The organism is Chitinophaga silvatica (assembly GCF_003419895.1).
GTDB classification, from domain to species: domain Bacteria; phylum Bacteroidota; class Bacteroidia; order Chitinophagales; family Chitinophagaceae; genus Chitinophaga; species Chitinophaga silvatica.
In genome coordinates this window covers 57,672-115,342 of record NZ_QPMM01000019.1, presented here as the reverse complement: position 1 = coordinate 115,342, position 57,671 = coordinate 57,672, and the positions used below count along the sequence as shown (strand labels likewise).

The 57,671-nt window shown below is 39.3% G+C and carries 43 protein-coding genes and 1 tRNA gene (1 of these 44 only partly in view); 24 read left to right on the top strand and 20 right to left on the bottom strand.

The genetic code is table 11. The features are described from left to right. The 5 genes from DVR12_RS26875 to DVR12_RS26855 form a co-directional block, all read right to left on the bottom strand. Positions 1–423 carry part of the coding region annotated (locus DVR12_RS26875) for a hypothetical protein (protein WP_147323549.1) on the bottom strand (this coding region is incomplete at its 3' end). Its footprint begins 384 nt before the window's first position, so 423 of the 807 annotated nt are shown. Between the two features lie 15 nt (positions 424–438). Next, on the bottom strand, positions 439–1,776 hold the full coding sequence (locus tag DVR12_RS26870) for a hypothetical protein (protein ID WP_116978910.1): 1,338 nt from the start codon (positions 1,774–1,776) through the stop codon (positions 439–441). 540 nt (positions 1,777–2,316) lie between these two features. Then, a tRNA-Leu gene (locus DVR12_RS26865) sits at positions 2,317–2,400 on the bottom strand. Positions 2,401–2,680: 280 nt separating this feature from the next. Then, the gene (locus tag DVR12_RS26860) at positions 2,681–3,319 is read right to left on the bottom strand and encodes a LysE family translocator (protein WP_116978909.1); all 639 of its coding nucleotides are present in this window, start codon (positions 3,317–3,319) and stop codon (positions 2,681–2,683) included. Between the two features lie 11 nt (positions 3,320–3,330). Beyond that, positions 3,331–5,229 carry an AAA domain-containing protein gene (locus DVR12_RS26855; protein ID WP_116978908.1) on the bottom strand — a complete coding sequence of 633 codons (1,899 nt, stop codon included), beginning with the start codon at positions 5,227–5,229 and terminating at the stop codon, positions 3,331–3,333. Between the two features lie 113 nt (positions 5,230–5,342). Here DVR12_RS26855 and DVR12_RS26850 point away from each other — a divergent pair, with 113 nt between their 5' ends. The 7 genes from DVR12_RS26850 (at position 5,343) to DVR12_RS27850 (ending at position 11,826) form a co-directional block, all read left to right on the top strand. Beyond that, positions 5,343–5,750 carry a DoxX family protein gene (locus DVR12_RS26850; protein WP_116978907.1) on the top strand — a complete coding sequence of 136 codons (408 nt, stop codon included), beginning with the start codon at positions 5,343–5,345 and terminating at the stop codon, positions 5,748–5,750. Between the two features lie 945 nt (positions 5,751–6,695). Continuing rightward, positions 6,696–7,019: a hypothetical protein gene (locus DVR12_RS26840; protein WP_147323548.1), complete on the top strand. Its 324-nt coding sequence runs from the start codon at positions 6,696–6,698 to the stop codon at positions 7,017–7,019. A 388-nt stretch (positions 7,020–7,407) separates the two neighbouring features. Further along, on the top strand, positions 7,408–7,638 hold the full coding sequence (locus DVR12_RS26835; protein ID WP_116978904.1) for a hypothetical protein: 231 nt from the start codon (positions 7,408–7,410) through the stop codon (positions 7,636–7,638). A gap of 124 nt (positions 7,639–7,762) precedes the next feature. Continuing rightward, positions 7,763–9,409: a vitamin K epoxide reductase family protein gene (locus tag DVR12_RS26830; protein WP_116978903.1), complete on the top strand. Its 1,647-nt coding sequence runs from the start codon at positions 7,763–7,765 to the stop codon at positions 9,407–9,409. A 51-nt stretch (positions 9,410–9,460) separates the two neighbouring features. Then, positions 9,461–10,048 carry a hypothetical protein gene (locus DVR12_RS27855; RefSeq protein WP_199417215.1) on the top strand — a complete coding sequence of 196 codons (588 nt, stop codon included), beginning with the start codon at positions 9,461–9,463 and terminating at the stop codon, positions 10,046–10,048. Between the two features lie 65 nt (positions 10,049–10,113). Then, positions 10,114–10,374 carry a hypothetical protein gene (locus DVR12_RS27515; protein ID WP_147323547.1) on the top strand — a complete coding sequence of 87 codons (261 nt, stop codon included), beginning with the start codon at positions 10,114–10,116 and terminating at the stop codon, positions 10,372–10,374. Positions 10,375–10,461: 87 nt separating this feature from the next. Next, positions 10,462–11,826, top strand: a complete 1,365-nt coding sequence (locus DVR12_RS27850) for a glycosyltransferase family 25 protein (RefSeq protein ID WP_199417214.1) — start codon at positions 10,462–10,464, stop codon at positions 11,824–11,826. Here the strand turns inward: DVR12_RS27850 and DVR12_RS26815 are convergent. Genes DVR12_RS26815 through DVR12_RS26790 form a run of 6 tightly spaced genes read right to left on the bottom strand, consistent with a single transcriptional unit; the run spans position 11,784 to position 22,702 of the window. Further along, a complete protein-coding gene (locus DVR12_RS26815) occupies positions 11,784–12,491 on the bottom strand; it encodes a phytanoyl-CoA dioxygenase family protein (RefSeq protein ID WP_116978901.1) in 708 nt (235 codons plus the stop codon). The genes DVR12_RS27850 and DVR12_RS26815 overlap by 43 nt on opposite strands. A 56-nt stretch (positions 12,492–12,547) precedes the next feature. Next, complete coding sequence (gene uxuA, locus DVR12_RS26810; protein WP_116978900.1) at positions 12,548–13,717, bottom strand: mannonate dehydratase; 1,170 nt, start codon at positions 13,715–13,717, stop codon at positions 12,548–12,550. 5 nt (positions 13,718–13,722) lie between these two features. Continuing rightward, positions 13,723–16,065: a glycoside hydrolase family 3 N-terminal domain-containing protein gene (locus DVR12_RS26805; RefSeq protein WP_116978899.1), complete on the bottom strand. Its 2,343-nt coding sequence runs from the start codon at positions 16,063–16,065 to the stop codon at positions 13,723–13,725. 5 nt (positions 16,066–16,070) lie between these two features. Then, positions 16,071–17,672, bottom strand: coding sequence for an endo-1,4-beta-xylanase (locus DVR12_RS26800; protein ID WP_116978898.1), 1,602 nt, complete (start codon positions 17,670–17,672; stop codon positions 16,071–16,073). 18 nt (positions 17,673–17,690) lie between these two features. Further along, positions 17,691–19,514, bottom strand: coding sequence for a RagB/SusD family nutrient uptake outer membrane protein (locus DVR12_RS26795; RefSeq protein WP_116978897.1), 1,824 nt, complete (start codon positions 19,512–19,514; stop codon positions 17,691–17,693). Between the two features lie 20 nt (positions 19,515–19,534). Then, on the bottom strand, positions 19,535–22,702 hold the full coding sequence (locus DVR12_RS26790; RefSeq protein ID WP_158563386.1) for a SusC/RagA family TonB-linked outer membrane protein: 3,168 nt from the start codon (positions 22,700–22,702) through the stop codon (positions 19,535–19,537). 373 nt (positions 22,703–23,075) lie between these two features. On the opposite strand from DVR12_RS26790, the gene DVR12_RS26785 reads away from it, so the two are divergent. The 10 genes from DVR12_RS26785 to DVR12_RS26740 all read left to right on the top strand — a co-directional run bounded on the left by DVR12_RS26785 (position 23,076) and on the right by DVR12_RS26740 (position 37,551). Then, complete coding sequence (locus DVR12_RS26785; protein ID WP_116978895.1) at positions 23,076–24,110, top strand: LacI family DNA-binding transcriptional regulator; 1,035 nt, start codon at positions 23,076–23,078, stop codon at positions 24,108–24,110. Positions 24,111–24,185: 75 nt separating this feature from the next. After that, positions 24,186–26,318, top strand: coding sequence for an alpha-glucuronidase family glycosyl hydrolase (locus DVR12_RS26780; protein WP_116978894.1), 2,133 nt, complete (start codon positions 24,186–24,188; stop codon positions 26,316–26,318). Positions 26,319–26,346: 28 nt separating this feature from the next. Next, positions 26,347–27,090, top strand: coding sequence for an SDR family NAD(P)-dependent oxidoreductase (locus DVR12_RS26775; RefSeq protein WP_199417213.1), 744 nt, complete (start codon positions 26,347–26,349; stop codon positions 27,088–27,090). A gap of 11 nt (positions 27,091–27,101) precedes the next feature. Next, the gene (locus tag DVR12_RS26770) at positions 27,102–29,030 is read left to right on the top strand and encodes a sialate O-acetylesterase (RefSeq protein ID WP_116978892.1); all 1,929 of its coding nucleotides are present in this window, start codon (positions 27,102–27,104) and stop codon (positions 29,028–29,030) included. Positions 29,031–29,093: 63 nt separating this feature from the next. Continuing rightward, the gene (locus DVR12_RS26765; protein ID WP_116978891.1) at positions 29,094–29,495 is read left to right on the top strand and encodes a DUF5856 family protein; all 402 of its coding nucleotides are present in this window, start codon (positions 29,094–29,096) and stop codon (positions 29,493–29,495) included. 322 nt (positions 29,496–29,817) lie between these two features. After that, positions 29,818–30,360, top strand: a complete 543-nt coding sequence (locus tag DVR12_RS26760) for an RNA polymerase sigma-70 factor (protein ID WP_116978890.1) — start codon at positions 29,818–29,820, stop codon at positions 30,358–30,360. Positions 30,361–30,416: 56 nt separating this feature from the next. Continuing rightward, entirely contained in the window at positions 30,417–31,541 is a 1,125-nt protein-coding gene (locus DVR12_RS26755; protein WP_116978889.1) for a FecR family protein, read from the top strand. A 58-nt stretch (positions 31,542–31,599) separates the two neighbouring features. Beyond that, positions 31,600–35,193: a SusC/RagA family TonB-linked outer membrane protein gene (locus DVR12_RS26750; RefSeq protein WP_116978888.1), complete on the top strand. Its 3,594-nt coding sequence runs from the start codon at positions 31,600–31,602 to the stop codon at positions 35,191–35,193. Between the two features lie 19 nt (positions 35,194–35,212). After that, on the top strand, positions 35,213–36,676 hold the full coding sequence (locus tag DVR12_RS26745; RefSeq protein ID WP_116978887.1) for a RagB/SusD family nutrient uptake outer membrane protein: 1,464 nt from the start codon (positions 35,213–35,215) through the stop codon (positions 36,674–36,676). Between the two features lie 20 nt (positions 36,677–36,696). Continuing rightward, on the top strand, positions 36,697–37,551 hold the full coding sequence (locus tag DVR12_RS26740; protein ID WP_116978886.1) for a hypothetical protein: 855 nt from the start codon (positions 36,697–36,699) through the stop codon (positions 37,549–37,551). A 158-nt stretch (positions 37,552–37,709) separates the two neighbouring features. Here the strand turns inward: DVR12_RS26740 and DVR12_RS26735 are convergent, their stop codons facing one another. The 8 genes from DVR12_RS26735 to DVR12_RS26705 all read right to left on the bottom strand — a co-directional run bounded on the left by DVR12_RS26735 (position 37,710) and on the right by DVR12_RS26705 (position 44,990). After that, entirely contained in the window at positions 37,710–38,225 is a 516-nt protein-coding gene (locus DVR12_RS26735) for a hypothetical protein (protein WP_116978885.1), read from the bottom strand. Positions 38,226–38,377: 152 nt separating this feature from the next. After that, positions 38,378–38,908, bottom strand: coding sequence for a hypothetical protein (locus tag DVR12_RS26730; protein WP_116978884.1), 531 nt, complete (start codon positions 38,906–38,908; stop codon positions 38,378–38,380). Between the two features lie 244 nt (positions 38,909–39,152). After that, the gene (locus tag DVR12_RS27690) at positions 39,153–39,326 is read right to left on the bottom strand and encodes a hypothetical protein (RefSeq protein WP_158563385.1); all 174 of its coding nucleotides are present in this window, start codon (positions 39,324–39,326) and stop codon (positions 39,153–39,155) included. Between the two features lie 241 nt (positions 39,327–39,567). Further along, positions 39,568–40,035: a hypothetical protein gene (locus DVR12_RS26725; RefSeq protein WP_116978883.1), complete on the bottom strand. Its 468-nt coding sequence runs from the start codon at positions 40,033–40,035 to the stop codon at positions 39,568–39,570. 775 nt (positions 40,036–40,810) lie between these two features. Then, positions 40,811–41,281: a hypothetical protein gene (locus DVR12_RS26720; RefSeq protein WP_116978882.1), complete on the bottom strand. Its 471-nt coding sequence runs from the start codon at positions 41,279–41,281 to the stop codon at positions 40,811–40,813. A gap of 1,030 nt (positions 41,282–42,311) precedes the next feature. Then, positions 42,312–42,719: a hypothetical protein gene (locus DVR12_RS26715; protein ID WP_116978881.1), complete on the bottom strand. Its 408-nt coding sequence runs from the start codon at positions 42,717–42,719 to the stop codon at positions 42,312–42,314. A gap of 405 nt (positions 42,720–43,124) precedes the next feature. After that, positions 43,125–44,108 carry a hypothetical protein gene (locus tag DVR12_RS26710; RefSeq protein ID WP_116978880.1) on the bottom strand — a complete coding sequence of 328 codons (984 nt, stop codon included), beginning with the start codon at positions 44,106–44,108 and terminating at the stop codon, positions 43,125–43,127. 105 nt (positions 44,109–44,213) lie between these two features. Continuing rightward, entirely contained in the window at positions 44,214–44,990 is a 777-nt protein-coding gene (locus tag DVR12_RS26705) for a DeoR/GlpR family DNA-binding transcription regulator (protein WP_317126782.1), read from the bottom strand. Between the two features lie 394 nt (positions 44,991–45,384). Here DVR12_RS26705 and DVR12_RS26700 point away from each other — a divergent pair, with 394 nt between their 5' ends. The 7 genes from DVR12_RS26700 to DVR12_RS26670 all read left to right on the top strand — a co-directional run bounded on the left by DVR12_RS26700 (position 45,385) and on the right by DVR12_RS26670 (position 55,048). Beyond that, positions 45,385–46,983 (top strand): glycerol-3-phosphate dehydrogenase/oxidase, encoded by a 1,599-nt coding sequence (locus tag DVR12_RS26700; RefSeq protein WP_116978878.1) that lies wholly within the window; start codon positions 45,385–45,387, stop codon positions 46,981–46,983. A 72-nt stretch (positions 46,984–47,055) separates the two neighbouring features. Then, complete coding sequence (gene glpK / locus DVR12_RS26695) at positions 47,056–48,549, top strand: glycerol kinase GlpK (protein ID WP_233522471.1); 1,494 nt, start codon at positions 47,056–47,058, stop codon at positions 48,547–48,549. Between the two features lie 21 nt (positions 48,550–48,570). Beyond that, positions 48,571–49,308, top strand: coding sequence for an MIP/aquaporin family protein (locus tag DVR12_RS26690; RefSeq protein ID WP_116978876.1), 738 nt, complete (start codon positions 48,571–48,573; stop codon positions 49,306–49,308). A gap of 106 nt (positions 49,309–49,414) precedes the next feature. Next, a complete protein-coding gene (locus DVR12_RS26685) occupies positions 49,415–50,341 on the top strand; it encodes a glycerophosphodiester phosphodiesterase family protein (protein WP_116978875.1) in 927 nt (308 codons plus the stop codon). Positions 50,342–50,379: 38 nt separating this feature from the next. Then, entirely contained in the window at positions 50,380–51,309 is a 930-nt protein-coding gene (locus tag DVR12_RS26680; protein ID WP_116978874.1) for a TonB-dependent receptor plug domain-containing protein, read from the top strand. Between the two features lie 11 nt (positions 51,310–51,320). After that, positions 51,321–53,447 carry a SusC/RagA family TonB-linked outer membrane protein gene (locus tag DVR12_RS26675; RefSeq protein WP_147323546.1) on the top strand — a complete coding sequence of 709 codons (2,127 nt, stop codon included), beginning with the start codon at positions 51,321–51,323 and terminating at the stop codon, positions 53,445–53,447. 11 nt (positions 53,448–53,458) lie between these two features. After that, positions 53,459–55,048 (top strand): RagB/SusD family nutrient uptake outer membrane protein, encoded by a 1,590-nt coding sequence (locus DVR12_RS26670; protein WP_116978872.1) that lies wholly within the window; start codon positions 53,459–53,461, stop codon positions 55,046–55,048. A gap of 96 nt (positions 55,049–55,144) precedes the next feature. Here the strand turns inward: DVR12_RS26670 and DVR12_RS26665 are convergent, their stop codons facing one another. Further along, the gene (locus DVR12_RS26665) at positions 55,145–57,643 is read right to left on the bottom strand and encodes a phosphocholine-specific phospholipase C (RefSeq protein ID WP_116978871.1); all 2,499 of its coding nucleotides are present in this window, start codon (positions 57,641–57,643) and stop codon (positions 55,145–55,147) included. Between the last annotated feature and the right edge of the window lie 28 nt (positions 57,644–57,671).

Genomic DNA, 57,671 nt, shown 5'->3' with positions numbered 1-57,671 from the left:
AACATTTGCCATGGCCAGATCTCCACATAGCCAGGTGCTGGGAGTAACGGTATAAGGACTATTAATCATCCCATAACCCTGATCGTCCGGCAAATCTCTTACCTGTTGGGTAATTACACCTGCACCATTGGATAAACTAAAGCCCAGGCCTACTGCACTGGCCACTTCCTCTACTCTAACCCCACCAGTGCAATTGTAATTCAATGACAGATCAATACTCATAGGTCCGGCATGTAGGCTTGTTAATGGAAAAGAAACAGGAACGGTTCCTGTATAATTGCCAAGGGGGCGATCTACCACTTTGAACAAGGCTGTTTCATTAGGTGGCAGGGGGCGGGCAACAGGTACCTGGGGTAGTTTGGTTGATTGTGCGATGCTTTTAGTGCTCAGGCATAGCAGCAGGAACAGGGTACAATAACGCATGAAATTAAAATTTAGTTATTTGAGATTATATCCAAAACGAATCAGAATAGGCTGGGAACGGGGAATATTACCATAGCTAAGAAAATCCCATAATATTTGGATTTTGGCCTCTTTCTTTCCAGCTTTATACTTTTTACTTAAGCCGAGTAGTCCGCTTTTCTGCCAGATATCAAGATTGTATACAGCTCTCAGACTGGCAAAAGTTTGCAGATAGTTGTATTCAAATCCTCCACTAATCCAATAGCCTTTCCAGAATTTTATATCAACATAACTACGAAACGATACACCTTCATTGGAAAGTTTTATATTCTTAAAAGGTTTGCCAACCCCTAATCGATAAGCAGTGCCAAGGCCGACAACATTATTATCATTTATGCGGTAACCTACCTGTATCGCCAGGTTGGTACTACCTGGCAGGATACCTGTACTTCCCTCAGGACCTATATTATAACCTACCTCTAATCTTTTAAGAAAACTTTTATTATGCTGGGAATTAGGCTTAAAATCAGGCATCTTCTCATCGTTTTGCTTTTGTAATAAATCAGATGACCTTTGTTGTAATTGTGATAGTTCCGATGTTGCAGCATCTAACCTGTTTTGTATAATTGCGCTATTACTTAATCGTTGTGCAATGAGTTGTTGTACCATTGCCCGTGTTTGCATCTCAGGATTAGGAGAAGCGGGAGAATTAAAGTAAGAGGCGAGCGTAGAATTTTGTTTAAAAAACTGAGTAAACCGTTTATTCTTATATAATGCAGATAATACTTCAGCCGTTAATTTCTTTCTATCTTTTAATAAAGATTTGTATTCTTTTATTTTGGAAGAAAAATAATAAGCCTCTTTATTAATGTGTTTGAGATACTTATTGATCTCACCATATCCGGGAAATTGATTTTGCAATGCTTGCTTTAGCAGGTCCAATCTACCGGCTATTTGATTACTTTTCAATAAGGTATTTTCTACATTCTTTATTTGTTCAATTGCTTTTACAGAATGATGGTTGAGGGGATTTTCAGCAGTAAGAAATCTGATTGACCAGGTTAAAGTGTCCAGATAACTATTATAGGCGCTTTCAAAATGCTGAGTTTCATTTTCAGCCAATCCTAATAAGCTGTCTAACCGATAGGCTAAAGCCGAATCCTTCTGCATTAGCTTATTTCTAAGTTTACAAGTCTTTCTATTCATTCTTGCAAGCACTTTAGCATTCGTCTTATCTATACTGCTGGTTATTTTGTAGGATTCTTTAAAGATATTATTAACAAAATCGCCTACAGGTAATTGGGGCAGGGATTGTGCATATAGATTTTGCAGACTGAATAAAATCCAGTAGCTAAATATAACATGACGATACATAAATAAACAGCTTTAACTGTTAGCCAAGTAAAGAAGAATAATGAAAAATAGAATGCGATTAATAGGGAACATATCCAAGCTAGAGTACCATAACAAGCAGTTTAAATTTGTCTTAAACTGCTAATTGAAAATAAAGAGAATACGATTAATGGGGTAATAATCCAGACTACAGTGATAATATTTTGAAAATCAAAATGAGAAGAATATTCACAGGCTACCGAGGGATACCTTATCAATTTGTACTTCTAAGATAAAATTATTTTCGAAATTTCAAAATCAATTTTTCGAAATGGTTAAAACATATCTTTTAAAATGTGTACGATGTAAATTTTTAAAATAACTCTCTGCTATATAACAATGCATAAATAACTACCAAAATTAGTTGGCATGACCATGATTGTTTGTTGTGAAAATTTCTTTCAAGGATGTTTAGAAAGAGCAACCAAAGTGAGTGTCATAAATAGTGGGAAGAAGCGCAGATTTTTGACACTACGCGGAAATAAAAAAGGTTGCAAGTCAATAGCTTACAACCTTCTTTAGTGCCCAGAACTGGATTCGAACCAGCACACCCTTGCAGGCGCTGCGACCTGAACACAGTGCGTCTACCAATTTCGCCATCTGGGCATTCAGGAGCGCAAAGATAAGCAGACAATTTATTCTACCAAATTTTATTTACCAGAAAACTATCATTATGTTGGTGAAAATTTTTATAGCAATGATTTTATCTTCAATTTTAAAGGTATCGATAAGATCGCCAAAATTTTTGGATTATCAGAAATGCTCTTGGTAGTAATAAAGTTATTAAATAGCCAAAACTGGGAATATAGCTAATTCATTTAAGCGTAATAATCAAACCGTCCAACTGGTAGTCAGAAAGTTTGATTATTATCAACATAAAAAATTCTTATACTTTCCCTTTATCAAAAGCCATCTTTACAGCAAGAACTCCAAAAACGCTGGCCATAAACCATTTCTGAATGCGTACCCATTTTGGATTAGCCGTAAACCAACCGGTTACCGATGCTGCAAAAAGAATAATCAGCGTATTTACAGTAAGGCTTACTATAATTTGTGTACATCCAAGGAAAAAGCTCTGAAGTAATACAGAACCATATTCGGGATGAATAAACTGTGGAAAAAGTGAAAGATAAAACACTGCTACTTTAGGATTAAGCAGATTAGTGAATAATCCTACAGTATATAATTTAAAAGTACTATCTGGTTGCAGATTAGAATTAGTTTGAAAAACGCCTTTACTTCCGGGTTTAATAGTTTGCCATGCAAGATAAAGCAAATACAGGCTACCTATCGTTTTAAGAATAGTGTAGGCATATGGTACTGCCATTAGTATTGCCGTTAGTCCAAACGATACCAGCGTAATATGAAACAAAAATCCTGTGATCACTCCAGCTAAAGAAATAAGACCAGCTTTTTTTCCTTGAGTAACTGATCGGGAGATCAGGTAAATCATGTTGGGTCCGGGAATAAGCACCATTAGTAGTGCCGAAAAAGCAAATAATAATACTTGTTGAAGTGGTAGCATAGTCATAAATATTATAAGTCCATAAATTCCCAGGCGCTAATGTAGGCTTGTTGTTCCTCAGCATAACTTATGAAGCCTGCATAAAAATCGAACCCTGATAGGGTACTACTGTCGCCTATTACGATGAGTTTTTTTCTTGCCCTTGTCATTGCAACATTCATACGGCGGATATCAGATAAGAAACCAATTTTGTTTTCGCTATTACTTCTGGTCAGGCTAATATACACAATATCTCTTTCCTGCCCCTGGAAGCTGTCTATTGTATTGATGCTGATTTTTGATGTATATGGTTGCAGTATTGGCGCATGTTCCAGTAATTCTTTTAGGATTACTACCTGCTGTTTGTATGGCGAAACTACTGCAATTGTAGGAAATTTTTCAGGAGTGTACTGAGTTCCCAGTGAAACTACCAGTTGAGTAAGATGCTTCAGTAGAAATGCAGCTTCTTCAGGATTGCTGGTGCTGGTACCTTCCAATTTTTCTTCAAAACCACATCCGGCAGTATCAATAAACGATAAAGGAATATCAGTTTCAAAAAGCAGATGTCTGGCAACAGATTGATGGGCTTTGAGCTTATTCTGATAGAAAATTTTTGCTGAGTAACCCATAATTGTTTCGTGCATTCGATACTGCTCTTCAAGTAAAGTCACAGTTTCGGGATGGTGAACTACATTTTTCTCGAGTAAGGTAGTTGACAATCCGTTTCTGGCTGCTTCTTCCGATTTAATAGTAGGAGGGAGCTGCTGGTGATCGCCGGCCAGGATAACTTTTTTAGCTTTAAGAATGGGTATCCAACAGGCAGGCTCCAAAGCCTGGCCTGCTTCATCAATAAACACTGTATTATATTCAAGTTCCCTTACTGTGTAATGGTTGGAACCAACCAGGGTAGCTGTAATCACCTGAGCTTTGGAAATGACGTCGTTCATGATATACTGTTCGGCGTTACTTACCTCTCTCATGATTTTACGGGCTTCTTCAAACAAGGCTTTACGTTGTTCTCTTTCAGCTTTCCCGAAATTGCGCTTGTATTTATGCGCCATATCCCTGAATTCGTTAGCTTGTTTCCTAAGCCGCTTAATTTCTTTCAGATTGGTATGACCTGCTACTTTGCTGTCTAAGGTCAGCGACATTAATCGTTCTGAAACCTTAGCCGGATTGCCAACTCTTAATACATTCATGCCTTGCTCCGATAATTTCTCGCTAAGCAAATCTACAGCGGTATTGCTGGGAGCAACAACAAGAATTTGTTGTTGATTTAGTTGCCATACCGATTTAATTGCCTGAACCAGGGTGGTAGTTTTACCTGTACCGGGTGGGCCATGAACGATAGCTATATCATTAGCAGCAAGGATATTATTGATGGCTGCCTGTTGGGATATATTAAGTTGATTATTAACATAAGGAGAAACAGGTATTTCAAATGTAGGCTTTCTGTCGCCGGTCAGTATTTGGATTAAAGGAACTTTTTCGTACAACGTAGAAGCCTGTTTAAGGGCTTGTTCCATTTCCTCGTAGCTATTTTCATCAAATAACAGATCTATCCCCAATTTGCCGTTGTGAGCCCATTCTGGTAATTCATCCGTTAAAAGCGTAATTTTTAATTTATTGCCGCTCTGGTAGGAAATGGTGCCTTCCAGGCGGTCGTGTTGTGGATCATGATTAGAGAAGAGTACAGCACTGGAGCCAAAGCGTAATTGATGAGGTACTTCAGTATGGGTAGTTCTTTCCGCTTCAACGATCAGGTAATCACCTCTTCCCATTTCGGTTCCTTTAATGGCAATGGGGTACCAGGTAAGTCCATTTGCCCTTCGCTCAGTTACCGAAGAATTGCTGGTCATTTCCTTGTATGCTTGTCTGTCTGCTGCTCTTTCAGTTTTTAGTAAATCCAGCTGCTTTTTAAAATAATCCATTGTGCAAAGGTAAGATGTTCTGAATTTGTCGCAACCAGCCACATAGTTTGTCGTTTTTCCCCTCTAATAATGCAATTTTATCATTTTAAGTTTGCATTATTAAAATATTGATTATGGAAACTCCTAATGTATATCTTAACAAGAAACCTTCGTCTAAAGGCGCATTTATTACTGGTTGGGTAATATCTGGCCTCTGTATTCTGTTTTTATTATTTGATGCAATAATGAAAATAATATTAAATCATTATTCTGTAGAAGGCTCAGTTCAGTTGGGCTGGCCGGCAGAGCATATCCAGGGCTTAGGTATCACATTATTGATAGCTACTATTCTCTACGCTATTCCACGTACCGCTGTATTAGGTGGGGTATTGATCTGCTGCTATCTTGGTGGTGCTGTAGCAATAATGGTCAGAGTAAATGCACCGTTTTATTTTCCAATTATCATGGGTATCCTTATTTGGGTTAGCTTATATCTTAGGATTCCGGCAATCAAATCTATATTCCCATTTGTTAAAAATTGAATTTAGTAAGGCAACTGGTATCTTTGTAAACCTACCGGTGGATAAATGAAATTAAATAAAAACAAAATTGAAAAAGGGCGGAGATTCTCCGTCCTTTTTTTTGCAATCAACAAATGTAAAGTTTGAATTATACCAACAGGTATTCAATCTTATAAATCTGAAATTGATTATTATTAAAGCATTCTGGTGATACTGGGTTATCCTGCACTGATATTGGATTTCTGAAAATGAGAAACCTGTAAATAAGTCTGGTAGTATGTTACAGTATTGGTTCAATCTAAAAGTACTATTAGTAAAGGCTATGTTATTCATTCAGATATGACAAGATTAATCATGGTTGTCATGAAAATAATAGCTGTGATATCCCTTCAGAAAGTCGGAAATAATATGTAAATTGGATAATAATCGGACCTCAAAAAAGATGTTACACTTATTGTTAATCCAAAACCTATTCTAAGCATAGAATGTTCCCTGATTCCACTATTTATTGCGATAATTAAATTCTTATTCCTCTTAGTACCTATTTAATCTTGTAGAAAATTTATTATCAATAGTAGGTGCTAGCCAAAAACATGAATTATGAAGAATGTGCACTATCAGAAAGATGGATTGTTTTTGCATATCCCTATACCTAACTCGAAGAGTATAATTTTAGGTCTTGTAAATAGTATTATATGTGCTGTCTGGTTTCGTAAAGGACAGTCAAATGCTATTCAGATCCGGTTAAAGAAAAAAAACTATTTTTCTCCAGGAACGTTTATTCACGCTCATTTGGCAAATGTACTACTATAGCAAATGTAAATGATTGTCAATCATCTCGGGATGGTGTATCAATAGTAGTTTTTTTCTCCGATTTATTGGGAGACTGTTAATAAAATTTTCGTTAATCCAATTGTCAGCGCTATCAAAATGCGTTTGATATACCCTCTTATTATTTTTTTTATAATGAAAGGATCTCAAAGATTATTCTCGCAATTATTGCCAACTAACGGGCAGGATGTTGGCCGCCGCACTCCTGGACGGAGTAAGGAGCTTCTCAGGAAAAGAGATGAAAGAATGGTTTATCGCCACTATTATTATTTACGTATATGTAAAAAAAGATATGACGAAATCATTCAAATGTTGTCTGAAGAATTTGACATTTCCGGGCATACTATCATCGAGAGGTTACAGATCGATATAAATCTTCAATTATTAAAGCAACTTGCTACTCTTCAACCTGATTTAAATGACTTGCGGAAGATATATCCATGGTTGGTATGGAAGTAATTCCCTTTTCTTGATATTCGGTACTTTAAAAAAGTATATGAGCTACGGGCACTTAAAGATAAGTGCCCGTTTTTAATTTATTAAACTCCCAACTCATAAAATAGATGTGAAATTAATTGCCACTTCAGTTTTGGCCAGAATCTTTTTTTGTATGATACTACCTGGTGGGGAGTATCATACTTTAATAACTGAAGTGTTATTAAATCCTTATTTGTAAAGGGTTTTGTAAGATTGCATATTTGTAAAAGGAATCAGGAGAAATCTAATATAACCTGAATATAATTAATAGAATAAGGTTGTACTGATGGGTTAGTAACATTAAAATTTCAATAGTTTTTCTGTTTGTAAAAGCCAGAAAAATGTAGGAAGAACCAATTAAAAAAATCTCATGAAACGGTTTATAAAAGAAGTGAAAGAACGGATAGCCTCTCCAACACCGGGATTTTTCAGGAAGATTAAAATTGCCGGAAAAATATTGATGGGAGGTTCCGGTGCTTTGCTGGCACCCACCACTGCAGGTATAGATATTCCTGATCTTATACTTGAAATTGCAAAAGGTTTATTTATTGCAGGTTCTGTGATGGCGGCTGTTGCAGCTGCTGCTGTTGAAGGAGAATAGAAATAAATTCCCTATAACCCCAAATAATCATTTTAATTATAGGAGCTAAATATTGTTATCCCTTTTCACTGTAAACAGATCCAAAATCAATAAACATCCTCAATACACTTGAAAAAATTATTTTATGCTGCCATTATTGACAACGCTTTTCATTCCGAAAATAGATGAAGCAGAAATTACCTGGCAATTATCCAATGAATTGGGTACCAGGGTATCTTATACAGCTATCAAAAATAAGATAACAGATCATCCTTATTTTCCCACTATGCTCAGCATTAGTGATGTACTACACTCTTTCAGGATAGATAATGTAACAGCTGTATTTGATAAAGAACAGTTACTACATATACCCACTCCGTTTATTACACTTATTAGGGGGAAGTCGACATCTCAGAAGCGGTTTGCAGTGGTTAAAAAGGTGAATCATGCAATTGTTGAATATTTTAACGTTGAAATACGAAAGTGGGAAACAGAAGCTTATGGTGAATTTATCAAACGGTTTGATGGTATTGCTATGGTTCCTGAAGCAATGAGTGAGGCAGGAGAAGCGACTTATGAATTAAACATTCGAAAGGAAAAAAAAGCGCGGTTATCAAAATACCTGTTAGTATCCTTGCTTCCCTTGGTATTATTGCTATCTGGCTTTACCTCCATATTCATTCAGGGCTTGTCTGCCTTATTACCTTTTCTGTTTACTTCGTGTATGCTTCTCGGTCTCCTGGTCAGTATTTTATTATTGATGTATGAAATCGATAAGTATAATCCGGCCATCAAACAAATTTGTTCTACGGGAAATAAAGTTAGTTGTAGTGCAGTTTTATCCTCTAAAGGTGCCAAATTTTTGGGCATTAGCTGGAGCAAAATTGGCTTTACTTATTTCTTCGGTAGCCTCTTTTTATTACTTGTGGGGGGGCTTACCAACCCGAATGTTTTAACTGTATTATCCTGGCTCAGTTTATCCGCGCTTTCATATATAGTCTATTCTGTGTATTATCAATGGAAGGTGGCCCGTCAATGGTGTGCGCTTTGTCTTTCTATTCAGTTTGTATTATTGGCTGCAGGAATAATCGCTTTAATTGGTAGTTGGATTAATTCAGAGATTCCTTCAATAGAATGGCCTGTTTTGTTCTGGCAGTTAGTGGCTGCATATACATTTCCTGTAATAATAGTTTATTTATTAATTCCTGCCTTAAAGAATGCCCGGGAAGCCCGTGAAACTAAATTGGAATTGCAACGACTTAAACATGATCCTCAAATATTTAAAGCACAATTATTACAGCAATCCAGATTGGAAGAAGTGGCAACCGGACTTGGAATATCAATGGGAAATCCTGATGCTGCACATAAAATTATCAAAGTGTGCAATCCATATTGTGGCCCATGTGCAATGGCACATCAACCTTTAGAGGAACTGCTATCAGCAAATCCCGACTTACAGGTTCAAATTATTTTCACAGCAACTAATAATGAGCAGGATATTAAATCCTATCCTGTAAAACATCTGATGGCAATTGCAGCACAATACCCTGAAGAAACAGTTAAGAGGGCTTTGGACGACTGGTACATGCCTGAAAAAAAGGATTATGCACTATTTGCAGCAAAATATCCAATTGCAGAAGAAATCTTGTTTGCACAAGGATTTAAGCTTGAAACAATGAGTGACTGGTGTAAAAGGATAAATATTGAATTCACACCTACATTCTATATTGATGGTTACCAATTGCCATCTATGTACTCCATTGAAGATCTCTCTTATTATTTAAATAGTTAACCTCAGGGCTGCCCTGGCCCTGATTTTTTTCACAATTCAAAATTAAAAAAAATGACTAAATCAAATTTGACGGCTCAGCAATTGGGAGCCAAAGAAATTCTTAGCCGTGAAGAATTAAAAACCTTGTCTGATACGGGTAGTGATGGTTGTTCTGCATCAGTTGTGTGTTCAGCCGATAATGGTACAAAAAGCTGTTCATGTGGTAAGGGTGGTACTTGTTCATCTACTGCTACTAGCGTATCATGTGTCTGCAAGGTATCAGATACAGATACCGTAACCTGGTCATTACAATGCCCTCCTGATAAAGGTAGTGGCAGCGGTAGTGGTAGTGGTAGTGGCAGCGGTAGTGGTAGTGGTAGCGGAAGTGGTAGCAATGGAGGAGATCCAGCTACCTATTTAAGCAAAATAGTTAATAATTCTAATGCAGTAGTCACTATTACTGTTGATGGCTATCCTCGCACCGTTAACCCACTTAATACAATTAGCTTTAACCTTACCGGAGGAAATCACTCGTTTATTATTCCTTGCATGGCATCCGGATCCGCGTTAAACTACCAGCTAACTCCGTATTTTAATTTTTCTTGTAATGTTAGTTCCACTTTCCTTATTTCTGGTCCATTAGAGATTGTAATTTCCTAATAACTTAATTCCGGGATCACCTGTAAACAGGTGATCCCTTTCCATATAATTATAAAGCGGAAAATATGGGGAAATTGAAACTATTAGCAAGAGAAATGGGAATAACAGAGGTGCTTAGCCGGGAAGAACTAAAAACAATTTGTGGTGTTCCCAAAGCATTTCTACCTGGCAGTTGTTCGGCTAGTATTGTTTGTAAAGATGGAACTTCTAAGGAATGTTCCTGCACAAATGGAGTATGTGGATCAGTGGCATCGGCTGTAAGTTGTGCTTGCCAGACAGAAACTGAAACTAATGTTGTTGTTTTAAGTTGTAGTGGTCTTGATTAAGAAAATGTTTTGTTCTCATAATAGCATCAGTGGGGGATTGGTCTGGCCACCTGCTGATGCTTCATTTACCTTAAAATCATTAATACAATGGATCTGATTAACCCTCTTGTACAGGTATATGCTGTAAATCTGAAAAAAAGATCTGATCGTAGAGAGCACCTGAAAACAGAGTTTGCAGGAAGAACAGGTTTTTCTTTGCACATAGTTGAAGCAATAGAAAACTCTTTTGGTGCATTAGGATTGTGGCAAACTATATGTAAGATAATATCTAATTTATCGAAACCTGAAGATGATTTTATTATTTTTTGTGAAGATGATGTTGAATTTACAGAACATTTTACTCATGAATATCTACTCGAAAATATTGCAATGGCAAAAGAAAAGGATGCAGATATGCTTTTAGGAGGTGTAAGTTGGTTTGGAAATAGTCTTCAGATAACTGATTCCCTCTTTTGGGTAGAGAATTTTTCAGGATTACAATTCACAATAATATTTCGTAAGTTTTTTAACACTATTTTAAATGCATCTACTGTTGTAATGAAAGCTACCGATTTTCATCTGGCCTCGCTTACAAACAATGTTATGTTTATGCATCCATTTATTGCAGTACAAAAAGAGTTTGGTTACTCTGATGCAACTCCTGATAATAGCATGGAAGGAAGAGTAACTGCATTGTTTAATACCGCGGTAAATAAGGCCAATATCCTGAAAACAGTAAGGCAGCAGTACATGCAAATAGAAAAAGAACAAACAGGGTCAATTATATCTTTACCCCCTGACCTGACAATTCCAACCTATGTTATTAATCTTCCTGAGAGGACAGAAAGATTATCTCATATCATCGATCAATTTAAAGAGCGTAACGAATTTGATGTTACTATAGTTCCTGCCGTAAAACATTCTATAGGAGCCTATGGCCTTTGGTTGAGCATGAGAAAAGTGATTGCTCTTGCTATTGAAAATGATGATGATGTAATTGTTATGTGTGAAGATGATCATCAATTTACAAAAGACTATAGAAGAGAACATTTTTTGAAACAGGTTCTTGAAGCTCATGATCAAAATGTTTATTATCTATCTGGTGGTACTGGAAAGTTTGATCATGTAGTACCAATTACAGAAAACAGATTTTGGGTAAATCATTGCTTGTCCTGTCAATTTCTTGTCCTTTACAGACCTTTTTTTAAACATATTTTATCCAAATCTTTCGACGAAAAAATAGTTGCAGATCTTGCCTTTCCTCTTATGACAAGTAATAAAATGATATTATATCCATTTATCTCCACACAAAGAGATTTTGGATATTCGGATGTAACAGAACTACATAATATTGAAAAGGGCATTGTTGATAACCTATTTACTGAAAGTGACAGAAGACTGGCGAAGATTCAGCAGGCATACCTACGATATCATAATTTCTCTGCCCAATTAATCCCTGCAGGCAAATCCTGATTACTCAATTCTATATGAACTACACGCCTGTTCTGATTATTTGTACTTCTGGATGAAGCATGTAAAAGTAATGGTTGCATAATCATTATTCCTCCTTTTGCTACTTCGCAGCTAACTTCAGGAGTGTTTTGAAGATCGATGGACGATGGTCTGATAATCCCTTTCTTATGGGAACCTGGGATTACTTTAAGAGCCCCATTCTGGGTGGTAGTATCATCGAGGTGGATACGAATGGTATAAATATTTTCCAATAAATCTACCGGTGGCTGAACGGCATATTGGTCTGGTTTAACTGTCCATGGGCCATAGCCAGGTATTTCAGTTTTTTGATCTACAGAAATTGTAAGGTCCTGGTGCCAGGCTACAAACCAATTTGAATTACCGGGTTTATCAAAGTAGATCGACTTTACAGTGAAATAATCACTTCCGAAAAGGGTATGAATAATATTTTTTAGTTGTTGATTGAAGATGATGGGAGATGCTTCAGGAATTACATTCAAAAATCGACGAATGGCAAATAAATCGGCAGTTTTTCTGAATAAGGGATGATTAGTATCGGTATTATCAATCAAACTAATTAATTCATTAACAACGTCAGCTGAGAAAACCTGTTCAATTACTGTAAAACCATTTTCAGAAAGCTGCTGTTTATAAATCTCGTACATAAAATAGTCGTTGTGCCAACAAGGTACAACGACTTTCTATTTTTTTATCAATCGGTTTATCTAAACCCGGCAGCTAATCCCAATTCTAACCCTCTGAGTTCTGCGAGTCCTTTTAACCGTCCAATGGCTGAATATCCCGGGTAGGTGCTTTTATGAAGATCATCCAGCATCTGATGTCCGTGGTCCGGGCGCATAGGAATGGATACTTTTCGTTTCTGCATTAATGTTAGTATCTCTTTTACTATGTGTACCATATCTACACTTCCTGCAAGATGCGGTGCTTCATAGAAATTTCCTGCTGTATCCCTGAATGTATTTCTGAGGTGTAGAAAATGAATATTATCTCCAAATTTACTTATCATCTCAATCAGGTTATTATCCTCTCTTACGCTTAAAGAACCGGTACAGAAGCATAACCCATTGGCAGGTGAAGGAACAGCAGAGAGTATTGCAGCAATATTTTCTGAATTACTCACTATACGGGGTAATCCCAAAACCGGATAAGGAGGGTCGTCCGGATGTATTGCAAGTTGTAAACCCAGGGCTTCAGCCACCGGAACAACTTCTTTAAGAAAGTAAAACAAATGCTGTTGCAGCTTATTAGCATCAATATCCCGATACGTTTCGAGTGCCTCCAAGACCTGGGAAGTTGTAAAGGCTACGGAACTACCTGGAAGTCCGAGTAACGCGTTATTATATAAAACAGCTTTCGTTTGTTCGGAAGCATTGGCAAAGTAATCGGTAGCCAGTTCTATTTCCTTTGCTGTGTAGTCCTTTTCTGCATTTGGGCGCTTTAATTGAAACAGGTCAAATGCAATGAACGCTGCCCGTTCATAACGCAAAGCCAGACTACCATCAGCAAGAGGATACCGAACATTCGTGCGTATCCAGTCGAGAATCGGCATAAAGTTGTAGGTAATCACTTTAATACCGGCTTCTGCCAGGGCACGCATACTTTCCTTATAATTGATAATATGCTCCTTATAGTTACGGGATTGAGTTTTAATATCTTCACTAACGGGTAAACTTTCGACAACAGTCCAGTTCATACCGGCAGCATTGATCAACTCTTTTCGTTTAGTTATTTCCGATAGTTCCCATTTTTCGCCAACCGGAATATGATGCAGTGCAGTTACCACGCCCGTGCATCCGGCTTGCCTGATATCCATCAGACTTACCGGATCATTAGGGCCAAACCAACGCATCGTTTGTTCCATCATATACATATCACCTAGTGTATTTTTCCTGCATTTAATGTTAAGGTACAACTGCCGGTTTCATCAGAAGAGGTACCTACCATAATTGTAAATGTTCCCGGTTCTGCTATCCAATTCATATTCTTATCATAAAACGAAAGCATTGCTTTGTTGATCGAAAAGCTTACTTCTTCAGATTGTCCGGGCTCCAGCTCTATTCTTTTAAATCCTTTTAACTCTTTAACGGGGCGGGTGACACTTGAGTAGTCGTCGCGAATATACAGTTGTACTACCTCTGTGCCTCTAAGTTTACCGGTATTTGTAACGGTTACTTTAACCTGTGTTGTTTCAGCCAGATTGATACTGCTTTTGGATAACACTGGCTGGCTATAGTTGAAGGTAGTGTAGCTGAGACCGTGACCGAAAGCAAAGAGCGGGCTTACTTCATATCCCAGGTTATATCCTCTGCGGGCTGAAGGCTTATAATTGTAATAAGCGGGTATATGACCAGCGGAGCGGGGGAAAGAAATCGGAAGCTTGCCACCTGGATTGATGACGCCAAACAGCGCATCCACCATTGCATAACCGCTTTCTTGCCCCAGGTACCAGCATTGAATGAGAGCAGGAACCGCATCCACCAAACCGTTAATTGCTAACGGTGGTCCACTGTTCACAAAAGCACACGTTGGTTTGCCCAGGGCAGTTATTGCGGAAATTAATTCTTGTTGTCCGTTCAGTAAGTCGAGGGTGGGTAAGTCACCCAGGTGATTGGATGCCCATCCTTCCCGGCTCATGGTAGGTTGCTCGCCTACGAATAGTACAACTGCGTCGGCTTGTTGGGCGATTTTTATAGCTTCGGCAATTTTCTCTTTATTAGTAGTATTGTTTACCAATCTCACTGTATCTGCGAACCAGTTATCGGTATCGGCCAATGAAACTCCTTCTGCATATAAAATTTTAATATCGTTACCATAACGCTCGCGCATAGCCTGTAACGGAGAAGTAGTAACACGTGGAGTTCCTGAGTAACCGCCTAAAAGGCATTTATTGGCATTAGGTCCAATAAATGCGATGGTTTTAATATTTTCTTTATGCCATGGTAATACCTGATGATCGTTTTTCAACAATACCATAGATTCCTGCGCTGCTTTATAGGCAATGGCGCGTTTAGTCGGGCTGCCTACAATTTCATCTGCTTTGGCATCCTCCACGTATGGATGCTCAAACAAACCTAATCTGAATTTTGCTATCAGTATGTGGGTAACTGCGGAATCCAGATCAGCCAATTTTAGGTTGCCCGACTTAACGGCATCTTCCAGGAATTTGAATCCATCCGGATCGGGGGTTTCAACTTCTATACCTGCATTGAAAGCCAATGCTCCGGCTTCTGCCAGGGAAGGAGTTATTTTGTGGAGAGTTTGTACATCTCTTACTGCATAGTAGTCAGATACTATCACTCCTTTAAAGCCCCATTCTTTCCTTAAAATATCTTTTAACAGATAACTGTTGATATGTGCCGGCAATCCGAAAACTTCATTATAACAAGCCATTACATTCATGGCATTACCTTCCTTTACGGCGGCTTCAAAAGGCTTGAAGAATACTTCTCTGGCCGTACGTTCGTCGATATTACTTGGAGCAACGTTCAGTCCACCTTCACTTTGACCGTGTATGCCAAAGTGTTTAAGCGTTGCGGCTACTTTATTGGGAGCCAGGTAGGTACCATTACCTTGGTAGCCTTTAAGTGTAGCAACTGCCAAACGTGAAGTCAGGTAAGGATCTTCGCCCAATGTTTCTTCCGTCCTTCCCCAACGTGGATCTCTTACAATATCGATTACGGGAGCTAATACCTGATGACCGCCTCTTGCCCTGATTTCTTCGGCAACATTGCTATAGATTTCGGTAAGCAATGCTTCATCCCAGGTACTGGCTAAGGCAATGGGAACAGGAAAGTTGGTAGCATCCTGAGTTTGTTGTCCGTGTAGCGATTCTTCATGTACGATAACAGGAATGCCTAAACGTGTTTTTTCGATGAAGTAATGTTGGATTGCGTTATATAAAGCTGCCTGTTCGGCAGGATGTCTGCCTGTACTGTTAGGGCCGTATCGTTCATTTAAGCGGGCCAACTGACCTAATCCGTTTTTAAGAACCGGTGCGGCTTTATGAGGATCAAAATTGCCCTGTGCATCCAGGATCTGGGCTTTTTGGCCCCATAAGCATTGGGTTTGCATTATCTTTTCCTGGAGGGTCATTCTGCTCAGCAAATCCTTTGCTCTGGCATCGGGCGATAAGTGTGCGTTTTTATATGCTGGTAGTTGTTGCCCATGCCCTAATTGCACACATAGCAGGGCAACAGCCAGCAAAAATTTTTGTTGCATAGATATTATTTACCTGTCAGACCTTGCAGCATTGCACTGTAGGCAGGTTTTTTATTGTAGTTGTTATCGTACAATAATGGATATTCTTTACCGCCGTTATACAACCAGCTATTTTTGTCGTTCACACCCCATACGGTGATTCCGGCCTGTTGTGCAGCTGGTATGTATTTCATATAGGAGGCTACAACATATTTGTATATAACTGCCTGATAAGCGAGTAATTCAGGAGTTGGTTGAGGAGCTGCACTTCCAGCCATTGCTTTTACATCCAGTTCTGATATTCTGATTTTGAGGCCGGTTGCTGCCAGCTTCTTCATCATATTATCGATTCCCGGAGTAGCGGTTAAGCGGGAAATATGCATTTGAGTACCGATTCCATCAACTTTCGCCCCCTGATCTTTTAATTCCTTTACAAAAGCAATTAAGCTATCCAACTTTGCATTATTGGATTCCAGTTCATAATCGTTGATATATAACTCGGCAGATGGATCTGCAGCCTGCGCATATTTGAATGCTTTTAAAGCCCATCCTCTGCCCATGTAATCAGACCATACCAGTACATCATTAGCTGTATTGGCAGTATTGTTATTATTTCTGATAGCTACCGGGCTCGATGAGAATGGTTCATTTACTACATCCCAGGCATGTACTTTATCTTTATAGTGTGAAACCATTCCGGTGATGAACTTCTTCATGGCTGTATCCAGCTTCAATACTATCTGGTCTGCACCTCCGGTTTCAATTACTTCCTGAACGCTTACATCATCGATATAATAGGTGTTTGCAGCCTGCCCCATATCAAAGAGAAAGGTAGTAGAAACCAGATCTGCTGTGATGGTCCAGTTTACTTGTTGCCAGCTGGTACCGATAGTCTGATCACCCTGGTACTGAGCATTGGTAGGACCAGAGGATAATCTGATAGATCCGTTGGCAGCCGCGGCTTTTACCCAGTAGGAAATATTGTATTTCTTGCCGATGGTAGTAGCGAAAGCAGTACTTGATACCTGAACACGCCATTGGCTACCAGGATATCCAACCGGGTTTACAACTTTCATAGCACCGCTGCCTGAATGAACATCATTTTTATCGTTGGTAGCTGTAATGGTAGAAGTACCGGCCGGGTTACCGGAATTAAAGATGCTCCATCCGGTCAGGCCATTTTCAAATCCTCCGTTGGTAGAGAGTTCTACAGCCTGTGGTTTAATGATACCTGCATAACGCTTTAAGTAATCAGCATTTTGATTCTGGTGCCAGCAAAGGGTATGACCAAATACAGTCATACCATTCACTGCGTTCATCATTGCATCGGCATTAGTGAAGTTCAATGATCCGTCGCTTTGTACAATTGCTCCATGCTTCATTTCGTAGCCAAAGGTTACAGAGTTGAATGCATTTTTAACGATGGAGGCAAACTGCCCCTCATTCATGAGGGGAGTATAGTTGATAGCAACGCCAATTGGAAATTTTGCTGCATCTTTTAATGCCATAGTTGAATCACCAAAATTGCCGGTTGCCTGTATATTTACTTTTACTTCTTTATTGCAGGCGGTATTTAAACAAGCAGCTGCCAGTAGTAAAAGGGATGTATATTTATTGATAGTAAGCATATCTGTGATTTAAAGAGATTAATTATAACCTGGATTTTGATACTTTGCTTTATCGTCGTCTGCTACTGCATCCAACTGTCCTTTCGGAATCGGACGAAGCATGTGGAATGATTGGATTCGTGCAGCACCATCCGGGTTATTTTTCTTTACACGATCTACCAATACACCTCTTACTGCCAGGTCGGGCCAGCGGCTGGTTTCACCACAAAGCTCTCTGGTTCTTTCGTCGAGTATAAAATCAAGGGTTATCTCTGCTACTGAGTTTACTTTAATTCTGTTATACCGGGTTTGTATTTCGGTTGAAGAAAGTCCTGCTCTGCTGGCAGCTCTGAGTTTTAGTACATTGATATATGTTACTGCATCATCAGGATGTCCTGCTTTCAGTGCGGCTTCAGCAGCCAGTAGGTAGAGCTCAGAGAATTTGCTTACAACAAAGGGGCGGCCTCCCTGATCATTTGCAGCCAGTTTAGCCGGATCTTCATATTTGCTAAGGCTTGGATACATATTTCTGGTAGCAGTTGCATCTGTAGATCCACTAATGATGTAAAATTCACTCGGGCTAATTACTCTGTAAGGAACCAGGCGTGCACCGGCAGGCTTTATACCATTCAGAGAATCGGCTATTCTGTCTGTTTTTGCAAGTATGAATGCAGTATCCTTATCGGCAGTAAATCCGCCTCCGGTAACAGAAGCCATGTATACGGTACGGAAACTTCCGTCATATCTGCTATCATTATCTTTATCGGCAAATGCAGTTTCATAGAGCCATTTGGTAGGACAAAAACGTCTGATCGGGCGTCCGTACGTTGGTGTACGGGTAGAAACAGGTTGAGTGGAAGAGCTGTTTAAAGGCGCCCTTACAGAAGTATAGTCACCAACGAAATCGTTATTGGCATCTATTCCTTTAGAGCCACCAATGCTGCCCGGATCGCCTACTTCATTGGCAATATTGTTTCCTGGGATTCTTTCAACTGCATAAAGGATTTCTGAATTGTAATCATTCCCAGGTTTGTGAACATCCGCATAGTTTGCCTGTAATGCTACTCCATATTTTGCAGGATTGTTGATTACCTCTGTTGCTGCGGCATATGCCTTATTGAAATCATCGGGCTGTTTAGCAGCTGAATAACCTCTGTGTATATATGCTTTGGCTAACAGATGAAATGCTGCGGCTTTAGAAAGATTAAATGCTTTCTCGCTGCGTTTATCCGGCAGGTTTTGCGATGCGAAGATTAAATCTTCTATAATAGCATTGTAATTTTTTACAAGTATTTCATTAACCGGCAAACGGTTGAATCCCTGGTATGGCTGCTCATTAAATTTTAGGTCGCCACTTCCCAAATCTACAGGCACTGCACCAAATTGTTGTACAAGCAACATATAGTACTGTGCTCTAAGGAATCTGGCTTCTCCCAGTTTAGGCGCTTTAACTGCATCCGGAAGATTAACAAAGGAAGCAAAATCAACTACAGCATTAGCCAAATTGATATTTGAGTAGTTACGGTTCCAGGGAGTTTGAATAGCACCGTTAGCGAAATCCAGCGTATAATTACCTAATGTCAGGTAGTCGGCTGTACCACCGGCTCCATTTCTTGGCTGTTCTCCATAGGTAAATTCATCTGTACCATCCACTCCGATACCAGTAGCACCTTCAGGCCCGAAATTGTAACGCATGCCGGAATAAAGCGCATAGATCGCATTTTGCCAGCCTTCAGTTGTTTTAAAATAATCTTTAGTAAAGACAGTATATGGATGTTCTTCTAATTTCTTATTACAACTGCTGGTAGTAAGCATTAGGCTTCCTGCGGCAGCAAAGAGGAATTGATATATTGACTTCTTCATAATTCAAATGTTAAATCCGGTTAAAGTGTAATGTTAGCGCCAAAAGTGAAAGAGCGGGTAGGAGGAGTGCCTGCACCGATGGTTATAGCACCATTTCCACTACCATTAGCTCTTAAATTGCCCGGGTTACCAACACCCTGGTTGCCAACTCCGGTACCTTCAGGATCTACGCCTGTTTGTTTGAAGAAAGGCGAGAACAAGGTAGCTACGTTATCAACTGTGAAGTACAAACGAATTTGTTGGGCTTTTAACTGATTTAATAAATGACTGTTGAAAGTATATCCGAGGTTCACACTTCTGATCTTAACGAAGCTGGCATCATAATATCCGAGAGTAGTCCATGCAGTACTGATAGTACTGATAGTGTTGGATGGCATAGGGAACCAGTTACTTGGATTGGTAGGTGTCCAGTAATCTACTTTGATACCACTGCGTTTACCATCCATGTTGGTTAGATAGGAAGCTACCGGCTGATGCAACTGGCTTACTAACAATCCCCCAAAACGTGCATATAATACAAAGCTGAAATCTATTCCCTTGTAGGATAATCTGCTGGTGAAACCTCCCTGTAACTTAGCATCCATACTACCGATAACATATCTGTCGTATGCCTCACTTATTTTACCATCCGGTTTACCATCCGGGCCACTGCGATCTTCCAGCTTTATCATACCCGGAGATGCACCATATTTAGCGGCTTCCTCAGCTTCATTCGACTGCCATATTCCTAGCTTTTTGTAATCATATATAGCAGTCATAGGATAACCTACGAATAACTGATTCGCAATATCCTGTGTAACCTGGTTACTAAGTTTGAGGATTTTGTTTTTGTTGAAGAAGAGATTAAGATCGGTTGTCCAGGTAACACCACTGGCCGAACGAATATTAACCGTAGATAAGCTCAACTCCATTCCTTTATTTTCCATTTCTCCGATGTTGGTCTGATAAGCACCTGCAACACCACTGGTAGGAGGAAGTTGAACATTATAAAGGATATTGTTTGTTTTAGTATGATAGTACTCAATAGTACCGGTGATACGATCTTTCAGTAAACCGAAATCCAATCCTATGTTATTGGTTTGAGTATACTCCCATTGCAGGTTTGGATTAGGAAGTGTAACCAGTTGGTAGCCTGTTTTAATATCTGATCCGAAATTATATCTGATAATATTACCTGGAGCAGTGAGGTAGTTGTTGTTGGAAACCAGGCCTAATGAAGCATATGGACTAACCGCCTGATTGGATGTTTGACCCCATCCCACTCTTAGTTTCAGGTTTGACAGAACAGGAATATTCTCCATAAAGCTTTCCTTGCTGATGATCCAGCCAGCAGAAACAGCAGGATAGGAGTGCCATTTTCTGCCGGGAGCCAAACGGGAAGATCCATCCATCCGACCAGTAAGCGTAAGTAAGTAGCGATCATCGTATGCATAGTTTACTCTGGCCATGTAGGAAATCAGTGCCCATGAATTTTCTCCACCACCCAGTGTTGGATATGGGGTGGCATTGGAGAGAGATAAATTATAGAACTGTACGAAATCATCTGCAATAGAGTCTTTGGAAGCAGAGGAATTGTGTAAATGATTTTCCTGTATGCTATATAAACCGGTGAAGCCTATACGATGTTTACCAATTTCTTTATCGTAGTATAACAGGTGTTCGAGTGTATAACCCCATGCTTCTTCGTTGAATACAGAAGCGGTATTACCTCTGTTACCTCTGAAGAAGGCTGGTCTTAAAGCAGTATTGCTGCTCTGGAACTGATCATTTTCCTGCTGACGATAGCTGAGGCCCAGGTTCATTCTATATTTCAATCCATCAATGATCTGATACTCGCCATAAAAACTATTATTGGTAGTTAAGCGACGCATTTTATCAACCCAGTTGTTATCATTATTCTTTAGAAGAAGTGGACTATAGGTAAATGCGTTGTTATCGTCGAGGTTTCCATTTGGTAACGGAATAACTTTTCCTAAGCTGTCGTAAGCCGGCATCAGCGGGCTATTGGCAAGAATAGGGAACATTGTTTTACCAGCCACGAACTGAGCGCCGTTAGTAATACTTACCTGGTTTAAAGTAGCTAAACCAACTTTCAGTCTTTTACCAATGCGGGTATCAACAGTAGCTTTAGCAGAATAGCGAGAGAAATCTTGTCCGGGTAACACTGCTTTTTCGTTGTAATAGCCACCGCCGAGTGAGAAGGTATTGCCTTCATGGCCACCGGAGATGGTTATATTATTATCGGTACGATGACCGTTTGAGTACATCAGGTCTTGCCAATCGGTAGTTCTGCCGGTAGCCATGGATTTTATTTCTTCCGGCTGATATCCGCCACCCCAGGTAGAGATATTACGCATGGATTGATATTCAGAGGCATTGAAGACAGGATATTTATTGGCAACCGTGCTGATACCATAGTATCCATTGTAAGCGATGCGGGTTTCTCCGTTTTTACCACGTTTGGAAGTAACGATGATTACGCCGTTGGCGCCTCTGGAGCCATAGATGGCGGTTGCAGAAGCGTCCTTGAGCACATCAATGCTGGCAATATCGCCGGGGTTCAGGTCATTGAGGCTTCCTTCGAAAGGAATGCCGTCAACTACCACCAGAGGATCGTTGGAGCCACTGATAGAGCGTGTGCCTCTGATCCTGATTTGAGCGCCGGCTCCGGGAGCGGTTCCGGTACGTTGAATTTCGAGACCGGCAGCGCGGCCCTGCAAGGCTTGCTGGATGTTGGCTGCAGGTACTTCCCGTAATGCAGCATCATTAACGGAAACGATGGCGCCGGTAATATCTTTTCTCTTTTGAGTACCATAGCCGACAACAACAACTTCGTTCATGTCTTTGGCTGCGGGAACTAGTGCAACAGTAAATTTTTTGGAAGCATCCTCTACTATCACTTGTTTTTCAGCGAATCCCATGCTGGTGATAATAAGCGTATTGCCTTTGGAAGCAGAGATAGAGAATTCACCTACAGCGTTGGTAACGGTGCCGTTACTGGTTCCTTTTATTTGGATAGATGCGCCGATAACGGGTTGTCCGCGTTCGTCGGTTACTAATCCTTTTACAATAAGGTTACTAAGTTGTGCTGTGGTTAAAAGAGGTAATTGGCAAAGTAGGGCTGCCAGTATGAGGCTGCATAGCAATTGCCATTTCTTGGTATAGCGTGGAAGAAGTGGATTGATCATTTTTCCATATTTTGATTGATAAAATGAAATCGGTTGTAATAACGTGTTGATCAGTCGGTTAGTGGATGCTGTAATGTTTCTGATCTCCTGAAATATAGAGTGGTGGCTTATATAAAGCGGGCTATCCATCAAATACATGATGGAGGCCTACCAAAGTATGAGCTAACTTCCTGATTGGGCAGCAGTTGGCAGCTTTTTTCATAACGTCTAAATCGTGGAGCGTGGAAAATAAGATAAATATTGAGTCCTATGCACTATTCATTTCTCAGAACGAATATAGTGTAAATTTTAAAAAATACAACCGATTGTATTTTTTATTTAGAATTTTTCCTCTTTTATTTGTGTTGGAATTATATTTTCCGGCTACCGTTCTATGTCAGAAGAAAAAGAAATCACTATATACGATATAGCTAAGCATCTGAATATTTCCGCCACTACTGTAAGCAGAGGCCTGAAAGATCACCCCAGCATTAATATCCGTACCCGTAAAAAAATTGCGGAAGCGGCCAGGCAGCTGGGTTACCGCTCCAATACTTTTGCCAGCAGCCTGCGTAGCAGGCGTACCCAAACCCTTGGCGTAATAGTGCCCAGGCTGAATAGTAGCTTCATGTCGGCCGTTCTGGCCGGAATGGAAAATGCTGCCAGCAGGGAAGGGTATAACCTGATCATCGCCCAGTCGCTCGAACAGGCTAATAAAGAAATGGAGAACGCTGAAACCATGTTTAATAAACGGGTGGATGGCTTACTGGTATCTCTGGCCTATGGCACAGAAAGTATTCAGCATTTCGATATCTTCTTTAATAAAAAGATCCCTGTCATCTTTTTCGATAGGGTTGCTGCCCATCCCGATGGCGCTAACGTAGTTATAGATAACTATGGAGCCGCATACCAGGTTACCAGGCACCTGATTCAGCAAGGCTGTAAGCGAATTATGCACCTCGGTGGCAATACTTTGCTCAACGTGTATGCCGACCGGTTACGGGGCTATAAACAAGCCCTGGCCGACCATAAACTGCCCTTTGATGAGAAATTGGTATTGAATGGAAATCTAACAGAAGAATGGGGTACGGAAGCAGCTCAGTATATCCTTCAATTTAAAGCCAAAGAACGCCCCGATGCTGTATTCAGCGCCAACGACACCGCGGCTGTCTATTGCATGATCGCCCTCAAGGCGGCTGGTATTAAAATACCCCAGGATATCGCTTTCGCCGGCTTTAATAATGATCCAATCAGTAAAGTTATCGAGCCTAATCTTACTACTGTCAATTATCCAGGATATAGCATGGGCCAGGCTGCTGTTACTTCTCTGGCCAATCACCTGAATGGAAATACCGATATTAACGCAACGAATACCATTGTGTTACGCTCAGAATTAATCATTCGCGACTCCTCTTTGAAAAACAAATAGCAGTAATTCCAAAATTTTTTCTGATTTTTACGCAACCGATTGTATTTTTATTGCAAATCGTCAACCGTAAACGTTATGAAAAAATTAAGCCTTATTATCCTCTTATGCTTATCTGTACTGCATTTGAGTGCAGAAGACGGGTATGAACTATGGTTGAGATACCGGCCAGTGAATGACCCGGCTCTGCTAAAAGAATATAAAAAAATCACCTCAGCCGTCCGGATTTTAGGAAATACTCCAACGGATACTGCTATACGTAATGAAATGCTTGCAGCATTACCCACTATGTTGCAAACCAATATACCTGTCAACACCCCGGCCGCTCCATCCCTCCTCATCGGAACACTGGATCAAATCAACCGCCAGATCGATCTACCTGTAATCCATAATACAAATGATGAAGGCTTTATTATTAGTAATGCTACCATTAAAGGAAGAAAAGTAACGATCATTACAGGTAAAACTCCCATTGGTGTATTGTATGGCACTTTTCAATTCATAAGAATGCTACAAACCAATCAATCTGTTACTGATTTGCCTGTAGTTTCTTCTCCCAAAGTACAATTGCGATTACTTAATCACTGGGATAATCTTACCAGATATGTAGAGCGGGGTTATGCCGGAATCTCCATCTGGAACTGGCACTTACTGCCTGCATTCCTGGACCCGAGATATACCGATTATGCCCGCCTCAATGCCTCCGTCGGAATCAATGGGGTAGTGCTAAATAACGTGAATGCAAATGCCGATATCCTTACTGCTCCGTATCTCGAAAAGGTAGCTGCTTTGGCAAAAGTATTCAGACCTTACGGTATTAAAGTATACCTCAGCGCCAGGTTCTCTGCTCCCATAGAAATCGGGCATCTCTCTACCGCCGATCCACTCAATGATAGTGTAAAGCTCTGGTGGAAAAATAAGGCCAACGAAATCTATTCCCAAATCCCCGACTTCGGCGGCTTTTTGGTAAAGGCTAATAGTGAAGGTCAACCTGGCCCACAGGCTTATGGCCGTAATCATGCCGATGGTGCCAACTTACTAGCCGATGCTGTGGCACCTCATAACGGAATTGTTATCTGGCGTGCTTTTGTATATGATCCTGAAGCTAACGACCGGTTCAAACAAGCCTACGATGAATTTAAACCACTGGATGGTCGCTTTCATAGTAACGTGCTTGTACAGGTGAAAAACGGACCTATAGATTTTCAACCCCGTGAACCTTTTTCACCTCTCTTTGGCGCCATGCCCAATACTCCTTTAATGCTGGAAGTTCAGCTCACCCAGGAATACCTGGGCCAGGCTTCTCATCTCGTTTATGAGGCACCGTTATTCAAAGAAGTACTGGATGCGGATACTTATGCAAAAGGAAAAAATAGCCAGATATCCAAAATAATTGATGGCAGCCTATACGATCATAAAATTTCAGGTATAGCCGCCGTTAGTAATATTGGTAATGAACAGAACTGGACTATGCACCCTTTTGCTGCAGCCAACTGGTACGCCATAGGCAGGTTATCTTGGGATCATAGCCTCTCCAGCGAAAGTATTGCCAGCTCCTGGATTAAACAAACATTTGGTAACGATAAGGATATTCAAACGCCAATCCTGAATATGATGATGTCGTCGCGCGAAGCTGTGGTAAACTATATGACGCCGTTAGGACTGCATCACCTCATGGGAAATGGCCATCACTATGGCCCTGCTCCCTGGAGCAATAATTTACCAAGAGAAGATTGGAATCCGGTATACTATCATCGTGCAGATAAATTTGGTTTAGGTTTTAACCGAACAAGTACCGGTACCAATGCTTTAGTGCAATATCAACCTGCGGTTCAGCAACAGTGGGCAGACAGCAATACCTGCAGTGATCAGTATCTGCTTTGGTTTCACCATGTAAGCTGGTCGCACCGCCTGAGCTCCGGACTCAATCTCTGGGAAACCTTATGCAAAAAATATACAGATGGTGTGAGTGCTGTAAAGGATATGCAACAAACCTGGCAATCTTTAAAAGAGAAAATTGATGGGGAAAGATTTGAGCGTGTAGCCATGTTGCTAGCTATCCAGCATACAGAAGCACAGTGGTGGAGAAATGCCTGCCTGCTATATTTTCAGACGTTCTCCGGACAACCCTTCCCTTCAAATTTTGAAAAACCAGATCATACATTGGAATATTATCAACAATTAAAATTCAGGTACGCTCCGGGTAACTAATAATATTAAACAGGAACATTACATGCAAATGCAAACTAAACGAGTAGCGATCATCACGGGAGGTGCTTCAGGAATAGGAATGGCTATTACTGAGAGATTTGTAGCTGATGGAATTCATACAATAATCGTGGGAAGAGATGCCGAAAAATTAAATCAGGCTAAAAATAAACTTGGTAACTTATGCTATCCATACGAATTTGATCTCAATCAACTCTCTGATATTCCTGTATTAATCAAAAAAATAAAGGAAGAACATGGGCAAATTGATATACTGGTTAATAATGCAGGCATCAATATGAAAAGAGATTTTATGGAAACTTCGGATGAAGCATTTCAACAAATCATTACCACAAATGTAAATGCTGTTTTTGCAATCTCCAGAGAAGTGATCAGCTACATGCTTCCCAATAAAAAAGGAAGTGTGTTAAATATCAGTTCAATGGCCGCACAATATGGTATGCCCCGCGTAATTGCCTATAGCGCCAGTAAATCGGCGATTGATGGAATGACAAGAGCAATGGCAGTGGAACTATCGCCAATGGGTATACGAATAAATGCGATTGCACCCGGTTTTATTGAAACTGCCATGACAGCGGTAGCACTAAATTCAGACCCAGAAAGAAAACATAAAGCTATCAGTCGCACCCCTATTGGCCATATGGGCCAACCCCTGGATGTGGCTGAAGCTGCCCTGTTTTTATCGTCAGATGCTGCTAAATTTATTACCGGTGTTATTCTGCCGGTCGATGGTGGTAACTCTATCGGTTTTTAGAAACTTTTCCTATGCGACGGATCTTTTTCTCTTTGCTATTATTATACGGCTCTCCTGCTTTTTCGCAGATCAGACTTCCTAAACTGATCAGTGATGGAATGGTGCTACAGCGTGATGCAACTGTTAATATCTGGGGTTGGGCATCAGCAGGCGAAAAAGTTACGCTGACTTTTAACCAGCATGTATATACAACAACCACTGATACCAATGGCAGATGGGAGATCAAATTACCATCTCAAAAGGCTGGTGGTCCGTATACTATGACAATTAATGGCAAGAACAATATAAGCCTGAATAATATCCTGATTGGAGATGTATTTATTGCCTCCGGGCAATCGAATATGGAATTGCCAATGGAGCGTCTGAAAGATTATTACCCGGAAGAACTGCTGACAGCCAGTAATGAAATGATCAGGTATTTTGCTGTTCCATCGCGCTATAGCTTTAATAAACCTTTAGAAGATTTTGAGAATGGTAATTGGGTGAAAATTGATACTTCTACTATTCGTAAAATATCTGCTGTCGCTTATTTTTTCTCGAAATCGATTTACCAGAAATACCATGTGCCTATAGGCATTATCAAAGCCGCTCAGGGTGGAAGTTTGGTTGAAGCCTGGTTAAGTGATGAATCCATGGAAAAATTTGATGAACAACGGGCATTGTTGGCTAAACTGAAAACTGGCAGTTATCTCGATAGTATCAGGCGTACAGACAGTGCTAATGCTGCTAATTGGTATACTCACTTATGGGCTACCGATGCTGGCATACAAGCTGCAACTCCCTGGTACTCTTCCTCATTGGATGATAGCAATTGGGATCACATCAAGGTGCCTGGTTATTGGAAAGAGCAAAAACAGAACGACTTTCATGGTGTAGCATGGTATCGCAAACATTTTACAGTTAGTGCTCAAATGGCTGCCGGAGCAACTAATTTATGGTTAGGGAATTGGGTCGACCGGGATTCCGTATTCCTGAACGGTAAATTTGTAGGAACAACAGGTTATCAGTATCCCCCCAGGAAATATACCATCCCACCGGGTGTATTAAAGGAAGGAGAAAATATTCTGACGGTAAGAGTAATAAATTATACCGGTATGGGTGGAAGTTATGAAGATAAGCCCTATAAATTATTTAATGCTACTGATACAATTCAATTATCCGGTACCTGGAAGTTTAACATCGGGTCAGCAGTGCCAGAGATAGCAAAACAAACGGCATTATACCGGCTGCCAGCAGGCCTCTTCAATGCAATGATCAATCCTCTGCTTTCTTATACAATGAAAGGAGTGATCTGGTATCAGGGAGAATCAAATGCAGATGAATTTCCGGAAAGCTACGATACTTTATTTCCCGAATTAATAAAAAGCTGGAGGAAACAATGGCGGCAAAACAATGATCAATTTCCCTTTATCTATGTGCAACTGGCCAATTACATGAAGGCGAGTGAAGTGCCGCAGGAAAGTAATTGGGCACGAATCAGGGAAGCGCAACGGAGAGCATTGAAAATTGGGAATACGGGAATGATAGTGGCAATGGATGTAGGAGAATGGAACGATATTCATCCTTCAAATAAAAAAGTAGTAGGAGAGCGCTTGTCGTTAATGACACAGCAATTAATGTATCATGAACCGAACATTATAGCATCAGGACCATTGTATGAGAGTAGCAGGATTGCTGGAAATCAGATTATTCTGAAGTTTAGGAATACAGGCAGTGGACTGATGGCAAGAGATGGTGAGTTAAAAGGTTTTGCAATATCGGGAAAGGATAAACGATTTGTGTGGGCATCGGCAGTCATAAAGAATAATACTATAGTAGTGCAATCGCCTGAAGTAAAGCAACCATTGTATGTCAGGTATGCATGGGCAGATAATCCGGTTACTGCAAATTTAATAAATAGGGAAGGCTTACCAGCCGCTGCGTTTACAACAGAGAAATAGCAGTCTGTAACGTTTGGAATCCTGATTAATTCGTAGATTTATAGAACATAAAAACTTTAAACTATGAGTTCAACTGCAGTAAAAGACGCGACTAAAAATCAGATGGCGCAAGTTTCTCAACTGTTTGGAGATATGTTTTCTTTCAACAGCAGTCTTAAGCTGATCCATTGGGGTATAACCGGGAAAGGAAGCTATGCAGCGCACATTGCACTTGATCAGGCCATCAAAACCCTGCTAAAAACTACAGATCGTTTGGTTGAAACCACGATGGCTACTTTGGGTGATTTAAACATTGTTATCCCGGAAACCAGGAATCCTAAGGATTACATTGGTTATATAGAGGGATTTTATGATCACGTAGATGATATGAGAGATAGTTTTAAAGAGAAGTTTGCTCAATCAATTATTGATGATTACCAGGAAGGAATCAAACAATTATTGTTTAGATTGAAACGATTAATGTGAATATAGTATTATAGTTTGTTAAATTAATACCGGTGGACAATGCCTGCTTAAAAATAATTGAAAGATTCCACGTTGGCCCTGAAAAGAGATTTCTGAATAAGAAATCTCTTTTTATTTTTGGGATTCACCCTTTTTAAAATTCTGATTGTCTAAATAGAGAATGAACGGAATTGGCAGATAGTAAAGTAACTTGAATTATCAAATATTGGTCATTTGAATGGTCTGGTCACTAGTTTTTAAGCAATTTTTTGATTTTATTTTTTAGAAAGATTAATATACAGCTGTTTTTAGGGGATTATTTTATAGCAGTACAAACGGACCTATGTTTCAACCAGACATTAATAGGTCGGAGAATTTTGAAGAATTGTTCAGGTTACACTATTCCAATCTATGTGTTACTGCTTATTATGTAGTGGGCGATGAAGAAACTGCAAAAGACATTGTACAGGATTTCTTCCTTTATTGTTGGAATAAGCGCAATGCGCTGTCTATTGCCAATTTTGCCAGTTATGCATCCAGATCAGTAAGGAATGCTTCACTGAATTACATTAAGAAAGCAGGCCGGATAGATTTTGAGCCGCCAGAGACGATAGTGGTAAGAGCCGAACAAATTCCCGACGAGGATTATCAACCAGATGAAAGTAAGAATGCTGCCCTTTGGGCGGCCATTTCGCGTTTGCCGGAACAGCGGCAACGTATTTTTTTAATGAGCAATAAAGATGAGTTAAAATACAAGGATATTGCCGACAAGCTGGGGATTTCAATAAATACTGTAAAAACACAGATTAAGCTGGCTTATCAGTTTTTACGTAAGGAATGTGATTGGGTCATAAAAATTTTAATTTTTATAAATTTTTTGCCCTGATCAGGATTTTCATTCACCCTTTTAAAAACCTGGATTGTCTATAACAAGTAATCTGAATGGAACACGCAGATAAAAATATTGATTGGGATAAGCTTTTAGCACTCTCGGATGGTGACCTATCCGGGGAAGATATCATGAATTTAACTGAAGAAGAACGTGAACAATTAAGAGTAGCCGTTGAATTAAAGCTTCGGATTAAAGAGGAACAACTGTTGGCAAGGTTCCCTGTAGAAGAAGGATGGAAACGATTTCAGAACAGACCGAAGGTTCATAGGACTATTTTCAGCTATTGGAAAATGGCTGCCGCTATTTTATTGCTGCTTACTTCCTCAATAACAGTATGGCTTTTTACCACCAAAAAAACTCAAACTCCACAGCTGGCGAATTATACCCCTTCACATAAAGCGGAAATCCGTTTGGCTAATGGTAAGGTTCTGGTTTTATGTGATAGCGCTGAAACAGAAAAGCAGGGAATTGTAGATATAAAGGCTACAAATAATGCAGTGGTTTATGCTGCAAATAATGCATCAAATACAACCGTAAGAGTGGATACACTGATAGTACCCCGGGGAAATAAGGTTTCTCTGGAGCTTTCTGATGGTACTAAGGTTACATTAAATGCAGCTTCCAGTCTGATTTTTCCTTCTTCTTTCAATGGAAACACAAGATCTGTAACACTTACAGGAGAAGGGTATTTTGAAGTAAATGGAAATGAAAACAGTCCGTTTATCGTTCAGACTGCAGGTATAAATGTTAAGGTATTGGGCACTGCGTTTAATGTAAACGCATATGATCAAACAATTTATACTACGTTGGTAAATGGTAAAGTTCAGGTAGCTACTCCAGGTAAACTAACAGTATTAAAGCCCGGAGAGCAGCATTTGTATGATATAACGGATAGGAAAGAAGAAATAACTAAAGTTGAGACGCCTTTATATACAGCCTGGCAGGAAGGTATAGTTTACTTTGAACATAGTAGTTTATTATCTATTACCAAGGTGCTTAGCAGAGATTATGACTACGATTTTGTATTTAATGATAAGGAGTTGATGGATGCTCAATTTAGATTGGAGATACCACATCCAACTTCATTACAGTTATTATTAGACCAGATTAGCCGTATTTCCGGGAATATAACCTTTACAGTAAAAAATAGAGTTGTATACATTGATAAAAAATAGCATCAACCATTCAAAGAGGATTGTCAACTGATGGCCTTTAGTATTAAATAATCAACCAATGAAACGAAAATTAATTCCGCCCTGCAAAGGGGCCTGGCACTCCTATGCCTTTTTTTTATTGCTCGTATTCGGGTTATTAATGGCAGCCGGACCAATTTATGCTCAGAAAATTGTGCTTGATACAAAAGTTTCCTATAAAGCAAATAAGAAGCCTTTGTTATTTGCACTGAAGGATATCAGGGTCATTACTAAAGTAAGGTTTACCTACAACGAAGATCTGATCAGACGCCAGCCACCTGTTACTATAGATGTTAAAGATGAAACCTTAGAACAGGTTTTAAAGAAGATACTAGGTTCAGAGCTTGAATTTGCGGAAAACTTCGGAGGCATAATGATTATGCCAAAATATAATCCGGAAACTCCTGTAAACGTCAATAAGCTTGGGTATATAATCAACGGACGAGTAGTAAATTCCGATGGTGAACCAATACCGGGAGTTGGTGTGCAGGCGCAAACTTCCAGGCAAGGTACGATGACAGGAAGTGACGGATTATTCTCTCTTTTGGTTGAAGAAGGGGAGACTATGAAGTTTTCGCAGATAGGAATGAAATCTGTTTTTATAAAACCCTCACAATCTGAATCATTTTTGAAGGTAACCATGGAGGCTGCTCCTATGCAGGTTCAGGAAGTTTTGGTGAATGGCTATCAGAGAATTGAACCCAGATTAGCAACAGGCGCTTATTTTAAGATCAATGCGGCTGAAATCATGCAACCGGGCGTACCAACAGTAGATAAAATGCTGCAAGGTAAAGTTCCCGGGTTGATGATCATTAATAATTCAGGTAGTGTAAATGCTGCACCAACCATGAGATTGAGAGGTACCAGCACATTTATGGGAAATGCTGCTCCACTATGGGTAGTAGATGGTATGATAAAACAGGAGCCGGTAAATATAAATGCAGCAAACCTAAGTGGTTTTCTCGGAGGTAATTATTCCCTGATGGGAAATGCAATTTCCGGAGTAAATCCTTATGATATTGAAAGTATTACAGTGCTACGCGATGCAGCTGCCACATCTATTTATGGTGTGCGTGCCGCCAACGGAGTTATTGTGATCACCACCAAAAGAGGTAAACCGGGCCCGGTTGAGGTTACTTATAATACTTCTGTTACTACCAAACGTGCTCCAAGATATAGTGATTATAACCTGATGAACTCTGCTGAAAGAATTCAGTTTTCAAAAGATATGGTGGCTGATGGTGTTCCTATTGGCCAGACTAATGCATTAAAAATACCAGGTTCTTATGAATATTTGCTTGGTCAACTTTATGCAAAGCAAATAACTGAAGAAGATTTTAATCGTCAGGCTGAAGTCTTATCATCCAGGAATACGGATTGGTTTAAACTATTATTTCGAAATGCTTTGAGCACCTCTCAGAATCTTTCTTTTAGCGGAGGAAATGGAACTACTAATTATTATATAAGCCTTGGATACCTTAAAGACCTGGGTACAGCTAAACTTGATGAGAATCAGAGATATACTTTCAGTGGCAAGGTAGGTACCATGTTTGGTAAACGCCTAAGGGTAGATGTTAATTTCGGAGGCAACCTTTCTAAAAAACTTGGATATGCAGATCAGATCGAAAATGCTTTTAACTATGCATACAGAACCAGCAGAACGCTTGATCCATATCAATCTTATCCAAAGGCATACAGCGTCTTTCCTGCTGTAACCGAGCCACTCAGGTTTAACTATCTTAAAGACCTGGATAATAACTACCTGGAAAATAATGGCCATTCTATTTCTACCAGTGTACAAGCTTCATATAATATAGGTAAGGGATGGAGATTGGATCATCAGACAAGTTTTTCAGTTGATGCATTCAATTCCTATAGTTATGCTACCGATCAAAGCTATTATATAACAGGAATCAGGGGCTGGAACCTCGGAGAAATTTATCCGGAGAGTTTAAAAAAGCAGACTTCTATTCCGAACGGGGGATTGGGTGCAGTAAATTATGCAAATAGTTTGTTTCTTCAAAACGTTACTACCCTGGCGTATACAAGATCTCTAAGACAGAGTAAAGATCAGGTATATTTCAACCTTGGTCTTGAAACCAATGCGAGAACAACAAAAGGAGCACAGGAACAAAAATCCGGATTTTACCCGGATAGAGGAATGCAATTCTTTCCTACTGAAATGGGTAATTTCGTTTATGGAAAAACCGGGCTTACAGATTTGAAAGAAAATGCCCTCGGAGTTTATTTTGCAACCGGCTATAACATTAATAATTTATACACCATTAGTGCAAACGTCCGCTCAGATGCCTCTAATCGTTTCGGACAGTATTCTAACCAGAAATTCTCCCCTAACTATGGTTTTGGTTTCAGTTGGCTAGCCAAGAACGAAGCCTGGCTGCGCGACAGTAAATTAATAAGTGATTTGCGTTTAAATGCTTCATATGGTATTCAGGGAAATGTAATTTCATCAGTTGGACCTGAACTGATTGCTACATATGCAAGTGGTAGTAATCCATTGATCAATATTTATGACAGACCAAATGTTCAGTTAAAAAGTTTACCATATCCAGATCTCAGATGGGAAAAAACTCATCAGTATAACGCAGGTTTATTTGTTGGTTTTATTGATGGAAGGATTAATGCAGATTTCAACTTATATAAGAAACTGGGTAAAGACCTGGTAGTGACGCACGATGTTGCCTATGAAAATGGTGTTACCAATACATTTTTGAATATTGGAAGAATGAATAATACCGGAGCTGAATTGAGAATTGGTGTAGTGCCGGTAAAAACACGGGATATCAGATTGGCTATTAACTTCACAAATAGCTGGAATAAAAATATGATCGTAGATACAACCATGCGAAATGCAAGGGGTAACTACCTGGCTGGTAATGCGAATGTTGGCGGAAAATCTATCGGATCGTTCTATTCCTATCCATACACCGGATTGGATAAGGAGGGCTTGCCAACTGTAAAAGATGGGGTTTATGATATGCAGGAAAGTTCAAAAGAATTGCTCCCTATTACCTCATATTTAGTGTATTCCGGACAAAAGCTGCCTAAGTTGCAGGGAGGTTTCTCCCTTGATTTCTCTTATAAGAGTTTTGCAGTTAGCGCGATGTTTGTCTATCATTTTGGAAATCATATCAGGCTAAATTATTTGTACTCCAATAATGGACTATTTGGAACTTATATGCCAATCAGTGAAGTGAATGTGAACAAAGACATGGCTAACAGATGGAGAAAACCAGGAGATGAGCAGTTTACAGATATCCCTGCACTTAAAACCTTTAGAGGTGGAACTGCACCTTATGTTTATCTGCCGGTGTTAGACCAGAATGGAGTTAGGGAACGTATCGATGTATATAGTATTTACGATTATGCCGATAGTAGGGTAGTAAGCGGTAGTTTTCTGAAATGTACAAATATTTCTGCCAGCTACACCGTACCAAGCGCAATGATTCAGAGGTTAAAATTAAAATCGCTGAACCTGGGTTTATCTGTAGCCAATCCCCTTACGATAGCATCACGTAAACTTAAAGGACAAGACCCCGAAATAGACGGAGCCGGATCTGCTGCATTGCCAATTACTCCAATGTATACAGGTAGTGTGAATTTAACTTTCTAAAGTCTTAAAGTCAGAAAACATGAAAAGAAATATATTGCTGTTGATAGTTATTACTACTTTCTTCTGCTCCTGTAAGAAATTTCTGGAAGAACAATCAAAAACAGAAATTATCCCTAAAAGAACTTCAGATTTTGGAGATCTGCTAGCCGGACAGGGATATCTCTCGACAGATAATTATATGTTTATAGAGACGATGTTGTTGAGTGATGATATTCAGTATTTTAGTAGTACAACATATCCACCAACTCCTACTGCGCTGGCAGATTACCCGGTTTTCCAATGGCAGGCAGATTTTATTACACTTTGCCAGCAATCAGGGAGCTTGTCTATAGACCGTTTCAATACCTGGAAAACGGCTTACAAATGTATATTAGGTTCAAATATTGCGCTGCAATATTTGGATGGGTCTATAGGATCTCAATCAGAAAAAGACTGGTATAAGGGGCAGGCATATGCATTAAGAGCTTTTAATCACTTTATACTGGTAAATACTTACGGTAATCCGTATAACGATTCTACAACTACTCCCGATAAATCTTTAGGCGTACCAATAAGACTGGATGCAAATGTGACCGAAAAACCAATGGCGCGTAATACTGTGAAGGAAGTATACAACCAGATAACTCAGGATCTCGACAGTGCAATTACTTTGCTGGAAAGAGAGCGTCGCAATTTTTCTCCGAGAATTATAGACCGTTCCAGTGCTCATCTGCTGGCCAGCCGGGTATACCTTTATATGGAAGATTGGACTAAGGTTGTGGAAAATGCTTCTAAAGTGATAGAAGTGCATCCCGATATCCTCGATCTTAATAGTAATACTAATTCTATTATTTCAACAAGTAATATTGAGTGTTTATTCTGGTACGGGGATTCAAAGAATTATTTTGATAACATCAATAGAGTTGTATCCTTATCTGATGATCTGAACAGAAGTTTTGAAGACGACGATCTTAGGGTAGCAGGGTTTTATTGTGATCGTACTCCTGATTTTCTTAAGTTTCTTTTCCCATCCGATTTAATGGACAATAAATGGCAGGTCGATAACTCAAATGGTCTGACATGGAGAACTTCAGAAGCATATTTAAACAGGGCAGAAGCAAATATTCAGTTGTATCGTATAACGGGTGATGTTTCCAAAGCACAAGCGGCCCTCGATGATCTGAATAAATTAAGGGTAAACCGATACCTGACAGGTACATACAAACCATGGACACTTGTAAGCGGCGACAAGCTGCTTCAACAATGCAGAGATGAAAGACGCAGGGAGTTTACAATGGAAGAAGGTCATCGTTGGTTCGATTTGCGCAGATATGGTATGCCAGAGATCAAGCATATCTATACTCCGGCTCCGGGTGAAAATCAGATTTTTACCTTAAAGAAACACGATCCTCAATATACCTTGCCAATTCCGCCAGATGCGTTACAACGGAATCCCGGACTTGTACAAAACAAACAGATTACAACGCTGAGAAAGCCCGATTGATCACTTTAAATCATTAATTCATGGCTAAATACTTTAAAAAATATATTTTTCTCTTTGGAGCTTTCCTGTTAGTTGCTGCCTGTAAAAAGAATGAAAAAGTAGAAGCACTTAAATTCGGGAATCTATTTGAATTACCACAGGGGAACCAACCTTACGACGATTCTATAGTAGCGTTTTATAAACAGTATGCTACATACGCCGTATATAAATTCACGAATGGCGATTTTGTAGGCGGATATACCTTAAGATTAACAGATACTGCTGCCTTGGGTGATCCAAAGTATGTAGGCAAAGCATTTTCATTCTTTAAGAAGAATTGCCTGGGTTATTATCCCGATTCCGTAATAAAGAAAACTATACCAATATCGATCCTGCTTTCGTCAGGAATATCAAAGCTGGATAAAGTAGGAAACTGGATACCAGTTGATGGCGAATCCAGATCTACTCAACGAATGCTGGCAATTGGATTTGCTAATCAAAGCATGGATACTGCATCTGCTGCCACCCTCAAAAAGTATATCGGTAGTATGCACAGATATTATTTCTATAGTTTATACCTGAATAATAAGTTACAAATTCCTACTGCCTTTAGGGCAATGTATCCTACACTTATATTCTCATACGATCTGGATAATCTTCATTCATTAGGTCTGTTGGAAGCTTCTCCAACAACTGAGGATGTAAGTCTTGATTTTGCTTGTTTTGTGGAACTTATTACAGCCAATACAACTGCTGAACTGGAAGCTGGTATTCTGAAATCTAATGTAGATACATCAGGTAAGATCAGGAAAAAAATAAAAATGGTAGCAGATTTTGTTAAAGCTACCTATAATATAGATCTGATTGCAATCGGGAATAGTCAACCTGTCTTTTAGGGAACGATTTACCCTAAATCACAAGTTTGTTGTCTTCTATGTGCAGTAAGAAATTTTGTAAGTGCAATAAACCATTATGAAAACAGCTATTCACGATTAACCCTAAACAGAAAGGGGCCAGGTTTGTCCTGGCCCCTTATATTATTAAGTACTTTATTCTACCAGGTTGCCTTGTTTAATAAATCTACAATTACTTTAGCCTCCTGTCTGTGCTTAGATTCTGCAAAGATGTATTGCTTACCATTTTTTAGAATAACATAATAATTATATCTTATCATAAATCCCTTTGAAGCGTTATTAGATTCAAATCTAAAACCGGCAATCTCAGAAATGGGGAATACAATATCTTTATATAGAAAAAATAATAGGAATCTAAAAGGATTTTTACTCTTTAATGTCGATTGCTTATTGATAAAATCTATTTCAAAAGTCTTAGCAGCTTCAAACAAAGTCGTATAAGCGTAAATTAAAACGAGAGCATAAATCAGACCCAGAATAATATTTTCTATTATCATCAAAATTCCCGGGGTTATCAGCGTTAGTAACACAATTTTTTCAATACTAAATGCCTTGGAATTGATGATTAATCTCTCATTATCTAATTTGACTTTAGGAGATGAAACCTTCCCATATTCAATAAATTTCGCAATCTTCCTCAGGTATATTCTTTTCATAATGCGGTTGTATCATGGTTTCACATGAATTCGTTGGCTTCCATTTTTAGTCAAAATTATTTTTTTTATGGATGATCTGAAATTTAATTTTAGAGGTTACAATTTTTGTTAAGAATTACAAATCCACCATAGATATTGCTGGATTTGTAATTTTAAAAAGATAATTTTTGCCAAATAGCATTATTCAAATATTTCACAATTTCTCTTGCATGGTCTTCTGATTTAATATCTGAAAATAGATATTCAGTTCCATCTTTGAGGAAGACATAAAAACGATATCTTCTCATATCACTACTGTGACGACTAGATCTGTAACTAAAGCTGGCAATATCAGAAATTGGAAATGTAATTTCCTTTCTCATGAAAAAAAAGAGTACCCTAAATGGATTTTTTCGGTGAAGAACACAATGTTTACTATCAAAATCTATAACGAAATTATTAGCTACTTCTAAATCATACCATAATCCATAGAATCCAAATCCAAATAAAATAAGACCTACTAGCAGGATATATTTTATCATTAAAGCAATGCTAAGTCCAATTCCAAAGAGCATCCAGAAGCTATTGGAATTTAATCCAGAGGTTGTAAATTGTACTTTCCTGCCGTCAAATTGAATCTCAGGGAAAGAGATACTTTCTTTAGTAATGAACTCTTTTAGTTGGTCTAATGGTTCTCTTCGCATATCTTGTTATATATATTATTCAAAAGTACTAAGCCGGCTGACTTAGCACTTTTGAATAATATAATTTTATCTAATTGCATTATTCAAATATTTCGAATCTCTCTTGCCTGCGCTTCTGAATCAATATCTGAAAATAAATATTTGTTTCCATTCTTGAGAAAGACATAAAAACGATATCTTTTCATACCAATTTTATGATCTGTAGACCGGTAGCTAAAGTTGGCAATATCAGAGGTTGAAAATGCTATTCTTTATTCAGGTTGAAGAGTAGCATTCTCAATGGATTTCTCCTTTCGAGTGTTGACTGATTATTCTCGATGTCTATTTCAAAAATATTAGCTATCTCCAGATATTCCCACATTACATAAATCATAAAGGTCAATAAAAGAAAACCTATAATGAAATTGTAGTTAATCATCAAAACAATGCTTATAGCAGCAAGAAATAATAAGATAATACTATAAAAATTAATGCCGGAGCTGTTGAAACTTAATTTCTGGTTTTCCAGTCGGATTAAAGGGTAAAAGTGTACTTCCTTTGCTGTATAATCAATGAGCTTATCTATATAATCTTGTTTTATATTGATTAAGAAAGTGTTACCAGACAGCTTTCAAATTTTTAGAAAACTATTTTGCTAAGAAAATTTGTTCTTCTACTGCCTAATGTTTCAACCCCCAACTTTGTAAAATACTGTCGGATTGTATTTTGGTAAGATTTACTATGGAAGTTGCATTTGTTTCATTGTAATATTTGTATCCCCATTTACTCGTTTCGTATTTAAACTCAATTGTTAATAATTCGACCTGTCCATTAACGATATGTTTGTATGTATCTCCTTCATAGATAATTTTACCCGAATTTATGTTTATCATTTTATCATCTCTAAAGCTTCCACTATCTTGTCTGTTCGGAGGATACCAAATCTTCGATGTTTTATATTTATCCTTTGTTGTCCATGTTGCCGGTAAGGTATCGATACCTAAACGTTTTCTTTCGGCATTAAAAGCAACACCATATTTCTTTCCTGGAGGAAATACTAAATTGAATATTCGTTCCTTAGAAAAAATGAAAATTACTACCAAGATTAGGTATAGTGGATATTTAAGGTTTTCCCAAATCTGCTTCAATATAAAAAATTACGATTTTAGATAATTTGGTGGCTTGTACTTTTTTTATAGATAACTATTACCAAAAAGCACTATTAGGATATTTCACAATTTCTCTTGCCTTCTCATCTGATTTGATATCACAAAAATAGATATTCAATTCCATTTTTGAGGAAGACATCAAAACAATATCTTCTCATATTTCAACGGTGATCACTAGCTCTATAGCTAAAGCTATCAAAATTAGAAACTGGAAATACATTACTCTCAAAAATACTAAGCCTCTATGAATTTTGTGGGTGAATATTTTTGAGAATAAGATAGATTATTTATCCGCATGTATCATTCATATCTTCCACAATCTCTTTTGTCTTGGACGCAAGTATAAAAATTGATACCTGAATACTTAAAGCTTAATTCCCGCTTCTCTAATCGGATTAAATGGTAAAATGTCACTTCATTATGTAACATAATCTCTTGGTTTATTCTGATGTTCTTTTTTCAAATCGGGTGAAAATTAATGAATCGTTCACCATTTCATCTGGTCTTATTTTACTAAATAAAACCTTCCTGGATTTGAGCCCGTTAATCATTTCATTAGCTTCATAAAGAGTCTAAATATTTGCGGGCTTCTTCATATTTTTCCTCCTTGTATGTGAAATCAAACATTGAAAATCCAGGCTTGTCATTAATGAAAGGGAGGATTTTGTAAGTATAATAATTCATAATGAAAACAGATATCCACGATTGGTTCTTGAAAGGGGCCTTGCATACCCAGGCCCTTTCCAATGTGTTATTAATCTTTCAACCCCCAAATTTTCAAAATACTGTCGGATTGTGTTTTGGTAACGTTAATATTGGAGGGTGAAATATTTTCATTGTAATACATATATTCCCAATTATTAACAGTGTCAAATTTACATTGAACTGATAACAATTCAGCCTTTCTATCTATAATACGTTTATAGGTATCTCCTTCATAAATAATTTCACCAGATTGTATTATTACCATTTTAGAATTTCTAAAGCTTCCACTGTCTTGTCTGTTCGGAGGATACCAAATCTTCGATGTTTTATATTTATCCTTTGTTGTCCATGTTGCCGGTAAGGTATCGATACCTAAACGTTTTCTTTCGGCATTAAAAGCAACACCATATTTCTTTCCTGGAGGAAATACTAAATTGAATATTCGTTCCTTAGAAAAAATGAAAATTACTACCAAGATTAGGTATAGTGGATATTTAAGGTTTTCCCAAATCTGCTTCAATATAAAAAATTACGATTTTAGATAATTTGGTGGCTTGTACTTTTTTTATAGATAACTATTACCAAAAAGCACTATTAGGATATTTCACAATTTCTCTTGCCTTCTCATCTGATTTGATATCACAAAAATAGATATTCAATTCCATTTTTGAGGAAGACATCAAAACAATATCTTCTCATATTTCAACGGTGATCACTAGCTCTATAGCTAAAGCTATCAAAATTAGAAACTGGAAATACATTACTCTCAAAAATACTAAGCCTCTATGAATTTTGTGGGTGAATATTTTTGAGAATAAGATAGATTATTTATCCGCATGTATCATTCATATCTTCCACAATCTCTTTTGTCTTGGACGCAAGTATAAAAATTGATACCTGAATACTTAAAGCTTAATTCCCGCTTCTCTAATCGGATTAAATGGTAAAATGTCACTTCATTATGTAACATAATCTCTTGGTTTATTCTGATGTTCTTTTTTCAAATCGGGTGAAAATTAATGAATCGTTCACCATTTCATCTGGTCTTATTTTACTAAATAAAACCTTCCTGGATTTGAGCCCGTTAATCATTTCATTAGCTTCATAAAGAGTCTAAATATTTGCGGGCTTCTTCATATTTTTCCTCCTTGTATGTGAAATCAAACATTGAAAATCCAGGCTTGTCATTAATGAAAGGGAGGATTTTGTAAGTATAATAATTCATAATGAAAACAGATATCCACGATTGGTTCTTGAAAGGGGCCTTGCATACCCAGGCCCTTTCCAATGTGTTATTAATCTTTCAACCCCCAAATTTTCAAAATACTGTCGGATTGTGTTTTGGTAACGTTAATATTGGAGGTGAAATATTTTCATTGTAATACATATATTCCCAATTATTAACAGTGTCAATTTATATTCAACCTTTCATTACTCTTTTGCATTTGTAGTTATTTACTAATTACTTGATCCGCATATATGCAAATTGCTATTCAAAATTAATACTAAGCAGAAAAAAGCCAAGTGGTGTTGGGCTCCAAGTTTATTTATTACAATTTATTGTTTGATATTAAAAGTTTATGTTCCCAATAATTTAAATCGGAATCTTTAAGTTTTTTTTGCCATTGCTCTTGATCGGAACGGATAAAGACAATAGCACTCTTTTTATTTAACTCATATAGTAATAAATTTGCAGCCCAGTCGGTATTCGGATTATTTAGTGCTGTAATCCAAGCCTCAGGAGTCATCCTCGCAATGAGAATAGAGTCTCCTTTCTGTTTGTCTACACGCACAAGAAACGAAGGCCCTATCCATGTTCCATTTTTAAACTTTGAACCAATCCATTTGATTTCATAGGATATGTTTTTATTATCAATGTGATCAAAAATATTAATTTCCTGACCATCAGCCACTATATTTAATACAAGCAAATACAATAATAAAATTCCTCTAAACATTTGTCAATTTTTTAGTGATATATTATTTTATTATCATCTATAAGTGGACCTTCTTCTTTTGTTTTTCATAATCTTGTTTATATTGATCAGAGGCATTCTTTCCATCTTCAGTTACAGTAGTATTAAGACTTGTATTAACTATCCTCATTAAAGCACTTTTATTTGAATTATTATTATGGTAATAATCCAAAAGCATATCTAGTCCTTCATCATTTGTTTTTATACGTAATTCCGAGGCGACAAGAATTTGATAACTACTTAAGACAGGAAAATTTGTATTGCATAGGTTTCCATTTCCTCAAATAGGTAACTGCACAATGCGGGTTAAAAAAATTTAAAGAATATAGGTAAAAAAAAACGTCTGTTCTGAAACATTTCAGAACAGACGTAAATATATTTAATTAATTATGGTTTAACAAATAGCATGGTAGCTTCGCCATTTTTTACCTCTTTCACTGCACCTGTTCCTAAATTCACAAACTTACAGGTAAATATCATTTTCACTTTCAGGTAGTAGATACCTGTTAAATTCAGTGGTTCGGCACTCAGTACTTTAAAGGATGTATTACTTTGAGCGGTTGCTGATGTCCAGATTGTATTGTCAACATCACTCATTGTAATTATTACTCCGGTAGTAGCAGCAGCACTTTCCGCTATAGGATGATTAGTGGTGGTAAAGAAACTCTTAAACTGATCAGTGGAGGCAGTTTGAGCATTTGGCATTAATCCGATATCCACCATGAAGACTTTTGTTTTATCGCCAAAAGGATTCGCTGTATTGTAGATGGCGGATGAAAATACTCCTACGGTAGTAGAGTTGGAACTAGCCCCGCAGGTATATCCTGAAGTGTTAGTCGCTAACTGCTCATAGGTTTTGCCATCAATAATAAATTTGAAGTGGAAGTCGTCAGCGATGTTAGTGGGGGCGCTGTCTTCAACCGTAAAATTAACACTGCAGTTACCGTTGGAAGCAGTCATCGCAACGGTAGTTACCTGAGGTTTAACCGGAGTTCCGGTAGCTGGGAGTTTAATTGATTGAAGGCCAGTGGCAGTAAATGTTCCTTGTCCGGAAAAGCTAACTCCATTGGCAACAGGGGTAGTCATACTCCAGGGGCCAGTTTTGGTAACGTAAACGGTTACAAGTAAGAAGTTAGTTTCAGTTACTGCTTTCCCTTCAGTAAAAATCCCTTCGACAGTAGCATTGGAACAGGCACCATTCACTGCTACAAACTCGTACTTCGAGTCGGCAGGCTGATTGGGAGTGGTGGTAGTACCATTTGGACCAGGATTTAAACTTAAAGGATAATCACTAACAATCTCTTTTGCACAGGACGATAAAAGGAATACGAAAATGATTTGCAAGGATAAGGCCAGGACATTTTTTTTCATAGTGTCAGGGAGTTAATAGACTGCAAGATACTCAGCTTATCCCATTTTATTATAAAATATTTGTATTGGTCCTGTTTTCAGGTAGATATCAAATTCGTAATGTTATCAAGATTGGACAATGGTAACTTTTACGCCCATATCTTCCAATTGTTTTACAATATGAGAGGGGATTCCGCTGTCGGTTATTATTTCATCCACATCTTCCAATCCGCATATTCTGCCAAATCCACGTTTCCCAAATTTGGAGGAATCGGCCAGTACAATAGTTTTTTGAACTGTGTTGATCATTTTTTGGTTCAGATGGGCTTCCAGTATATTCGTGGTAGTTAATCCAAATTCCAGATCTATTCCATCAACTCCCAGAAATAGTTTACTACAGCTAAAGTCTTCTAAAATCTTTTCGGCATACGGGCCGGTTACAGAAGTAGAACTATTGCGTAGTTGACCACCTAACTGTATTACTTCAATGTCGGAATGTCTTAATAACTCCATAGCCACATTAAGCGCCCCGGTTATAACGGTGAGGTTACCACGGGGTTGAATATGTTTGGCCAGAAAATGTACGGTAGTACCCGAAGCAATGATGATGGCATCGTTAGGATCAATTAATGCGGCACCTGCAAGGCCAATAGCAGATTTGTCTTCCTTTCGGATATTGGCTTTTTCATTGACAGGTTTATCATTGGTATAAGGATTATGAATGGTTGCTCCTCCATGGGATCTGAATAACAAGGCCTTATCTTCCAGCAATTTCAAATCCTTTCGAATTGTTACTCCGGAAACATCTAAATCTTTACACAGCTCCAGCACATTCACATATCCCTTCTCATGTAGTTTATCTAAAATATACTTATGACGTTCAGCAATATTGATCATAGACATAACGTAAAATTAACTTATAAAAACCTCATCAGGTATTTTTTTTCCTGGTATTTACGATTCGAAACTTTTGGCTTACAAATATTGCCATTTAGTTTCATTTTGCTTGATGAAAGCTAGAATTTAGTAATTAATTAACGCCTAAAACAATGAACATACGATTCATAAAGAAAGTAAATGAAACCGTATTCTGATTGCATTGAATTTTTTTAATGTATTTAAATAATTTATAATCAATAAATTAAATTTTTTGTTGAAATTTTTGTTGCCTATCATCCAAATTTTTTTTGGCTTTTCGTTTTATTTTCTAATTTGGTTTCGAATTGTTTCTTTTTATTATTATTTGTAATAATCAGCCAAGCAACCGAAATCAAAAAAAAGTACATCGCTCAATAAAATGAAGAGAATCGAATCGATACAGCAGATCAGGCAGTCAGTTTCGAAAAGCTGGGACATGATTATCATCGGCGGTGGCGCCACCGGTTTAGGTATCGCCATGGACGCAGCCAAAAGAGGTTTTAAAACTATCCTGTTAGAACAAGCCGATTTTGCTAAAGGCACTTCCAGCAGAAGTACTAAATTGGTACACGGAGGAGTAAGATACCTGGCACAAGGCGACATTGCCCTGGTTAGAGAAGCCCTCTACGAAAGAGGTTTATTATTAGCCAATGCCCCGCACCTGGCACATAATCAACAATTCGTTATTCCACAATACAATTGGTTCGATGGCCCTTTTTATACAATCGGACTCAAAATCTATGACCTGCTCTCCGGTAAACTTAGCCTGGGAAAATCTATGCATATCAGCAAAGCAGAAGTAATTAAACGATTCCCTAATATTCAAAGCAAAGGCCTCAAAGGTGGAATTGTGTATCACGATGGCCAGTTCGACGATGCCAGATTAGCTATCAATATTGCTCAAACTGCCGCAGAAAATGGCGCAGTTCTGATCAATTATTGTAAGGTGAAAGCCCTGGAAAAAGATAATGGTAAAGTAAATGGCGTATGGGCCGAAGACCTGGAAACCGGTGAACTTTACAAACTTAGAGGTAAAACAGTTATCAATGCCACCGGCGTATTCGTAGATGAGGTCTTACAAATGGATAACCCTACCGCTCCTAACATGGTTAGGCCCAGTCAGGGTGTTCACCTCGTACTCGATGCTTCTTTCCTCGATAGTACCAGCGCTATCATGATCCCTAAAACATCTGACGGCCGCGTGCTATTCGCCGTTCCATGGCATAATAAAGTATTGCTCGGTACTACCGATACACCGTTGGATCAGCATAGCCTCGAACCTGTTGCGCTCGAAGAAGAAATTAACTTTATCCTGAATACTGCCGGCCAGTATCTAACGAAAGCGCCTCAACGTAGTGATGTGTTGAGCGTCTTTGCCGGACTAAGACCTCTGGCAGCTCCTCAAAAAAATACAGGTAGCACTAAAGAAATTTCCAGAAGTCATAAAATACTGATAGCCGATTCTGGCCTCATCACCATCACCGGTGGAAAATGGACTACCTTCCGCAGAATGGCTGAAGATGTTGTAAATACTGCTATTGAAACCGGTGGACTCATGTCTGTAAACTGTGCCACTAAAACATTGCGTATTCATGGCTACAGTCAGGGCAAACTGGCTCCCGTTCCATTAGATGTTTATGGTTGCGATGCCGCTGAAATTGAAGCATTTATGGTACGTAATCCGCAAATGAGTGAAAGACTGCATGCTGCATTACCTTATTTGAATGCACAGGTAATCTGGGCAGTTAAATATGAAATGGCTATTACTGTAGAAGATGTGCTGGCAAGAAGATTAAGGGCCTTATTCCTGGACGCTGCTGCTGCTATCGAAATGGCTCCTAAAGTGGCAGCCCTAATGGCTGCTGAAAATGGTAAAGATCTGACCTGGCAGGAACAACAGGTTCAATCTTTTACTGAAATGGCCAAACATTATCTGTTGAACAGTGAACACATGAAACAAGCTCCTATGACTGCTTGAGTGTAGCAATACCTATTTTTAAATTAATGCCAACTAAATAAGCTCATAGTAATATCCACGAAATAGAAAATCATGAACAAATACGTTATGGCGCTGGATCAGGGAACTACCAGTTCCCGTGCAATTATCTTTGATAAAGCAGGAACACTGGTTTCCGTGGCGCAAAAAGAATTTACTCAGATCTTCCCGCAACCAGGATGGGTAGAACATGACCCAACCGAAATCTGGAGTAGCCAGATCGGCGTAGCCACTGAGGCTTTAGCAAAAGCCGGATTGGAAGGAGGTAATGTTGCCGCCATCGGAATCACTAACCAGCGCGAAACTACCATTGTTTGGGATCGGGAAACCGGCAAACCTGTCTACAATGCTATTGTATGGCAAGACCGCCGTACTGCTTCTTTCTGCGATAGCCTGAAGGCTGCCGGTAATGAAACATTGGTCAGAGAAAAAACAGGTCTGGTAATCGACGCCTACTTCTCTGGTACAAAAATCAAATGGATCCTCGATAACGTGGAAGGCGCAAGAGAAAAGGCAAATCAGGGTAAACTTGCTTTCGGTACTGTAGATAGCTGGCTTACCTGGAACCTTACTCACGGGCAGGTACATGCAACCGATGTCACAAATGCTTCCCGTACCATGCTGTTTAATATTCATACCCAACAATGGGATGAAGAATTACTGAACCTCCTCGATATTCCTGCTTCTGTTCTTCCCGTTGTAAATGAATCGAGCGCCGTTTATGGCCATACTGCTCAAGGCGTATTTGCAGCTCAAATCCCTGTTGCTGGCGTAGCCGGTGATCAGCATGCTGCCCTTTTTGGCCAGATGTGTGTGGCTCCGGGAATGGTTAAGAATACCTATGGTACCGGATGTTTTATGTTGATGAACATCGGCAAACAACCAATTATCAGCAAGAATAATTTGCTGACAACCGTTGCTTGGAAAGTAAATGGGGAAATCAATTATGCATTGGAAGGCAGCATCTTTATTGCCGGTGCCGTTGTTCAATGGCTGAGAGATGGATTAGGTATTATCCGCTCTTCTTCTGAAGTTGAGGCATTGGCAGCCAGCGTACAACAAAATGATGGTGTATACCTGGTTCCTGCTTTTGCCGGGTTAGGTGCTCCACATTGGGATCAGCATGCCCGCGGTACGCTGGTGGGTATGACCAGAGGTACCAACTCCGGACATATTGCCCGCGCTGCTTTGGAAAGTATTGCTTATCAGACTATGGACGTTTTGAAAGCAATGGAAGCTGATGCAAATCTTGAAATTAAAGAACTCCGTGTAGACGGTGGCGCTACCGGAAATAACCTCCTGATGCAGTTCCAGGCAGATATCCTGCAAACTAAAGTAGTTCGTCCGGGAATCACTGAAACCACTGCTCTGGGCGCTGCCTATCTGGCTGGCCTGGCTGTTGGTTACTGGCAAAACCTGGAAGAAATACGCAGCCAGTGGAATATGGAGAAATGCTTTACTCCTGACGGCGATGCCGCTCAGCGTAAGCAATGGATTGAGGGCTGGAATAAAGCAATTGCTACAGCTAAAACCTGGGCTCAACTTTAATTCATTTTAAAATCAAGTCTAATGTCTCCTTTTCTCGCTGAATTTATTGGCACTGCAATTCTCATCCTGATTGGTAATGGGGTGGTAGCCAATGTAGTTTTAAATAAAACAAAGGGCAATAATAGCGGATGGATTGTTATTACCACTGCATGGGCTTTAGCTGTATTTGTAGGAGTTGTCATCTCCGGACAGTTTAGCGGCGCGCATCTGAATCCTGCTGTTACTATTGCTATGGCTGTTGCTCACAAATTTGCCTGGGCTGATGTACCAACCTACATTTTTGCACAATTATTAGGTGCAATGACCGGTACTTCCCTGGTATGGATTAACTATAAAGACCATTTCGATATCACAGAAGATGGCGGAGCGCAAAGAGCTGCTTTCTGCACGGAGCCGGCTATACGAAATATTGCCCGAAACTTCATCTGCGAAGTTACCGGCACTTTCGTACTGCTGTTCACCATTTTCTATTTTGCCGATCCTGCAATGGCCACTACGGAAGGTGGTAACCTCCCAATTGGTATGGGATCACTGGGGGCTATTCCTGTTGCTTTCCTGGTTTGGGCTATAGGCCTTGCTTTGGGTGGAACTACCGGTTATGCCATTAATCCGGCAAGAGATCTTGGGCCTCGCATCATGCACCAGTTATTGCCAATCAAGGGCAAGACCCACAGCGACTGGAGTTATGCCTGGGTTCCAGTGCTGGGGCCTGTATGTGGTGCTGTTTTGGCTGCTATACTGTATTTGGCTATTCATTAATAAGAAGCAGGAACCGGTTAGTAAAGGCCGGTTCCTAAACGGAAACCATGCTTATGTATCTATAACGGAAACTGATACTTAACGCTTATAATTTACGGAAACGACCATGCAAACAACCAAACACCTGTCTCTGGCAGTTGTGGCTTTATCTGCCTGCACTTTATTTGCAGCATGTAAAACTATTAAGTCGGCCCACCAGGGTTCCACTCCTGCTGTATTTAAAGTAGGACATCGTGGCACCCGCGGACTTATGCCTGAGAACACAATTCCCGCTATGTACAAAGGGCTCGATGTAGGAGCCAACACAATTGAATTCGATATTCATATCACCAAAGACAAACAAGTTGTAGTGTATCACGATGCTTCTTTTACCCCATCGTATACTACCATGCCCGATGGTAAAGATATTCCCTCAGCAGAAAGAGCGAAGTGGACATTTTACCAGATGAACTACAGCGATATCAGAAAATTTATCATTGGTGAAAAACCCTATCCTGCATTTCCAGAACAACAACGCATGCGTAGCTATGCTCCTCTGTTGTCTGAAATGATAGATTCTGTAGAAGCATATACCAGGAAGAATCACTTACCTCCGGCTAACTATCTGCTTGAAATAAAATCTTCCGAAAAAACTGATGGGGTAGAACAACCCTCTCCGGAAGAATATATCGAAAAGATGATGGCAGTGAAACAATTGAAAACACTGGGCAACAGACTATTTGTGCAATCGTTTGATATACGCCCACTGCAAGTGATGCATCGGAAATATCCATCTATTAAACTGGGCTTCCTTACATCAGATAAGAAACACACTTTTGAACAACATCTCGAACAACTCGGATTTACACCGTTTTTCTACAATCCCGCTTACGAAATGGTAACAGCTGATCTGGTTAAAAAATGCCACGATAAGAAAATTACCATCGTACCATGGACTGTACAAACGGTTGAAGAAATGAAACGTCTTCGTAGTATGGGGGTAGATGGTATCATCAGTGATTATCCAAACAAATTCCATGAAGCAGGGCTTTAACCAAAATCACTTTTCTACAGTAATCTAAAATTATCTAAATGAAATCTTTGTTTCGAATGCGCCTGTGCAAACAGGTAGCAATGCTATTGCTTTTTCTTTCGGTAACGTTAGGGCAATTCTCTCTATACGCACAAGGTATTCCTGTAACCGGCCGCGTTGTCTCTGAATCCGGTACTCCACTCATCGGAGTTAGTATTCAGATTTTAGGTACTACCAAAGGAGTTAGTACCGATGCTGATGGTAAATTCAAATTGGATGTACCTGCAGGCGCCACGTTAAAAGTAACTTATATCGGATATCTCACTAAAGAATTGAAAGCTGATGCTTCCAAACCTATACAGATCACTTTAAGTGAAGATATTCAGAAACTCAACGACGTTGTTGTAGTAGGTTATGGTACCCAGAAGAAAGTTTCTGTAACTGGCGCCATTACCACCGTTTCAATGAAAGAAAAAGAAGGTCAGCCTATCACCAACGTAAGTAATGCATTGCATGGAGTACCTGGTTTATCTGTAAACCTGAGTAACAGCCAACCGGGTGTAGATAGAAGTACTATCCGCATTCGAGGTATCGGTTCTGTAAATGGTGCCGCTCCTTTAGTATTGGTTGATGGGGTAGAATATTCAATGGATGAATTGAATCCTAATGATATCGAATCTATCACTGTACTGAAAGATGCTTCTGCTGCCATCATGGGCTCCAAAGGTGCAAATGGGGTTATCATGGTTACAACCAAAAAAGGAAAGGGCAGATCAAAGGTAGATTATAGCTATAACTATGGTCGCCAGCGTGCTACTTATATCCCTGATGTAATTGATGACCCTATCGCTTATATGAAGCTTAAGAATAAAGCGCTGAATAATGAAGGAAAACCAGACGAGTATGCTGCGGCGGATATTGAGGAATATATAAATGGTATGGCTAAAGATCCATACACCCTGCTAATAACTGGTACGATATCGCATTGAAAGATGGAACAATGTCGAAACATGATCTCAGCGTTTCTGGGGGTGCCGATAAATATCAATATCGTTTATCCCTCGGTTATTTAGATAGAGATGGAATTTTATTCGGACCTGGTAACCATGAGAAAAAATACTCTTTAGGAGTTAATATTTCTGCTGATGTAACCAAACGTTTGAAAGTAGGAGCTACGCTTACTGGTTACTATCGTAACTATACCCAACCTTTTTATACCGATTCCTGGAACTACCTTGCACGTGCATTGCCTATCCTGACGGATACCTTGGCTGATGGCCGCTATGGTAATTCCTGGTTGAGAACTGCCGGACGTAATAACTGGGAAAATCCACGCATGCTGGCTTTCAACGGTTTACAAACAAAGGTAGTACAGCGTTTCCTCAGCACTATTTCCTTAGAATACAAATTGCCATTTGATCTGAAATATTCTGCTAAGTTTGGTGTGGATAAATATGATGGAATGTTAAGTGGTTTTACTCCACGTATGCAAACCTGGAATCCTAAAAAAACTACAGAGTTTATCAACTGGAATAGTCCTGCTACTGCTCCTCGTGCTGCGAAAAATGATTACAATGATCTGAACATTACTTTCTTCAATACAGTAGACTGGGTACGCACTTTCGGCAAACATAATTTGTCTGCTATGATCGGTGCTTCCTATAATAATTTTGCTACAGATACCTGGGCAACAAGCTACTATGGCTACCTCGATGGAACACTCGATGCTTTTGATGCCGGAAATACCTGGAATGCTACATCCGGTAAACCAACCGCTGACGTATTGGAATCATACTTCGGACGTTTCAACTACGATTATGATGGTCGTTACTTTTTTCAATTCACTGATCGTAGCGATGGTTCCAGCCGTTTAGGAATTAATACCCGCTGGATGAATTTCCCATCTGCAGAAGTAGGATGGCGTGTAGATAAAGAAGCATTTTTTAACAGCGACTTTGTTACCTTCCTGAAACTTCGAAGCTCTTATGGCGCAATGGGTATGCAAAATATCGATTTATACAGCTACACAAGAACAGTAAAACCTGGGCAGGATTATAGTTTCAATGGTACAATTAATTCAGGAGCAGCTATGTTAACAGATGCTGATCCAAATATGCGCTGGGAAAGAACAGTTACCGCCAACATTGGTGTTGATGTAAATATCTTTAAAAACAAAATCGCATTGTCTTTAGATGCATATCACAGAAATACTATTGGTATGCTCCGCCAGATTAATATTCCCGCACAGGTTGGTGGTTTAGGGGGCCCTATTAAAAATTTGGGTGGTATGATTAACAAGGGTATTGAATTTACTGCCCAATACAATGATAAAATCGGAAACGTCAGCCTGACTCTATACGGAAATGCTGCTTACAACTATAATGAAGTTACTAAGCTTGGTGATGAAGTGATCTATTTTTCTGATGGTACTATCCTGAAACAAGGATATCCTGTAAATGCATTTTATATTCTTGAATCAGAAGGACTATTTCAATCGGCAGACGAAGTAGCTAATCATGCTTACCAAAGTCCTAAAACTATTCCTGGGTATATCAAATATAAAGATCAGCCAACTAAAGACAACAAACCTGATGGAATTATTAACGGAGATGATCGGGTTGCCATTAAGTCTTCTTCACTAATTCCTAAGTTTAACTATGCTTTTGGCTTTACAGTAGGTTATAAAGGATTTGCCTTAAGTACTGCGTTTCAGGGTGTTGCCGGTATCAAGGCTTTACCAACTGCCAACCTTATTTTCCCATTCAACAATGGCGCTAATGCTACTAAGGAGTGGTTAACTGATGCCTGGACACCTGAAAATCCAAATGCAAAATTACCTATAGTAACTACCAGTACACTGGGGGTTGACAATTACCAGCGCTCAACTTTTTGGCTAAGAGATGTTTCTTACCTGCGTATGCGCAATATTCAACTTGGTTATGCTTTACCTGAGAAACTAGTTTCAAGAGCTAAGATTCAGAAAGTAAGCGTTTTCATTAACGCTGAAAATCTGTTGACTTTCTCTCCATTCAAAGACTTCGATCCTGAGTCTATCATGAATTCGACTAACCTGTACACTTATCCAATGTTGAAGACATTTAATGGTGGGATTAACGTAACCTTCTAATTCAAACAATCATGAAAAATATTAAAAAAATATATGTGCTTTTGGCCTGTACAGGTTACCTGGCTACAGGATGTAATAAAAGTTTGTTGAATACAGAACCACATGACCGTTATACCGAAGAAACCTTCTGGCGTACACCTGAAGCTGCGGCAGCCGGACTTGTAAGTTGCTATAGTGTATTGCGTAACGATGGTATGTATGGTGGAAAAGGTTCTAACAATGCTACTGCATTGTGGGATGAAACCTTATCGCCAAATGCATATAATCAGACAGACTCCTATAGTTTTAACACAGTTGCAAGTGGTGCCGTTAGTTCAAGTACTGGTGGTATTGTTGTGAACAGATATAAGGATGCTTATACCGGGGTAGGACGTTGCAATACCCTGTTGGATAGAGTTGATGGCGTACCAGGTATGGACCCTGCTGCTGTTAGAAAAATGAAAGGTGAAGCAAGGTTCTTAAGAGGACTTTACTACTTCACCCTGGCTAGTTACTACGGTGGTGTACCATTAATCCTCGAAGCACCAGATAATGATAAACATGGTAAATTACCAAGAACTGCCAGAGAACTGGTAGTTAAGCAGGTGATCGAAGATTTGGATAGTGCTGCAAATATGTTACCTGTAAAATATACAGGCGGAGATATTGGTCGCGCTACTAAAGGTGCTGCTATGGCTCTGAAAGCAAGAGTGTTGTTGTACGAAGCCAGCGACTTGTTTAATACAACCAAAGAAAATGCCAAATGGGCAGCCGCTGCCGCTGCTGCTAAAGCAGTAATGGATTTGAGTGGAACCGGTTATGATCTGTTCACCGACTATAGAAGTTTGTTTTATCAGGCAAATGAAAATAACAAGGAAGTTATTTTTGATGTGCAGTACTTGTTTCCAAAACAAGGTAGTTCTTTCGATCTTATCTGCACTCAATACAATACCAATGCTCCGTTACTCGACCTTGCGAATACGTATTACATGAAATCTACCGGCTTACCAATCTCCAATCCGGCATCCGGATATGATCCTGCAAAGCCGTATGAAGGCCGTGACCCCCGTCTGACCGGTACCTTTACTTTTCCGGGCGACATTTATAAAGGAGCAAAGATTGATAATAAGCGCTTTGCAATAACTGGTTATGGTATGAAGAAATATAGTCTCTATGATAGTATTGCTCCGCCAAAAGATAAAGCAGATTTGAAAGATGGTCAGTCTGAAATCAATTTTATTGTTTTACGGTTTGCTGATATTTTGTTGATGTATGCTGAAGCACAGAATGAAGCTGCCGGTCCTGATGGAACAGTGTACACAGCACTTAACAGGCTTCGCGACCGTATTGGTATGCCTCATTTCCCTGCTGGTTTAAGTAAGGAAGAAATGCGCCAGGAAATACGTCACGAACGTCGTGTTGAATTGGCTGGTGAAGGTCTGTACTATAATGATATCCGTAGATGGAAAGCTGCTGAAATTGTTATGAACGCAAACATCCTGAAATATGATGGTACTTTCATTGAGAAAAGAGTATTCAATGCAGATCGTAATTACCTATGGCCTATTCCTCAAACCGAGAAGGATTTAAATCCTAACCTTGAGCAAAATCCTAACTACTAATCCTGGATTTAGTATAAATAGCAAACGGTAACTTTAAAGGCGAAAAAAGGGAGTCTCACAATTGAGACTCCCTTTGTATTTCTAAACATATCTCCTTTATACTCTTCCCATAAACGGATCGGTAATGCCAACTTTCCCCGATTCAATTCTACCTGCATAACGTCTCCTGTAACTCTCATTATCTTTAACACCTACACTGAAATCGTACCAACTCTGACTTTTAGTAAGTGGTAATGATACTACAACATTAGATTTAGCTGCAAGGTTTATGCTTACAGGAGCATTGCCATAGGCATTGTCACTGATTAAAATAGTTAGTGCTTCCTGCTCGTTGTTCTGCAATGTTACTGCTATATTGCCGGTTGCTTTTGATCCTCTGCTATCTGTTTGTGGCGCTACACTTACCGTTAACTGAGGGTCGATAGCTTTACCGGTAAATTCCCTGAAGAAGCCATTGGGACCATGCAGGTGAAGGTGATAATTACCAGATTCAAATTCATCTATATTCCAATCATAGCTTATACTATCCCCGGGTTTAACAGCAAATGACCAGTTCCTGTTTTGTTCACCTTTATACTTGTTGCCAGAATAGACAGTGAACGGAGAACCTGCGGCCGATTTACCAAATATTTTGTTACCTGCTTTAAAGTCTACCTGTAAAACTTTATTTGAATTTAATTTTGCATCAGCATACAATTCATAAGGCAAGGCACAGGATAGACGTGTTCCTTTTTCCTGTAAACCAAGCCCGTTATGCGCAATTGCTTCAATATCACTTTTCGAAAGTTCTTTATAATTGCCAGGCAGTGCTTTGAACTTAGCATTATAAATTGTTTCAACTGTTTTATGCTGATCCAGGAATGGTAATGCATCAGAAGCTGTGGCAAATGGACTAAACACAGAAGTGAGGTCACCACAAATAGCTCTGCGCCATTGACTGATATTGTCTAAATGAATTTTCTTTTTGAATTTTTGATTGAGGAAAGTCTCCAGGAATTGAAGCGTAGAGGTATGATCAAATAGTTCAGAACATACTTTACCACCTCTGCTCCAAGGTGATGCAACAACTAGTGGCACTCTGTAGCCTAATCCAATAGGAGCCTCCCTGGCTTGTTTAGGAGGTACTCCTTGTTTTAGTTCTGCCTCTAATCTAACGTGCTCTATTTCGGTTTCGATACCGGCAGAACATTTACCTGTTTCCGGTTTTGAGGAATCGCAAATAGAGAATGGAACAACGTGGTCATAGTACCCATCGTTTTCATCATAGGTAAGAATGAAGATTGTTTTCTTCCATACTTCCGGATTTTTAGTGAGAATGTCGATGATTTCTGAAACATACCAGGCACCGTACCAAGGTGCGCTTGGGTGATCAGAAAAATTCTGTGGACTTGAAAACCAGGATACAGTTGGAAGTTTACCTTCATTCACATCTTTGCGGAATTGATAGAACAGATCCCCTGCAGGTACTGTAAGCTCTCTATCTTCATTACCGTCTTTATATTTCAGATCGGTGATATTCCTGAAGTTAGGGTCGCCTGTATTTATAACAAAGGCTCTTTTGAAAAGCTCTTTTTGTTCGGCTGTTAATTTTTCGAAACTCTCTTTATTCCATTTCTTTAATTCTGCTGTAGCATTATCCAGTACTTCCTGTTTCTTGGCGATATCTGCTCTGCTTTTTTTGGCTGCTTCTTCAGAAGATGGACTGGCTTCCTGGATCTTATTGATTTCATCCGGTAATGTTTCTATCTGATTGATCAGGCTTTTAACATTACGATCCGAAAACTTTACATTATAGACAGCGAAGAATTCGAGCAGGTTACAGCCGAAGTTGGCGAGCCATGCTCTTTCTTCACCTTTAAAACCGCCACCGCAGCTAACATCATTCTGATAGAATTTCCAGCTGATACCATTCTTTTGCAATAGTTCAGGGAAGGTTGTCCAACCCAGTTTTCCGTAGCTGTAATCGTCGTTGCGTATATGCGCTTTCATTGCACCCTGTTCTTCATGCGAGATTTTACCTGTCCAGAAGAAAGAGCGATTGGGTGTGGTACTTGTCATTGCAGCGCTGAAGTTCTGATCGCATACAGTAAAAGCATCAGCTAAAGCATAATTGAATGGAATATCTTCTCTTGTATAATAGCCTAGCGTCAGTGGCATATGTGCATATTCTTTATGCCCTGATCTTTTGGCTAATAACCAGTTGTCGTATTTGCCGAAATTCCAGGAATCTACCTGACTGGGGCGGGAGTGCGGAAGGTCGCCCATCCAGGCTATACGGGAGTCCTTAATGTTGAGCCGGAAAGGAGAATAGGTTTTACCATCCTGGTCTGTCTGGCACCATACCGGATTACCGTTAGGTAGTCGTATAGCTCTTGGATCATTGAATCCGCGAACCCCTTGTAAGGAACCAAAACAATGATCGAAGGAGCGGTTTTCCTGCATGAGAATTACAACGTGCTCTGCATCAATGAAAGTGCTGCCGGGAGCTGGATTAATAGCTAATGCTTTTTGAATGGAGGGAGGTAGCATGGTGGCAATGCCTGCGGCTCCGGATAGTAGTGCTGATTTCTTGAGAAATTCTCTTCTTGTATCCATAGTGTAAATAAGAATGCTGGCCTTAAGA

What these genes read in the sequence shown, in the direction of transcription:
- DVR12_RS26870 (WP_116978910.1), bottom strand. Translation starts at nt 1,776, where the DNA reads ATGTATCGTCATGTTATATTTAGCTACTGGATTTTATTCAGTCTGCAA.
- DVR12_RS26860 (WP_116978909.1), bottom strand. Translation starts at nt 3,319, where the DNA reads ATGCTACCACTTCAACAAGTATTATTATTTGCTTTTTCGGCACTACTA.
- DVR12_RS26855 (WP_116978908.1), bottom strand. Translation starts at nt 5,229, where the DNA reads ATGGATTATTTTAAAAAGCAGCTGGATTTACTAAAAACTGAAAGAGCA.
- DVR12_RS26850 (WP_116978907.1), top strand. Translation starts at nt 5,343, where the DNA reads ATGGAAACTCCTAATGTATATCTTAACAAGAAACCTTCGTCTAAAGGC.
- DVR12_RS26840 (WP_147323548.1), top strand. Translation starts at nt 6,696, where the DNA reads ATGAAAGGATCTCAAAGATTATTCTCGCAATTATTGCCAACTAACGGG.
- DVR12_RS26835 (WP_116978904.1), top strand. Translation starts at nt 7,408, where the DNA reads ATGAAACGGTTTATAAAAGAAGTGAAAGAACGGATAGCCTCTCCAACA.
- DVR12_RS26830 (WP_116978903.1), top strand. Translation starts at nt 7,763, where the DNA reads ATGCTGCCATTATTGACAACGCTTTTCATTCCGAAAATAGATGAAGCA.
- DVR12_RS27855 (WP_199417215.1), top strand. Translation starts at nt 9,461, where the DNA reads ATGACTAAATCAAATTTGACGGCTCAGCAATTGGGAGCCAAAGAAATT.
- DVR12_RS27515 (WP_147323547.1), top strand. Translation starts at nt 10,114, where the DNA reads ATGGGGAAATTGAAACTATTAGCAAGAGAAATGGGAATAACAGAGGTG.
- DVR12_RS27850 (WP_199417214.1), top strand. Translation starts at nt 10,462, where the DNA reads ATGGATCTGATTAACCCTCTTGTACAGGTATATGCTGTAAATCTGAAA.
- DVR12_RS26815 (WP_116978901.1), bottom strand. Translation starts at nt 12,491, where the DNA reads ATGTACGAGATTTATAAACAGCAGCTTTCTGAAAATGGTTTTACAGTA.
- uxuA (WP_116978900.1), bottom strand. Translation starts at nt 13,717, where the DNA reads ATGTATATGATGGAACAAACGATGCGTTGGTTTGGCCCTAATGATCCG.
- DVR12_RS26805 (WP_116978899.1), bottom strand. Translation starts at nt 16,065, where the DNA reads ATGCAACAAAAATTTTTGCTGGCTGTTGCCCTGCTATGTGTGCAATTA.
- DVR12_RS26800 (WP_116978898.1), bottom strand. Translation starts at nt 17,672, where the DNA reads ATGCTTACTATCAATAAATATACATCCCTTTTACTACTGGCAGCTGCT.
- DVR12_RS26795 (WP_116978897.1), bottom strand. Translation starts at nt 19,514, where the DNA reads ATGAAGAAGTCAATATATCAATTCCTCTTTGCTGCCGCAGGAAGCCTA.
- DVR12_RS26790 (WP_158563386.1), bottom strand. Translation starts at nt 22,702, where the DNA reads ATGATCAATCCACTTCTTCCACGCTATACCAAGAAATGGCAATTGCTA.
- DVR12_RS26785 (WP_116978895.1), top strand. Translation starts at nt 23,076, where the DNA reads ATGTCAGAAGAAAAAGAAATCACTATATACGATATAGCTAAGCATCTG.
- DVR12_RS26780 (WP_116978894.1), top strand. Translation starts at nt 24,186, where the DNA reads ATGAAAAAATTAAGCCTTATTATCCTCTTATGCTTATCTGTACTGCAT.
- DVR12_RS26775 (WP_199417213.1), top strand. Translation starts at nt 26,347, where the DNA reads ATGCAAACTAAACGAGTAGCGATCATCACGGGAGGTGCTTCAGGAATA.
- DVR12_RS26770 (WP_116978892.1), top strand. Translation starts at nt 27,102, where the DNA reads ATGCGACGGATCTTTTTCTCTTTGCTATTATTATACGGCTCTCCTGCT.
- DVR12_RS26765 (WP_116978891.1), top strand. Translation starts at nt 29,094, where the DNA reads ATGAGTTCAACTGCAGTAAAAGACGCGACTAAAAATCAGATGGCGCAA.
- DVR12_RS26760 (WP_116978890.1), top strand. Translation starts at nt 29,818, where the DNA reads ATGTTTCAACCAGACATTAATAGGTCGGAGAATTTTGAAGAATTGTTC.
- DVR12_RS26755 (WP_116978889.1), top strand. Translation starts at nt 30,417, where the DNA reads ATGGAACACGCAGATAAAAATATTGATTGGGATAAGCTTTTAGCACTC.
- DVR12_RS26750 (WP_116978888.1), top strand. Translation starts at nt 31,600, where the DNA reads ATGAAACGAAAATTAATTCCGCCCTGCAAAGGGGCCTGGCACTCCTAT.
- DVR12_RS26745 (WP_116978887.1), top strand. Translation starts at nt 35,213, where the DNA reads ATGAAAAGAAATATATTGCTGTTGATAGTTATTACTACTTTCTTCTGC.
- DVR12_RS26740 (WP_116978886.1), top strand. Translation starts at nt 36,697, where the DNA reads ATGGCTAAATACTTTAAAAAATATATTTTTCTCTTTGGAGCTTTCCTG.
- DVR12_RS26735 (WP_116978885.1), bottom strand. Translation starts at nt 38,225, where the DNA reads ATGAAAAGAATATACCTGAGGAAGATTGCGAAATTTATTGAATATGGG.
- DVR12_RS26730 (WP_116978884.1), bottom strand. Translation starts at nt 38,908, where the DNA reads ATGCGAAGAGAACCATTAGACCAACTAAAAGAGTTCATTACTAAAGAA.
- DVR12_RS27690 (WP_158563385.1), bottom strand. Translation starts at nt 39,326, where the DNA reads ATGATTAACTACAATTTCATTATAGGTTTTCTTTTATTGACCTTTATG.
- DVR12_RS26715 (WP_116978881.1), bottom strand. Translation starts at nt 42,719, where the DNA reads ATGTTTAGAGGAATTTTATTATTGTATTTGCTTGTATTAAATATAGTG.
- DVR12_RS26710 (WP_116978880.1), bottom strand. Translation starts at nt 44,108, where the DNA reads ATGAAAAAAAATGTCCTGGCCTTATCCTTGCAAATCATTTTCGTATTC.
- DVR12_RS26705 (WP_317126782.1), bottom strand. Translation starts at nt 44,990, where the DNA reads ATGTCTATGATCAATATTGCTGAACGTCATAAGTATATTTTAGATAAA.
- DVR12_RS26700 (WP_116978878.1), top strand. Translation starts at nt 45,385, where the DNA reads ATGAAGAGAATCGAATCGATACAGCAGATCAGGCAGTCAGTTTCGAAA.
- glpK (WP_233522471.1), top strand. Translation starts at nt 47,056, where the DNA reads ATGAACAAATACGTTATGGCGCTGGATCAGGGAACTACCAGTTCCCGT.
- DVR12_RS26690 (WP_116978876.1), top strand. Translation starts at nt 48,571, where the DNA reads ATGTCTCCTTTTCTCGCTGAATTTATTGGCACTGCAATTCTCATCCTG.
- DVR12_RS26685 (WP_116978875.1), top strand. Translation starts at nt 49,415, where the DNA reads ATGCAAACAACCAAACACCTGTCTCTGGCAGTTGTGGCTTTATCTGCC.
- DVR12_RS26680 (WP_116978874.1), top strand. Translation starts at nt 50,380, where the DNA reads ATGAAATCTTTGTTTCGAATGCGCCTGTGCAAACAGGTAGCAATGCTA.
- DVR12_RS26675 (WP_147323546.1), top strand. Translation starts at nt 51,321, where the DNA reads ATGTCGAAACATGATCTCAGCGTTTCTGGGGGTGCCGATAAATATCAA.
- DVR12_RS26670 (WP_116978872.1), top strand. Translation starts at nt 53,459, where the DNA reads ATGAAAAATATTAAAAAAATATATGTGCTTTTGGCCTGTACAGGTTAC.
- DVR12_RS26665 (WP_116978871.1), bottom strand. Translation starts at nt 57,643, where the DNA reads ATGGATACAAGAAGAGAATTTCTCAAGAAATCAGCACTACTATCCGGA.